Source organism: Limnohabitans sp. (assembly GCF_036804465.1).
GTDB lineage: Bacteria > Pseudomonadota > Gammaproteobacteria > Burkholderiales > Burkholderiaceae_C > Limnohabitans.
In genome coordinates this window covers 1-57179 of the sequence record NZ_DAIRSK010000005.1, presented here as the reverse complement: position 1 = coordinate 57179, position 57179 = coordinate 1, and the positions used below count along the sequence as shown (strand labels likewise).

General features: G+C 55.7%; 56 protein-coding genes (1 of these 56 running past the window's edge). 29 read left to right on the top strand and 27 right to left on the bottom strand.

Translation table 11 applies throughout. The annotated features are described in order from the left end of the window. Together aceF and aceE are read right to left on the bottom strand one after the other, a co-directional pair. A protein-coding gene (gene aceF, locus V7Q41_RS03735) for a dihydrolipoyllysine-residue acetyltransferase (RefSeq protein WP_333842966.1) crosses the window boundary here: on the bottom strand, positions 1-1275 show its 5' portion. Its footprint begins 429 nt before the window's first position; the window shows 1275 of its 1704 coding nt (coding positions 1-1275); it begins with the start codon at positions 1273-1275; its stop codon lies beyond the left edge, outside the window. 100 nt (positions 1276-1375) lie between these two features. After that, a complete protein-coding gene (aceE, locus tag V7Q41_RS03730; protein ID WP_333842963.1) occupies positions 1376-4075 on the bottom strand; it encodes a pyruvate dehydrogenase (acetyl-transferring), homodimeric type in 2700 nt (899 codons plus the stop codon). A 149-nt stretch (positions 4076-4224) separates the two neighbouring features. Here aceE and V7Q41_RS03725 point away from each other — a divergent pair, with 149 nt between their 5' ends. The 4 genes from V7Q41_RS03725 to V7Q41_RS03710 all read left to right on the top strand — a co-directional run bounded on the left by V7Q41_RS03725 (position 4225) and on the right by V7Q41_RS03710 (position 10483). Continuing rightward, positions 4225-6732: a PAS domain-containing sensor histidine kinase gene (locus V7Q41_RS03725; protein WP_333842961.1), complete on the top strand. Its 2508-nt coding sequence runs from the start codon at positions 4225-4227 to the stop codon at positions 6730-6732. Between the two features lie 14 nt (positions 6733-6746). Further along, on the top strand, positions 6747-7373 hold the full coding sequence (locus V7Q41_RS03720) for a response regulator transcription factor (protein ID WP_333842958.1): 627 nt from the start codon (positions 6747-6749) through the stop codon (positions 7371-7373). 101 nt (positions 7374-7474) lie between these two features. Further along, entirely contained in the window at positions 7475-8335 is an 861-nt protein-coding gene (gene folD / locus V7Q41_RS03715; RefSeq protein ID WP_333842956.1) for a bifunctional methylenetetrahydrofolate dehydrogenase/methenyltetrahydrofolate cyclohydrolase FolD, read from the top strand. A 48-nt stretch (positions 8336-8383) separates the two neighbouring features. Further along, the gene (locus V7Q41_RS03710) at positions 8384-10483 is read left to right on the top strand and encodes a M3 family metallopeptidase (protein ID WP_333842954.1); all 2100 of its coding nucleotides are present in this window, start codon (positions 8384-8386) and stop codon (positions 10481-10483) included. A 41-nt stretch (positions 10484-10524) separates the two neighbouring features. On the opposite strand, the gene rpiA is transcribed toward V7Q41_RS03710, so the two are convergent. Beyond that, positions 10525-11223, bottom strand: coding sequence for a ribose-5-phosphate isomerase RpiA (rpiA, locus tag V7Q41_RS03705; protein ID WP_333842951.1), 699 nt, complete (start codon positions 11221-11223; stop codon positions 10525-10527). A gap of 43 nt (positions 11224-11266) precedes the next feature. Here rpiA and V7Q41_RS03700 point away from each other — a divergent pair, with 43 nt between their 5' ends. Continuing rightward, entirely contained in the window at positions 11267-12379 is a 1113-nt protein-coding gene (locus V7Q41_RS03700) for a quinone-dependent dihydroorotate dehydrogenase (protein ID WP_333842949.1), read from the top strand. Positions 12380-12414: 35 nt separating this feature from the next. Here V7Q41_RS03700 and V7Q41_RS03695 read toward each other — a convergent pair whose 3' ends face one another. From V7Q41_RS03695 to V7Q41_RS03680, 4 genes are all read right to left on the bottom strand, one after another. Then, positions 12415-12909: a C40 family peptidase gene (locus tag V7Q41_RS03695; protein WP_333842946.1), complete on the bottom strand. Its 495-nt coding sequence runs from the start codon at positions 12907-12909 to the stop codon at positions 12415-12417. 73 nt (positions 12910-12982) lie between these two features. Further along, positions 12983-13534: a phasin family protein gene (locus V7Q41_RS03690; protein WP_333842944.1), complete on the bottom strand. Its 552-nt coding sequence runs from the start codon at positions 13532-13534 to the stop codon at positions 12983-12985. Between the two features lie 32 nt (positions 13535-13566). Beyond that, positions 13567-13725, bottom strand: coding sequence for a hypothetical protein (locus V7Q41_RS03685; protein WP_333842942.1), 159 nt, complete (start codon positions 13723-13725; stop codon positions 13567-13569). After that, a complete protein-coding gene (locus V7Q41_RS03680) occupies positions 13703-14359 on the bottom strand; it encodes a phospholipase D family nuclease (protein ID WP_333842939.1) in 657 nt (218 codons plus the stop codon). Before V7Q41_RS03680 ends, V7Q41_RS03685 begins: the two co-directional genes overlap by 23 nt. Between V7Q41_RS03680 and V7Q41_RS03675 the strand changes: the two genes are divergently transcribed. After that, entirely contained in the window at positions 14339-15568 is a 1230-nt protein-coding gene (locus V7Q41_RS03675; RefSeq protein WP_333842937.1) for an MFS transporter, read from the top strand. The two genes, V7Q41_RS03680 and V7Q41_RS03675, sit on opposite strands and share 21 nt — an antisense overlap. Positions 15569-15578: 10 nt before the next feature. Next, positions 15579-16490, top strand: a complete 912-nt coding sequence (locus V7Q41_RS03670) for a 3'-5' exonuclease (protein WP_333842935.1) — start codon at positions 15579-15581, stop codon at positions 16488-16490. A gap of 71 nt (positions 16491-16561) precedes the next feature. Here the strand turns inward: V7Q41_RS03670 and V7Q41_RS03665 are convergent, their stop codons facing one another. The 4 genes from V7Q41_RS03665 to V7Q41_RS03650 all read right to left on the bottom strand — a co-directional run bounded on the left by V7Q41_RS03665 (position 16562) and on the right by V7Q41_RS03650 (position 19168). Further along, positions 16562-16993 carry a hypothetical protein gene (locus tag V7Q41_RS03665; protein ID WP_333842932.1) on the bottom strand — a complete coding sequence of 144 codons (432 nt, stop codon included), beginning with the start codon at positions 16991-16993 and terminating at the stop codon, positions 16562-16564. Between the two features lie 64 nt (positions 16994-17057). Beyond that, complete coding sequence (locus V7Q41_RS03660) at positions 17058-17438, bottom strand: MAPEG family protein (RefSeq protein WP_333842931.1); 381 nt, start codon at positions 17436-17438, stop codon at positions 17058-17060. Then, positions 17435-17815 (bottom strand): hypothetical protein, encoded by a 381-nt coding sequence (locus V7Q41_RS03655; RefSeq protein ID WP_333842928.1) that lies wholly within the window; start codon positions 17813-17815, stop codon positions 17435-17437. The genes V7Q41_RS03660 and V7Q41_RS03655 overlap by 4 nt, the downstream gene beginning before the upstream one ends. Before the next feature lie 36 nt (positions 17816-17851). Continuing rightward, entirely contained in the window at positions 17852-19168 is a 1317-nt protein-coding gene (locus V7Q41_RS03650; protein ID WP_333842926.1) for an amidase, read from the bottom strand. Between the two features lie 68 nt (positions 19169-19236). Between V7Q41_RS03650 and V7Q41_RS03645 the strand changes: the two genes are divergently transcribed. After that, entirely contained in the window at positions 19237-19650 is a 414-nt protein-coding gene (locus V7Q41_RS03645) for a thiol-disulfide oxidoreductase DCC family protein (protein WP_333842924.1), read from the top strand. A gap of 82 nt (positions 19651-19732) precedes the next feature. After that, positions 19733-20005, top strand: a complete 273-nt coding sequence (locus tag V7Q41_RS03640; RefSeq protein ID WP_333842922.1) for a hypothetical protein — start codon at positions 19733-19735, stop codon at positions 20003-20005. Positions 20006-20073: 68 nt separating this feature from the next. On the opposite strand, the gene parC is transcribed toward V7Q41_RS03640, so the two are convergent. Together parC and V7Q41_RS03630 are read right to left on the bottom strand one after the other, a co-directional pair. Continuing rightward, positions 20074-22425, bottom strand: a complete 2352-nt coding sequence (gene parC, locus V7Q41_RS03635) for a DNA topoisomerase IV subunit A (RefSeq protein ID WP_333842920.1) — start codon at positions 22423-22425, stop codon at positions 20074-20076. Continuing rightward, on the bottom strand, positions 22422-24401 hold the full coding sequence (locus V7Q41_RS03630) for a DNA topoisomerase IV subunit B (protein WP_333842918.1): 1980 nt from the start codon (positions 24399-24401) through the stop codon (positions 22422-22424). Before V7Q41_RS03630 ends, parC begins: the two co-directional genes overlap by 4 nt. A 64-nt stretch (positions 24402-24465) precedes the next feature. Here V7Q41_RS03630 and V7Q41_RS03625 point away from each other — a divergent pair, with 64 nt between their 5' ends. The 7 genes from V7Q41_RS03625 to V7Q41_RS03595 are packed head-to-tail and all read left to right on the top strand — an operon-like array spanning position 24466 to position 29542. Then, positions 24466-25686, top strand: a complete 1221-nt coding sequence (locus V7Q41_RS03625) for an MFS transporter (RefSeq protein WP_333842916.1) — start codon at positions 24466-24468, stop codon at positions 25684-25686. 8 nt (positions 25687-25694) lie between these two features. Beyond that, positions 25695-25835, top strand: coding sequence for a hypothetical protein (locus V7Q41_RS03620; protein WP_333842914.1), 141 nt, complete (start codon positions 25695-25697; stop codon positions 25833-25835). A gap of 1 nt (position 25836) precedes the next feature. After that, positions 25837-26421 (top strand): class I SAM-dependent methyltransferase, encoded by a 585-nt coding sequence (locus tag V7Q41_RS03615; RefSeq protein WP_333842912.1) that lies wholly within the window; start codon positions 25837-25839, stop codon positions 26419-26421. A 22-nt stretch (positions 26422-26443) separates the two neighbouring features. Further along, positions 26444-27343, top strand: coding sequence for a 4-hydroxy-tetrahydrodipicolinate synthase (gene dapA / locus V7Q41_RS03610; RefSeq protein ID WP_333842910.1), 900 nt, complete (start codon positions 26444-26446; stop codon positions 27341-27343). Between the two features lie 27 nt (positions 27344-27370). Then, the gene (gene bamC, locus V7Q41_RS03605; RefSeq protein WP_333843140.1) at positions 27371-28465 is read left to right on the top strand and encodes an outer membrane protein assembly factor BamC; all 1095 of its coding nucleotides are present in this window, start codon (positions 27371-27373) and stop codon (positions 28463-28465) included. Positions 28466-28490: 25 nt separating this feature from the next. Further along, the gene (locus V7Q41_RS03600) at positions 28491-29276 is read left to right on the top strand and encodes an MBL fold metallo-hydrolase (RefSeq protein WP_333842908.1); all 786 of its coding nucleotides are present in this window, start codon (positions 28491-28493) and stop codon (positions 29274-29276) included. Then, a complete protein-coding gene (locus V7Q41_RS03595; RefSeq protein ID WP_333842906.1) occupies positions 29261-29542 on the top strand; it encodes a hypothetical protein in 282 nt (93 codons plus the stop codon). The genes V7Q41_RS03600 and V7Q41_RS03595 overlap by 16 nt, the downstream gene beginning before the upstream one ends. Positions 29543-29679: 137 nt before the next feature. Here the strand turns inward: V7Q41_RS03595 and V7Q41_RS03590 are convergent, their stop codons facing one another. After that, positions 29680-30810: a cupin domain-containing protein gene (locus tag V7Q41_RS03590; protein WP_333842903.1), complete on the bottom strand. Its 1131-nt coding sequence runs from the start codon at positions 30808-30810 to the stop codon at positions 29680-29682. A gap of 19 nt (positions 30811-30829) precedes the next feature. Here V7Q41_RS03590 and V7Q41_RS03585 point away from each other — a divergent pair, with 19 nt between their 5' ends. After that, positions 30830-31354 (top strand): FKBP-type peptidyl-prolyl cis-trans isomerase, encoded by a 525-nt coding sequence (locus tag V7Q41_RS03585; protein WP_333842901.1) that lies wholly within the window; start codon positions 30830-30832, stop codon positions 31352-31354. A gap of 1 nt (position 31355) precedes the next feature. Here V7Q41_RS03585 and dut read toward each other — a convergent pair whose 3' ends face one another. Both dut and coaBC read right to left on the bottom strand, forming a co-directional pair. Beyond that, positions 31356-31805, bottom strand: a complete 450-nt coding sequence (gene dut / locus V7Q41_RS03580) for a dUTP diphosphatase (RefSeq protein ID WP_333842899.1) — start codon at positions 31803-31805, stop codon at positions 31356-31358. Between the two features lie 84 nt (positions 31806-31889). Continuing rightward, on the bottom strand, positions 31890-33107 hold the full coding sequence (coaBC, locus tag V7Q41_RS03575) for a bifunctional phosphopantothenoylcysteine decarboxylase/phosphopantothenate--cysteine ligase CoaBC (RefSeq protein ID WP_333842897.1): 1218 nt from the start codon (positions 33105-33107) through the stop codon (positions 31890-31892). Positions 33108-33177: 70 nt separating this feature from the next. On the opposite strand from coaBC, the gene V7Q41_RS03570 reads away from it, so the two are divergent. Genes V7Q41_RS03570 through V7Q41_RS03545 form a run of 6 tightly spaced genes read left to right on the top strand, consistent with a single transcriptional unit; the run spans position 33178 to position 38585 of the window. Further along, entirely contained in the window at positions 33178-34836 is a 1659-nt protein-coding gene (locus V7Q41_RS03570) for a CTP synthase (RefSeq protein WP_333842895.1), read from the top strand. Positions 34837-34852: 16 nt separating this feature from the next. Next, positions 34853-35710 (top strand): 3-deoxy-8-phosphooctulonate synthase, encoded by an 858-nt coding sequence (kdsA, locus tag V7Q41_RS03565; protein WP_333842893.1) that lies wholly within the window; start codon positions 34853-34855, stop codon positions 35708-35710. 54 nt (positions 35711-35764) lie between these two features. Beyond that, positions 35765-37048, top strand: a complete 1284-nt coding sequence (gene eno / locus V7Q41_RS03560; RefSeq protein ID WP_333842889.1) for a phosphopyruvate hydratase — start codon at positions 35765-35767, stop codon at positions 37046-37048. 24 nt (positions 37049-37072) lie between these two features. After that, positions 37073-37345 carry a cell division protein FtsB gene (ftsB, locus tag V7Q41_RS03555; protein ID WP_333842886.1) on the top strand — a complete coding sequence of 91 codons (273 nt, stop codon included), beginning with the start codon at positions 37073-37075 and terminating at the stop codon, positions 37343-37345. Then, on the top strand, positions 37342-37953 hold the full coding sequence (pnuC, locus tag V7Q41_RS03550) for a nicotinamide riboside transporter PnuC (protein WP_333842884.1): 612 nt from the start codon (positions 37342-37344) through the stop codon (positions 37951-37953). Before ftsB ends, pnuC begins: the two co-directional genes overlap by 4 nt. Beyond that, a complete protein-coding gene (locus V7Q41_RS03545; RefSeq protein WP_333842881.1) occupies positions 37950-38585 on the top strand; it encodes an ATP-binding protein in 636 nt (211 codons plus the stop codon). Before pnuC ends, V7Q41_RS03545 begins: the two co-directional genes overlap by 4 nt. Positions 38586-38591: 6 nt before the next feature. Here V7Q41_RS03545 and hslO read toward each other — a convergent pair whose 3' ends face one another. Both hslO and V7Q41_RS03535 read right to left on the bottom strand, forming a co-directional pair. Beyond that, positions 38592-39566, bottom strand: a complete 975-nt coding sequence (gene hslO / locus V7Q41_RS03540) for an Hsp33 family molecular chaperone HslO (RefSeq protein ID WP_333842879.1) — start codon at positions 39564-39566, stop codon at positions 38592-38594. Next, a complete protein-coding gene (locus tag V7Q41_RS03535; protein WP_333842876.1) occupies positions 39566-40090 on the bottom strand; it encodes a gamma carbonic anhydrase family protein in 525 nt (174 codons plus the stop codon). Before V7Q41_RS03535 ends, hslO begins: the two co-directional genes overlap by 1 nt. 40 nt (positions 40091-40130) lie before the next feature. Here V7Q41_RS03535 and V7Q41_RS03530 point away from each other — a divergent pair, with 40 nt between their 5' ends. Continuing rightward, positions 40131-40934 carry a ferritin-like domain-containing protein gene (locus tag V7Q41_RS03530; RefSeq protein ID WP_333842874.1) on the top strand — a complete coding sequence of 268 codons (804 nt, stop codon included), beginning with the start codon at positions 40131-40133 and terminating at the stop codon, positions 40932-40934. Between the two features lie 8 nt (positions 40935-40942). On the opposite strand, the gene xerD is transcribed toward V7Q41_RS03530, so the two are convergent. After that, complete coding sequence (xerD, locus tag V7Q41_RS03525) at positions 40943-41869, bottom strand: site-specific tyrosine recombinase XerD (protein WP_333842872.1); 927 nt, start codon at positions 41867-41869, stop codon at positions 40943-40945. Between the two features lie 63 nt (positions 41870-41932). On the opposite strand from xerD, the gene V7Q41_RS03520 reads away from it, so the two are divergent. From V7Q41_RS03520 to V7Q41_RS03505, 4 genes are all read left to right on the top strand, one after another. Beyond that, positions 41933-42838 (top strand): AEC family transporter, encoded by a 906-nt coding sequence (locus tag V7Q41_RS03520; RefSeq protein WP_333842870.1) that lies wholly within the window; start codon positions 41933-41935, stop codon positions 42836-42838. 91 nt (positions 42839-42929) lie between these two features. Continuing rightward, a complete protein-coding gene (locus V7Q41_RS03515) occupies positions 42930-43187 on the top strand; it encodes a type B 50S ribosomal protein L31 (RefSeq protein ID WP_333842868.1) in 258 nt (85 codons plus the stop codon). A 62-nt stretch (positions 43188-43249) separates the two neighbouring features. Then, positions 43250-44980 carry a hypothetical protein gene (locus tag V7Q41_RS03510; RefSeq protein ID WP_333842866.1) on the top strand — a complete coding sequence of 577 codons (1731 nt, stop codon included), beginning with the start codon at positions 43250-43252 and terminating at the stop codon, positions 44978-44980. Between the two features lie 7 nt (positions 44981-44987). Continuing rightward, entirely contained in the window at positions 44988-46352 is a 1365-nt protein-coding gene (locus V7Q41_RS03505) for an MATE family efflux transporter (protein WP_333842864.1), read from the top strand. Here V7Q41_RS03505 and glmM read toward each other — a convergent pair. The 4 genes from glmM to V7Q41_RS03485 form a co-directional block, all read right to left on the bottom strand. Then, entirely contained in the window at positions 46344-47675 is a 1332-nt protein-coding gene (gene glmM, locus V7Q41_RS03500; protein ID WP_333842862.1) for a phosphoglucosamine mutase, read from the bottom strand. The genes V7Q41_RS03505 and glmM overlap by 9 nt on opposite strands. A gap of 50 nt (positions 47676-47725) precedes the next feature. Then, positions 47726-48550, bottom strand: a complete 825-nt coding sequence (folP, locus tag V7Q41_RS03495; protein ID WP_333842859.1) for a dihydropteroate synthase — start codon at positions 48548-48550, stop codon at positions 47726-47728. Positions 48551-48607: 57 nt separating this feature from the next. Then, the gene (gene ftsH, locus V7Q41_RS03490) at positions 48608-50521 is read right to left on the bottom strand and encodes an ATP-dependent zinc metalloprotease FtsH (RefSeq protein ID WP_333842857.1); all 1914 of its coding nucleotides are present in this window, start codon (positions 50519-50521) and stop codon (positions 48608-48610) included. Between the two features lie 106 nt (positions 50522-50627). After that, positions 50628-51302 (bottom strand): RlmE family RNA methyltransferase, encoded by a 675-nt coding sequence (locus V7Q41_RS03485; RefSeq protein ID WP_333842855.1) that lies wholly within the window; start codon positions 51300-51302, stop codon positions 50628-50630. Between the two features lie 46 nt (positions 51303-51348). Here V7Q41_RS03485 and V7Q41_RS03480 point away from each other — a divergent pair, with 46 nt between their 5' ends. After that, complete coding sequence (locus V7Q41_RS03480; protein WP_333842853.1) at positions 51349-51822, top strand: YhbY family RNA-binding protein; 474 nt, start codon at positions 51349-51351, stop codon at positions 51820-51822. On the opposite strand, the gene V7Q41_RS03475 is transcribed toward V7Q41_RS03480, so the two are convergent. The 4 genes from V7Q41_RS03475 to carA all read right to left on the bottom strand — a co-directional run. Then, positions 51819-52256, bottom strand: coding sequence for a DUF4149 domain-containing protein (locus V7Q41_RS03475; protein WP_333842850.1), 438 nt, complete (start codon positions 52254-52256; stop codon positions 51819-51821). The genes V7Q41_RS03480 and V7Q41_RS03475 overlap by 4 nt on opposite strands. 8 nt (positions 52257-52264) lie before the next feature. Further along, complete coding sequence (gene greA / locus V7Q41_RS03470; protein WP_333842847.1) at positions 52265-52741, bottom strand: transcription elongation factor GreA; 477 nt, start codon at positions 52739-52741, stop codon at positions 52265-52267. A gap of 19 nt (positions 52742-52760) precedes the next feature. Then, entirely contained in the window at positions 52761-56042 is a 3282-nt protein-coding gene (carB, locus tag V7Q41_RS03465) for a carbamoyl-phosphate synthase large subunit (RefSeq protein ID WP_333842844.1), read from the bottom strand. Between the two features lie 5 nt (positions 56043-56047). Next, positions 56048-57179, bottom strand: a 1132-nt coding sequence (gene carA / locus V7Q41_RS03460) for a glutamine-hydrolyzing carbamoyl-phosphate synthase small subunit (RefSeq protein WP_333842841.1), incomplete at its 5' end; no start/stop codon positions are given.

Here is a 57179-nt window from a genome sequence, read left to right as displayed (position 1 = left end):
CAGTGCATCGCCGTCGAGCGAGCTGTTGAACTCTGGGTATTTCTTGAGCGCAGCCACGCAGGCCTTGATCAAGAAGGCCAGCATGGTCACCTTGACACCGCTCTTCTCGTTCTCCTTGTTGGTCGACACACGGAAGGCTTCGAGGTCGGTGATGTCGCAGTCGTCGTGGTTGGTGACGGCAGGAATCATGATGGCGTTGCGGAGCAAGTTGGCACCGCTGATCTTCTTGATGCGGCTCATTTCTTTGCGCTCGATGGGGCCGAACTTGGCAAAGTCCACCTTCGGCCATGGGATGAGGCCCAAGCCTGCACCGCCGTCGCTGGCAGATGCGCCGCCCTTGGCAACTTGCGCCTTGGTTTGTGTCGCGCCCGACATGACGGATTTGGTGAAGGTTTGCACGTCGTCTTGCGTGATGCGGCCTTTGATGCCAGAGCCCTTGAGTTCTTCCAGCGGCACACCGAGTTCGCGCGCGAACTTGCGCACAGAGGGTGATGCGTGTGGCAAACCCAAGGTGGGTGCGCCAGGTGCATGCGCGGGTGCTGCCACGGCTGCAACCGCAGCAACTGCTGCAGATGCAGCAACAGCGGCAGGCGAGCTAAGCGCTGCTGACGCAGAGGCTGCAACAGCTGCCACTGCAGAGGCGCTAGCTGCCACAGGCGCAACGGCGGCAGACACGGTGCCTTCCAAAATAGCGAGCAAGTCACCGATGTTGACGGTGTCGCCCACTTTGACCTTGAGCTCTTTGAGCACGCCCGCGTGAGACGATGGAATTTCCATCGACGCTTTGTCAGACTCCACCGTGATGAGCGATTGCTCTACCTTGATGCTGTCGCCAGGCTTCACAAACACTTCGATGACGGCCACGTTTTTGAAGTCGCCAATGTCTGGCACATGAATGTCGATAGGGCCAGATGCGGCGGCTGCAAGAGGGGCTGCAAGAGGGGCCGAAGTTGCAACGGGTGCTGGCGCAGCGGAGGGTGCTGGCGCAGCAGAGGCTACAGCAGCAGCTGCGGGTGCGGCGGCTGCAGGGGCAGCACCAGTGGCTTCCACCACCAACACCACAGAGCCTTGTTTGACCTTGTCGCCCAAATTCACGCGCAGCTCTTTCACCACACCCGCGGTGCTCGATGGAATTTCCATCGAGGCTTTGTCTGATTCGACGGTGATGAGGGACTGTTCCGTTTTGACGGTGTCGCCCACTTTGACCAGCAACTCAATGACTGCGACTTCGTCGAAATCCCCGATGTCTGGTACTTTTACTTCTATTAATGCCATGGTTATGCCTCCTGCCGAGCCGCCTCAAAGGAGGCATGCGCCCCCTTGGGGGGCAACGAATGAATATGAGTGTGGGGCTTCATTGATAACTCCCGAATATTTATGCGTACAGCGGGTTGATCTTGTCAGCCTTGATGCCGTACTTTTTGATGGCTTCAGCCACTTGTGCCACTGGCACGGTGCCTTCTTCGCTGAGGGCTTTGAGGGCTGCCACCACGATGTAGTGACGGTTGACTTCAAAGTGCTCACGCAACTTGCTGCGGAAGTCTGAGCGACCAAAACCGTCGGTGCCCAACACTTTGTAGGTGCGGCCTTTGGGGATGAATGGACGAATCTGCTCGGCATACGCCTTCATGTAGTCGGTCGATGCCACCACAGGACCCACATAGGGGTCCAACTGTTCAGTCACAAAAGACACCTGCGGTTTGTCGGTGGGGTGCAACAAGTTGTAGCGCTCAGCGTCTTGGCCGTCACGCGTGAGTTCATTAAAGCTTGGGCAGCTCCAGACGTTGGCAGCCACGCCCCAATCGGCCGCGAGCAAATCGCGTGCAGCGATGGACTCGCGCAAGATGGTGCCCGAGCCCAACAAGTTCACGCGGGGTGCAGTTTTCTTGCCTTCGCCTTGTTGCAGCAAGTACATGCCTTTGATGATTTGCGCTTCGGTGCCCGCCTTGAGGCCAGGCATGGCGTAGTTTTCATTCAACAAGGTGATGTAGTAGAAAACATTCTCTTGTCTTTCCACCATGCGCTTCAAACCGTGGTGCAAGATGACGCCGACTTCGTGGGCGAAGGTAGGGTCATAAGACACGCAGTTAGGAATGGTGTTGGCCATGATGTGGCTGTGGCCGTCCTCGTGTTGCAAGCCTTCGCCATTCAAGGTGGTGCGCCCCGAGGTGCCGCCCAACAAGAAGCCACGCGCTTGCATGTCGCCAGCAGCCCATGCCAAGTCGCCCACACGCTGAAAGCCAAACATCGAGTAGTACACATAAAACGGGACCATGATCCGATTCGAGGTGCTGTAGCTGGTCGCCGCGGCAATCCAGCTCGACATACCGCCCGCTTCGTTGATGCCTTCTTGCAAGATTTGTCCAGCGACGTCTTCCTTGTAGTACATCACTTGGTCTTTATCCACCGGTGTGTATTGCTGACCCGCTGGGTTGTAAATACCGATTTGACGGAACAAGCCTTCCATACCAAAGGTACGGGCCTCGTCTACCAAAATTGGCACCACGCGGGGGCCCAAGGCCTGGTCACGCAAGAGCTGCGTGAGAAAACGCACATAAGCTTGGGTGGTGGAGATTTCACGGCCTTCGGCAGTGGGCTCCATCACCGCTTTGAACGTGTCGATGTTGGGCACGGTGAAGTGTTCATCTGCTTTGACGCGACGATGGGGCAAATAGCCACCCAAGGCTTTGCGACGCTCATGCAAATAACGCATTTCAGGCGTGTCGTCGGCTGGCTTGTAGAAAGGGATTTGTGACAGTTCGCTGTCTGGGATTGGGATATTGAAACGATCACGCATGTACTTGATGTCGTCATCCGTCAGCTTCTTGGTTTGGTGAACCGTGTTTTTGCCCTCGCCGGCTTTGCCCATGCCAAAACCTTTGACGGTTTTGATGAGCAACACTGTGGGTTGGTTTTTGTGGTTGACAGCGGCTTGGTAAGCCGCATACACCTTTTGTGGGTCGTGGCCCCCACGTTTCAAGTTCCAAATGTCGTCGTCGCTCAGGTGTGCCACCATCTCCAGGGTGCGCGGGTCGCGGCCAAAGAAATGTTTGCGCACATAAGCGCCATCATTGGCTTTGAAGGCTTGGTAGTCGCCGTCCAAGGTGTCCATCATGATCTTGCGCAAAGCACCTTCTTTGTCGCGGGCCAAGAGCTTGTCCCACTCACTGCCCCACAACAGTTTGATGACGTTCCAGCCTGAGCCGCGGAATTCGCCCTCAAGCTCTTGCACGATCTTGCCGTTGCCGCGCACAGGACCGTCCAATCGCTGCAAGTTGCAATTGACCACGAAGATCAAGTTGTCTAGGTTTTCACGGGCAGCCAAACCAATGGCACCCAGTGATTCGACTTCGTCCATCTCGCCGTCGCCACAAAAAACCCACACTTTTCGGTTTTCGGTATTCGCAATGCCGCGTGCGTGCAAGTACTTCAAAAATCGTGCTTGGTAAATCGCCATCAAAGGCCCAAGGCCCATCGAGACGGTCGGAAACTGCCAAAACTCCGGCATGAGTTTGGGGTGAGGATAGCTGGACAAGCCATTGCCATCCACCTCTTGACGAAAGTTGAGCAACTGCTCCTCAGTCAAGCGACCCTCTAAATATGCGCGGGCATAGACACCCGGTGACACGTGACCTTGGATGTAGAGACAGTCTCCACCATGGTTTTCGTTTTCGGCATGCCAGAAGTGGTTAAAGCCAGCCCCAAACATATGTGCTAGCGAAGCGAAAGAGCCGATGTGGCCGCCCAAGTCGCCGCCATCTGCGGGGTTGTGGCGATTGGCTTTGACCACCATCGCCATCGCGTTCCAACGCATGTAAGCACGCAGACGTTCTTCGATTTCGATGTTGCCCGGGCAGTGAGCTTCTTGGTCGGGCTCGATGGTGTTCACGTAGCCCGTGGTCGCCGAAAACGGCATGTCAATGCTGCTCTCGCGGGCATGTTCAAGTAATTGCTCTAACAAGAAGTGCGCACGCTCTGGTCCTTGCGCATTGATGACGGCGGACAACGCGTCCATCCATTCACGCGTTTCTTGGCTGTCCACGTCAATGCGCAGATCGTTCGGTTGTGCTGACATGTTTGTCTCCTCGTTGCACTGTTATCAATCGAATCTCTGAAGTTTCGCACAATTTTTCAATATTTCAAATAGCGGTCATCTATTTCTCATTATGAAATTTTGTAATTACAAAACAGCGGTCTTGGTGAGCGGGCATAAACTCTCTAGACATGTCACATTCATCTTCTGCCACATTCAACAAACACATCGCTGCGAAATGGCGCAGCTGGTGGGCCCAGCAGACCCCGAATCGCCAAGACCGTTTTGCCTTTATGGCCCCGCTGGCAGCTGTGATTTTGTTCATGGCAGCCATCACCTCAGCATTTTGGTACCTGCGCTACGAAGAGCTCGACCGTGAGCAAGAAGAGATGAGTCGCGATGTGGAATACGCGCAACAGCGTATTCGCCTGCGCTTGTTAGACAAACAAGAGCAAGTCATGCGCTTGGCCCACGACATCACAGATGGTGACACCAATAAAAAAACCTTCAATACCGAGGCCAAAGCACTCCTTATTCAAAGCCTTGAAATAGCCAGCCTGACATGGGTGGACCCCATGCTGCGTGTGAAGGCAACCTACACCAGTCCCAGCACCAACACCTCGCTGGCATTGGCACCCGGCCAAACCATTGCACATTCAGAAACCATGCACACGTTTCAACTGGCGCGTGAATTGCAGCAATCGGTGTATTCACACCCTGTTTTAGAAAAGAGCCCGTCCAAACCTGCCTATGCCTTTTTACAACTGCATGTGCCGCTGTACAACCGGGGCAAATTTGAAGGGGTGATCATTGCTGAATACACCATGGAAGGCCTGTTGCGCTATGCAGTGCCTTCAGAGGTATCGCAGCGTTACGCCGTCTCGTTTCGAGACGCCAGCAACCTGGTGTTGGCGGGTCAAGCCAGTACAACCAAACCCAGAGTGACGGAGGTTTTGCCTTGGTTGTTCAGAACCAATGAATACAAAGTCCCCATCACCCCCCTGGGCGATGACTTGGCTTTGCACGCGCAAGGCTATCGCACCTCCTCAGGCTTGGTAGGGAACGGCGTTTTTTGGTTGGTGGTGGCACTGAGCGCCATCACAGCTTGGATGCTGATTGGCACATGGAAACACACGAAAAGACGCGTCCAAGCGCAACAAGCCTTGATCGCCGAGACCAACTTTCGCCGCGCCATGGAAAACTCCATCCTCACGGGCATGCGCGCGATGGATCTCAAGGGTCGCATCACCTATGTCAACGCGGCCTTTTGCCAAATGACCGGCTGGACAGAGGACGAGCTGGTCGGCCGCTTGCCTCCCTTTCCCTACTGGCCTGAGGAAGACCTCGAGACCTTAGAACAAAAACTCGCACAAGAGCTCAAAGGCGAGACCACCAGCAGCGGCTTTCAGGTGCGCGTCAAGCGTAAAGATGCAGAAGTATTTGATGCCCGTTTGTATGTGTCACCTTTGATCGATGCGCTCGGCCAACAAACCGGTTGGATGACGTCTATGACCGACATCACCGAGCCCAACCGCGTGCGGGAACAACTCTCTGCGGCCCACGACCGCTTCACCACTGTGCTGGAAGGCTTGGACGCCTCCGTGTCTGTGGCACCACTGGGCAGCAAAGAGCTTTTGTTTGCCAACAAGCTCTATCGCCAATGGTTTGCCAGCACCACGCAAGGTCACTTGAACTTGGTCACACAGGCAGGCCAACCACGCAACTTGCCCGAATCAGAGGCTGCCAGCGACGACGCCCAAGACCAAGACGATGCGTTGATGGGTTTGCCCACGGATGGCATCACCGAGACCCTGGCCGAGAACTCTGAAATTTTCCTACCTGAGTTGGGCAAGTGGCTTGAAGTCCGCTCGCGCTACTTGAACTGGGTGGATGGCCGTTTGGCACAAATGGTGATTGCCTCAGACATCACCGCGCGCCGCCAAGCGGAGGAACAGGCACGGGCACAAGCCGAACGCGCCCAGTCGGCCAGCCGCCTCATCACCATGGGGGAAATGGCGTCGAGCGTGGCCCACGAGCTCAACCAGCCCCTGACCGCCATCAACAACTACTGCAGCGGGATGGTGTCGCGCATCAAAGCCAACAACTTGAGCGAAGAAGAATTGCTCAAAGCGCTCGAAAAAACCGCGCATCAAGCACAGCGTGCGGGCCAAATCATTCAGCGCATCCGCAGCTTTGTCAAGCGCAGCGAACCCAACCGCAGCCCCTCCGACGTGAGCACTATGGTTGCAGAGGCTGTGGAATTAGCAGGCATTGAGATGCGTAGGCGTCAGGTTCGGCTCAGCCAAGTGGTGGCAGCGCGACTGCCAACCCTCCATGTCGACCCGATATTGATTGAGCAAGTGCTGGTGAATTTGATGCGTAACGCAGCCGAGTCCATTGACCTCGCTCACCGCCCCCTCACCCAGCGGGATGTCGAGCTGAAAGTGCTGCCCCGCAAAGAAGACGACCAAGAAGTGATTGAATTTTCCGTCACAGACTCAGGCCGAGGGTTGCCGCCCGAAGTGTTAGCGCATTTGTTTGAGGCCTTCTTCTCCACCAAGACAGAAGGCATGGGAATTGGACTGAATTTGTGTCGCTCGATTGTCGAATCTCACCAAGGCCGCATGAACGCTGAGAACCTCTACAATGCTGGAGAAATAACGGGCTGCCGCTTTTCCTTCTGGATACCGGTCCGCTAGGTTGGAGTGTTTAGATGAGCTTGATTCCCAAAAAAGGTACGGTCTACGTGGTGGACGACGACGAAGCCGTTCGCGATTCTTTGCAATGGTTGTTAGAAGGCAAGGACTACCGAGTTCGCTGCTTCGACTCCGCCGAGACCTTCCTCACCCGCTATGACTCACGCGAAGTGGCATGCTTGATTGTCGACATCCGAATGGGTGGCATGACTGGCCTGGAGTTGCAAGACCGATTGGTCGAACGCAAGTCTCCGCTTCCGATTGTGTTCATCACTGGCCACGGTGATGTGCCCATGGCGGTGGACACCATGAAAAAAGGGGCCATGGACTTCATCCAAAAACCTTTTGACGATGCTGCCTTGGTCAGCTTGGTCGAACGTATGTTGGCCCAAGCCACCACAGCGTTTGCCGAATCCCTTCAAGCGGCCAGTCGCGACGCGCTGATGTCCAAGCTCACCACCCGCGAAGCCCAAGTGCTTGAGCGTATCGTGGCAGGACGCTTGAACAAGCAAATTGCAGACGACTTGGGCATCAGCATCAAAACCGTGGAAGCGCATCGCGCCAACATCATGGAAAAGCTCAACGCAAACACCGTGGCCGATTTGCTGAAAACAGCACTCGGACAAAACGCACCCAAGACTTAAGGACATCGCGCGTCGCGCTTAACCCCTCGCCGCGCCGTCACCGCCACAACGCCCGTTCAATGCGGGCGTTTTCCATTCCATATTTCATCTGTACCCACACCATGACCGCTCAACTCATCGACGGAAACGCTCTTTCAAAGCAACTGCGCGCCCAAGTGGCGATAGACACGGCAGCGCTCAAAGCCCAAGGCCTCACGCCTGGCTTAGCGGTGGTGTTGGTGGGCGACAACCCAGCCAGCCAGGTGTATGTGCGCAACAAGGTCAAAGCATGCGAAGACGCTGGCCTGCACTCGGTGCTCGAAAAATACGAAGCCACCATGACTGAGTCCGAATTACTGGCCCGTGTTGAGGTGTTGAACAACGATGAGCGCATCCACGGCATCTTGGTGCAACTGCCCTTGCCTTCGCACATTGATCCACAAAAAGTGATTGAAGCCATCAGCCCCGCCAAAGACGTGGACGGCTTTCACATCGCCAGCGCTGGTGCTTTGATGACGGGCATGCCAGGGTTTTGGCCCTGCACACCTTATGGCTGCATGAAGATGCTGCAAAGCATAGGCTACGACCTCAAAGGCAAACACGCCGTGGTGATCGGTCGCAGCAACATTGTGGGCAAGCCAATGGCACTCATGCTGCTGCAAAAAAACGCCACCGTGACTGTGGCGCATTCGCACACACAACATCTCAAGGCACTGACGCTTCAAGCCGACGTGATCGTGGCGGCAGTTGGCAAACGACATGTGCTCACGGCGGACATGGTCAAGCCAGGCGCTGTGGTGCTAGACGTGGGCATGAACCGCAACGAGGAGGGCAAGCTGTGCGGTGACGTAGACTTTGACGGCGTGAAAGAAGTGGCTGGCTACATCACCCCTGTGCCGGGTGGGGTTGGACCGATGACCATCACAATGCTGCTGGTGAATACCTTGGAGTCGGCGCAACGAGCCTTGTCTGAAAAGCATTGAGTTTTTCCTTCGCTTGCATGGCGATCTTTCATTCTTTCAAATCCTTGTATGACAACCATCAATCCGCTTCTCGATTTCTCAAACTATCCGCTGTTTGACGCCATCAAGCCAGACCATATCGCGCCTGCACTTGACCATTTGTTGCCTGCGGCAGATGCGGCCTTAGAAAAAGTCACAGCGGTCGACTTTCCTGCCGATTGGAGAGCCATCTCAGCCGTGCTAGATGTGGCCATCGAAAAGCTCAGCCGCGCTTGGGGCGCTGTGGGTCACCTCCATTCAGTGGCCGACACGCCAGATCTGCGCGCCGCCTATACCGAAGCGCTGCCGCGAGTCACCGAGTTCTACACGCGCTTGGGTGCAGATGAACGCTTGTATGCCAAATACAAAGCGATCGCCGTGACCAGCCTGAGCGCCGAACAACAACACGCCCACACCTTGGCCATGCGAAACTTTGTGTTGTCTGGTGCAGAACTGGTCGGTGACGCCAAGGAACGCTTTGCCGCCATCCAAGAACGCCAGGCCGAGGTGAGTCAAAAGTTCAGCGAGAACGTGCTGGACGCCACCGACCAATGGTCGGCCATCGTCACCACCGAAGCGCTGGCTGGTGTGCCTGACGACTTGTTGCAAACCACGCGCGAAGCAGCCGAAAAAAATGGCGTGGTCAACCAAGACGCAACATCAAGCCATCAACTGAATTTGAAAATGCCGTGCTACCTGCCCATCATGCAGTTTGCGCACAGTGCGTCCCTGCGCGAAATGCTTTACCGCGCCTACACCACCCGCGCCTCTGACCAATCTGAGGCTGTGCAAAACGGCAAAACAGAGCAAGACAACACACCGTGGGTGAAAGAAATATTGGCTCTGCGCCAAGAGGAAGCACAGCTGTTGGGCTATGCAAACTATGCCGAGGTGTCGCTGGCCGCCAAGATGGCCCAGTCACCCGCCGAAGTGATGAGCTTTTTGCGTGACCTAGGCCAACGTGCCCGTCCCTACGCAGAAAAAGACGTGGCCGAAATGCGCGCTTTTGCCGCTGAGCACTTGAACATCCAAGACCCTCAGCCTTGGGACTGGCCCTACATTGGCGAGAAGCTCAAAGAAGCGCGCTACGCTTTCAGCGAGCAAGAAGTCAAGCCCTACTTCACGGCGCCAAAGGTGCTGGCGGGTTTGTTCAAGATTGTGGAGACCTTGTTTGAGGTGAGCATTCGTCGCGATGCTGCACCGGTGTGGCACCCTGCCGTAGAGTTTTACCGTATTGAGCGCCACACCGAAGCCACGCGTCAAAAGCACTTGCCGCCTGAATTGGTTGGCCAGTTCTACCTTGACCCCGGCGCTCGCGCAGGCAAGCGCGGTGGCGCATGGATGGACGATGTGCGCGCCCGCTGGTTGCGCCCAGACACCGACCTGTTGCAAACCCCCGTGGCGCACCTGGTGTGCAACTTCGCCGAAGGCGTGGGCGGCAAGCCACCACTGCTGACCCACGATGACGTGATCACCCTGTTCCACGAATGCGGCCACGGCTTGCACCACATGCTCACGCAAGTCAACGAACGGGATGTGTCTGGCATCAATGGGGTGGAGTGGGATGCGGTGGAATTGCCCAGCCAGTTCATGGAAAACTTCTGTTGGGAATGGGGCGTGCTGCGCCACATGACCGCGCATGTCGACACAGGCGAGCCACTGCCACGTGAGCTGTTCGACAAAATGTTGGCGGCCAAAAACTTCCAAAGCGGCTTGCAAACCCTGCGCCAAATTGAGTTTTCGCTGGTGGACATGCTGCTGCACTCCGACTGGAAAAAAGACCAAGACTTCATGCAAGTGTTGCGCGATGTGCGCGCCGAAGTGGCTGTGTTGCAAAGCCCCGCTTGGAGCCGCTCACTGCACACCTTCAGCCATATTTTTGCTGGCGGTTATGCGGCGGGCTACTACAGCTACAAATGGGCGGAGGTGCTGAGCGCCGATGCCTACGCCGCGTTTGAAGAAACCGTTGCTGCGGATGGTGAGCCCAGCATCGAGACCGGGCGCCGTTACCGCGAAACTATTTTGGAAGTCGGTGGCAGTCGACCTGCCATGGAATCGTTCAAAGCTTTTCGGGGTCGTGAGCCGCAGCTAGAGGCGTTGCTGCGGCATCAAGGCATGTCACAGGCTTGAATCCAGCCCGGCGCCCTGAAACAAAACCGCACAACGCCAAATCAAAATCTCAATATCTTCACACCGTCGGCGCTGCCCAGCAAACACACCTGCGCTTTTTGATGGGCGAACACGCCCACGGTCACCACACCCGGCCATTGGCTGACCTCGGTCTCGAACTGGAGTGGGTCATGGATAGTCAAACCCGTCACATCAACGATGTGTTGGCCGTTGTCTGTCACCAGCGCTTGGCCATCTTTTAAACGCACCTTGGCCATGCCGCCCATGGCAGCGAACTGGCGCATCACCCGTGCGGCGGCCATGGGAATGACTTCCACTGGCAACGGAAAAGCGCCCAAAACGTCTACCAACTTGCTTTCGTCAGCAATGCACACAAACATCTTGGACTGAGCGGCCACAATTTTTTCACGCGTCAATGCGGCGCCGCCTCCTTTGAGCATGTAGCCTTGGTGGTCGATTTCGTCTGCGCCGTCTATGTAGACCGACAGACTTTGCACGTCGGCGGCTTCAAAAACCTTGATTCCCAAAGCTTGCAAACGTTGCGTGGAGGCCACCGAGCTCGACACTGCCCCTTTGATCTGTTCTTTCATCGAGGCTAACGCGTCAATGAATTTGTTAACGGTCGAGCCTGTGCCCACCCCCACCACCTCACCTGGCAACACGAATTGCAGCGCAGCTTGGCCCACCAAAGTCTTTAATTCATCTTGCGTCAGGGGGTGGACGTTTTGTGGGGTGCTCATGGGCGAAAATCCAAGTTGTATTGACCAAAGTCTGAGATTATCCATGTCGTTGCTGCCCTACGCCCTCGCCCGCCCGTTTCTGTTTGCCTTAGATGCGGAGACCGCCCATGAGCACACTTTGGCTGTGCTGGCCAGCACGCAAAACACGCCGCTGGCTTGGGCCTACTGCCAAGAACGTGTTCATGACCCCGTGCAGTTGGCCGGTTTGACCTTCCCCAACCGCGTAGGTTTGGCCGCAGGCTTGGACAAGAACGCGCGCTGCATCGATGGCTTGGCCGCGATGGGTTTCGGGTTTATCGAAGTGGGCACGGTCACACCAAAAGGCCAACCTGGCAATGCCAAGCCACGCATGTTTCGCTTGCCCCAAGCCAATGCCTTGATCAACCGTCTGGGTTTTAACAACGATGGCTTAGATGCCTTCTTGGCGAACGTGAAGCTGGCGAAGTTCCGCAGCGCACAGGGGAAAAAAAGCTCGGACACACCCATGCTTTTGGGGCTGAACATTGGCAAAAATGCGGCGACGCCGATAGAGTCCGCAGCAACCGATTACCTCATTTGCCTTGACGGCGTCTACCCGCACGCCGACTATGTGACGGTCAACATATCCAGCCCCAACACCAAAAACCTGCGCGAGCTCCAAAGCGACGAGGCGCTGGATTCGCTGATCAGCACGCTCGCCAGACGGCGAAATGAATTGGCCCAGCAGCACAACAAACAGGTGCCTGTGTTCATCAAAATTGCACCCGATTTGGACCATGATCAAATTGGCGTGATTGCAGGCACCTTGAAGCGCCACTGCATGCATGCCACGAATCAACAAGGCACAGCTTGGTGGGGCGTGATAGCCACCAACACCACCATCTCCCGAGCCGCCGTCCAAGGTATGTCGCATGCCGAAGAAACAGGGGGTCTGTCTGGCGCTCCGGTTTTCGAGAAAAGCAATGAAGTCATTCGACAACTGCGTGCCGCCATGGGCCCCGACTTCCCCATCATCGGCGTGGGTGGTATTTTGAGTGGTTCAGATGCCGTGGCCAAAATCAAAGCGGGTGCCGATGTGGTGCAAATTTACACCGGCCTGATCTACAAAGGCCCCGCGCTCGTCAAAGAGGCCGCCCAGGCTATTCGCGATCATGTGCGAGTCATGCCACCCGCCTAACTTTGCATCGCGTCTAGCGCTAGGGAGCGCAAGTTTCAAACAAAGACCGTGCGATAGCCCTCAAAACGCTTGGACCAATAGCCATGGCTCAATCGCTCACTTTTGACCCCCGTTCGTTCGTTAGCGGCATGCACAAACTTGCCGTCGCCAATGTAGATGCCCACATGAGAGAACGACGGCCCAAGGGTGTTGAAAAACACCAAGTCTCCGGGGTGAGCCTCGTGGGCTTGCACCGCTTGACTGGCAGCGGCCAGTTGCGCTGCACTGCCTTTGAGCACAATCGCGGCCGATTCTTTGTAAACAAACGACACAAGCCCCGAACAATCAAAGCCTGTGTGAAGTTTTTTGCCACCGTAGGTGTAGCCGCGATCCAGCATGGCGATTGCTTGCATCACGATGTCTTGGCGTTTTCCGGGGTTGTTGGGGTAGCTCTTCGAGATCGGCGCATTGGACAAGGGTTTGCGCGACAGCGAAGAACACGCCACCAACAAAGGCGAGAAACAAAGACTCAAAAACAATCGCTTCTTCATGGCCCGCATCTTATTTCACAAGCGGGGCCCTCAAAGGGGCAGCAATTGGCGTTCAACCATCGAAAAACAAAAATCAACGCTTCTTTGGCGTCGGCTTGGTAGGCGTTGATTTCAACGCAGAATCAGTGATGTGTTTGTAATTGGTTTGCACGACTTCAGTCGCTTGCTTGACCGCCTTTTGGACAGAATCTAATGCGGTATTGCCTGCGGACAGGGCAGATTGAAAAGCGGCAATAGCCGCTTCGGATCCAGCAGGCGCATTTTTAGCAACGTTGTCCACCATGCCATGCAACATATTTTGCGCTTGCGCTACTTTGGATTCAACGTGATCTTGGAAATGTGAACTTGTGCCCGTGGCGATTTCAAACAAATGGCTGTTGTAAGCCACTGCCTTTTCAGCCAAGGTGTGAAACAAGCTAGCTTGCAAAGCCAACAATTCCTGAGTATCTTTCGCGCTCATAGAAGCGTGTGTTTGTTTTTGTGAATCAGCCAATGTGCTCTTCGCAGCCGTCAAGTTCAATTCAATGAGTTTTTCCACCCCAGAGAAAGCCTTGGTGGTTAAACCAACCAAGGTCTCTAGGTTGGCTTTGTTAGCGGCTGTTACTTGTTCTGTGGTCATGGTCATGTCAAATCTCCAAAATTTAAAAAAACAAATGGTCAAACTTCGATCAATCCTGCATGAGGCGTGCCCATGCTGCAATGCAGCATAGTTGGAATTTTAGAAAAAAATTTAACTTTGACAACCGTTTTTTTCGCCTGATTGATGCGTTCTTTCAAGCAAGCCAAATTCATATCAGCATTCAAACCTTTGCTCACGGCTATGCGCCCAATGATTTTGCCACTGCAATCGGTAGGTGTGTGCCAATTCTGGAGACTTCAAAACCAACAAATTCTCAGCATTGCGCGTCGCGGCCGAGTTGGTGAAATTAAAACTCCCTGTGATCACAATCGTCCGATCGACCACCATGACCTTGTTGTGTGCAATGACATGTTTGCCGTCGAAACGCAACGCCATATGGGCCTCGCTCAACAGACCAATGACATATTGGTTCAGCGTTTGGCTTTTTTGGTCCAGCAACACACATACCCGCACACCGCGCTGGTGAGCCCGCACCAGGGCCTGCGCGATGCCGTTATGGGTAAAACCGTAGGCTTGAACCAACACCTCGAGATCGCTTGCATCAATGACCTTCACAACAGCCGCAGCCACATCGGTATTCGGTGCGAAGTACACACCTAACACTTGGGCGCTTAAATCCACGTTATTTGCCTGGGCGCCAGCGGGAGCAACCACAAAAAAAACGCTGGAAATTAACCAAAACATAAAAAATTTCATAGCGGCGATACTAAACCGCAAAATGCAAGTTTCTTGACTTTTACTTAATGCTGGCAGGCTTTTCCCATGAGCAGCAGTTAAAGTGGGGCTGCTTTGAAAAACGATACCAACCACCCCCACACGGCCCCACACCGGCTATCGCCCTCCACGCAGCGGGCAATTTTTTTGTTATCTCTCGCCACGTTTTGCAGCATGGCAGTGCAGCGAATTTGTGACCCTATGCTGCCCGAGTTATCACGGGTTTTTAGCGCACCCATCAGCGAGGTCTCGAAGGTCATTTCATTCTTCGCAATTGCTTATGGCTTGATGCAGCTTTTTTATGGCCCCTTGGGCGATCGTTTCGGAAAATACCGTGTGGTCATGCTCGCCAGTCTGGGTTGCAGCGTGGCTTGCCTCTTATCTGGGTTGAGTGGCAATCTCGATGGGTTGGTGGCGGCGCGCGTCGCCACAGCGCTGGTCGCCGCGGCCATCATTCCACTCTCGCTGGCATGGGTGGGCGATACGGTGCATTACGAACAACGCCAAGAAACGCTGGCTCGCCTTGGCCTAGGCACCATGCTTGGCATCACCGCAGGGCAATTGTTTGGTGGATTGTTGACCGACACCTTGGGCTGGCGATGGGCATTTATGCTGATGGCCACGGCGTTTGCCAGCGTGAGTTTTTTGCTGTGGCAGCAACACAAGCACCTAGAGCCTGCGGCGCAACAGGCGCATGCGCCCTTGGGGTTTTTTAAGCAGCTCAAACAAGTGGCGTTCAACCCATGGGCGCGTACTTTTTTAAGCTTGGCCTTGATTGAAGGTGCCACCGTGTTTGGTGTGCTGGCCGTCACAGCTGCCCACTTGCACCAGGTCCACCATATTTCACTTACCTTAGCAGGCGGCACAACCGCATTGTTTGGGCTTGGCGGAATGGCCTACATGGCAACTGCAAAAAAAACAATACAACGTTTTGGTGAGGTTGGCTTGGCCCTGTATGGGGGTCTGAGTTTTGGCATCGCATTTGTCGTCGTTGCATTTTCGCCTTGGTGGCAACTGGCTTTGCCATCTTGTTTTGTGGCAGGTTTTGCTTTTGCGATGCTTCACAACACCATGCAAGCCAAAGCCACGCAATTGCTACCCACAGCTCGGGCGACTGGTGTCACATTGTTTGCTGGATTTATGTTTTTGGGACAGTCTTTGGGCGTCTTGGTATTGGCAGAATTGTTCAACCACGTGAGTTCCCAATATGTGTTGGGGGCAGATGCTTTGTTGGTCTGCGCTTTGGGTTTGTTTTTATCGCGTGCCATTGCCAAACGCAACGCCACACAAGCCGACCACGCTTAACATAGTGGCCATGAATCAAAACATCGAACAACTCGCACAACAGCTCGAACAGCACCCAGACTACCGCGTGCTTCGCCGCCTGCTCCCAGGCCGTGTGTTCAATACACCCGCTCCAGGCCAAAAGCTCAGCAAAGGCGTGGTGCTGGACACCGAGACAACGGGATTGGACGTCTCGACCGACCGAGTGATTGAGCTTGGCATGCTGGCCTTTGAATTCGATCACGTCACGGGTGTGGTCTACCGCGTCAGCGATGTGTTTGACGAGCTGGAAGATCCGGGCTTTGCCATCCCCCCCGCCACCATTGCCGTGCATCACATCACCGATGAGATGGTGAAAGGCCAACACATTGACGATGCGCGGGTGGCTGAATTTTTACAAAATGTGGATGTGGTCATTGCACACAATGCCGCGTTTGATCGTCCCTTTGTAGAAGCTCGCTGGCCCCTGTTTGAGGAACTCAACTGGGCTTGCAGCATCAAAGATATCGACTGGCGCGAGGAAGGCTTTGGCTCGGCCAAGTTGGAATACTTGCTCAGCACCCAAGGCTACTTTTACGACGCCCACCGCGCCGAAGCTGATTGCTGGGCGCTGCTAGAACTGCTCAACCAAGTCTTGCCTCAAAGCCAACAAACCGCCCTGCTCACTGTCCTGCTGACTTTGAATAAACCTCAGCAAAAGGTCTACGCCATCAACTCGCCATTTGAGACCAAAGACAAACTCAAGGCACGCAACTACCGCTGGTCCGCCGATTTGCGCTGCTGGAGCCGTGTGGTGGCCGGCGAGCCTGAGATGAAGCTAGAACTGGAGTGGCTCAAACACCATGTGTACGCAGGCCGCAGCGCACGCGTGGAGCTAGAAACCACTGGCGCCAAAGTCCGTTACTCGAACCGACTAGGACATAAAGAAGTGGTCACGCTCTAAATAACTTGGCTCAAGGCATGACACGCATGAGCCAGCACAACAAAAAGCCGGGCTCGCCCGGCTTTGATGATTTAGTAGTGGGTGGGTTGCCAAGGCACCAAGCAAGTGGCAACCTGGGGGTAGAACTGCTGCGCGCTTGGACAAAAATACGCCACACGGCTAGGAGGCGCGACATACGGTTGCACCACCACTTGCTGAGGCATGACATAGCTAGGTGAGCTGGCCGAATAAATCACGCTACCCACCAAGGCGGCACCCAGAATGGGCGCCACCCAATGTTGGCTAGAACCACGGTAGTGGTTGCGATAAGCATGACCGCCATAACCCCAGCGATGGCCACCATACCCATGCCCACCCTGATGCGCGCCGAAGTGTTGGCTCACGCCGTGGTTGCCATGCCAAACACCCCCCATATGGCCGCCATACCCACGTCCGTCTGCTTGCGCTGGCAAGGCCAAAGCGAAAGCCAATAGACAAGCTAACTGAGCAAACATGCGTTTCATAGCAAACTCACTTTGAAAAAAGGTAGCTCTTCAACGCGGCAACTCATCAATCGGATGACAGCCTTTACCAACCCAGGGCTGCGACGAACAAGCCGACCACGCTCAACAAGCCCACCAGCCAACAAACAGAGCGCAAATTAGCCTTGTCAGCCAAATAAGATGCGATGAAGGCCACACGCGCAACCACAAACGTCACAGCGTAAATATCAAGGCGTTGGGCCTCGACTTGGGCGAGGGTAGCCAAGATGACGCCTGCTGCAAAAAAAGCAAAGGCCTCAAAGCTGTTGGCCTGAGCCGCATTAGCCCGGGCACGAAAACCGGTTTGCTGCGCCAACCATTGGCGTGGGTTGTGGTTGTCATAATTTTGAAACCCCCATTTCGCCGCCGTAGCGCAGGCATAGGGCAACAAGCCCGCGATCAGCACACATAAAAAAGCTATGTTCATTGCATCACCACCATCCAAGGTGTGGGGCAGGTTTGCACCACGGGAAAGTATTGGCCTGAGTTACGGCAGAAATAAGCCTCAATGGACGCTTGCACGGGCTGGCCATTGACCCATTGCGTAGGTTGCGGACTGGTCATCACCACCGCAGGAGGGCTGGTGATGATGACAGTTGACGGCTGTACAGGACGTGACAAATAAATGGAGGTTCCAACGATCGCCGTGCCCACAAGTGCTGGGCCCCAAAAGGACTGACCACCCCCTCGGTAATATCCACCGCCATGCCCACGGTAGCCACTGTATGGCCCATGCGCCATCACAGAGCTGGCAGTCACTGCCAGCAATAGACTCAAAGTCAATGTGCGAAATTTAGAAGACATCAGCTGCTCTCTTTCTATCAATCCGTCTATTGTGGTCTAAGCATTCATCAAGTGCTCTAAGGATAAAGCCACCCGAGCCAAACGCATGTCCTGCCCGGCGAGGCCCGACACCATCAAGCCCACGGGTAAATCGCCCGCTTGGTGGCAAGGCAAGCTCCACGCGCAGCCGTTCAAATAGTTGATAGCCGAAGGGTTACGCAACAACAAACGGTTGACTTTGAAAAACAACTCATCGTCTTGACGCATGGGCGCCATCAGCGGAGCCACCAACGGCACAGTAGGGCTCAACATGGCATCAAAGCCTTGCAGCGTTTGCTGAGCAGCGGCGATCCAAGCGTTGCGGCGGTTGTGCAGCTCTAAATAGTCTTGGGCGCTGATACCTTTGCCCAACATCATGCGGGCCACCACACGCGGGTCAATTTGGCATGCACCGCGCTCTAGGCGGGCATGGTGTGCGGCATAGCCCTCGATGGGCGAAAAACCGCCAGGCATGCTGAGCGCGGCAATATCCCCCAAGGCATGAAAAGGAATGTCCACCACTTGTGCACCCGCCTCGCTGATGCGGCGCAAGGTGCGTGAAAACGCCTGTGCCACCGACACATCCACATCCTCCATCATCAAGGTTTGCGGCACGGCAAAGCGCAGGCCGCGCAACTCGGTGGCATCGGTGGGTAAGGGCTGCTGGGACAGCACCGCGTCCACCGCCAAACACGCCCTCACCGAGCGGGTGATGCTGCCCAACGTGTCCAGGCTGCGCGAGAGCTCCATCACGCCCGTGCAGGGAATACGCGCTTGCGTGCTTTTGTAGCCCACCAAACCGCAAAGCGCAGCGGGAATCCGAATCGAGCCACCGGTGTCAGTGCCAATGCCCACCTCGGCCAACCCCAAAGCCACCGACACCCCTGCGCCAGAAGAAGAGCCACCCGGCACGCGAGCGATGAAGGGGTCAGCAGGGTTGGCAGGCGTGCCATGGTGTGGATTGATGCCTACGCCTGAGAACGCAAACTCGCTCATATTGGTTTTGCCTAGAACCACCGCACCAGCCTGCCGCAAGCGTTGCAGCACAAGCGCATCGTGCGGCGCAGGCGCTTCGCCTAAGCACACCCGGCCGCCTGCCATGGTGGTCTCGCCCGCCACGTCGATGTTGTCTTTGATCGTGATGCACACACCATGCAGCGCGCCAAGGCTGCGGCCTGCTTGCATCTGTGCATCGCAGTGCTGCGCTGTGGCGCGCGCGGCATCGCCATAGAGCTGAGTGAACACATGCTGTGCGGCTGCGCTGGCTGCGCCTTCTAACGCGAGAGCCACGCGATGGGTGGGGGTCGTGTGTGTATCAAAACAGGCTTGGGTCATGCGTTGAATTCTGCACGATTACCCTTTGTCCCGCACCGCACCTGACAGGCGTGCTAGCCTTCGTCTCTATGCCATCTCTGACTGCCCCCGCTGCACCCGAACTCACGCTCTACTACGACGGCCAGTGCCCGCTGTGCGTAGCTGAGATAGATTTTTTGCAAAGCCGCAATGCACAAGGCCAGTTGGCTTTTGTGGATGTCACCCAAAAGGGTTTCGAAGCAGCGGGCCACAACATCTCGTGCGACGCTGCCATGGCTCAGATCCATGGCCGCACCGCCGACGGCCAAGTGCTGGTGGGTGTTCCTGTGTTTGCCAACGCCTATCGTTTGGCCAAACTGCCTGTTTTGGCATGGCTTTTGTCGCGCCAATGGCTCATGCCATTGCTGCAGCCTGCCTATGTGCTGTTTGCCAAACACCGCCAAGCCATCTCCAAACGCATTGGGCCCAGCGTTTTGAAGTTTTCTAAGCGGTTTTTGAGTTGAATTTTGAGGTTTTTGAGGGCTGCTTGTCAGAACGGTTGATAAATTTGCGAAAATAGCATCTTTGCCTCGAGAACTAAAACGAATGTCACGCCCAGAAAAAACAGAAATCTCTAACGACGGTTTGCGCTACAAATCGAAAAAAGGCGGTTCACCTTTCGAAGGCCTCGGCCGCACCGGCGACACCATGAGCTGCATCAAGTGCGGCGTACATAAGCCTCGCAACAACGGTTCGTTCAAGCGCATTCTGGGCTCATCGATGTTTGTGTGCTTCGACTGCAGCCCTCCCAAGAAAGAGGCTGACCCCGCAGCTGCCGCTACAGCAGCGGCAGCAACCAAAGAAAATGCCAAAGCTTAATACTTGGCAACCCACAAAAAAGCGGCTCGTTGAGCCGCTTTTTTTGTGGCCAATCCGCGTTCAGTCCGCTACTCCACCCGCACCACAGCATTCGGTTTAAAGCCCAAGTCCGCGACTTTGCCCTTCTTGGCGCGTGCAGCTTTGGCGTTGTTCAAACTGCGAATTTCAAGCGTTTCTTCGCGCACTTTGCCACCACGGCCAATGCCTTCGATGCGCACGCTGCGTGTGTAGGCAGCAGCACCAGCCAAGGTGTCCTTGGCTTCTAGATCAATCAGCATCAAGCCGCGACCACCCTTTTCCATGGCTTTGAGTTCTGACAGCTCGAAGGTCAAGAAGCGGCCCCCCGTGGACGCACAAGCCACATGCGTGGCAGGTGCCACCGGCTGGGCGCCCGAGCCACCGCTGGCCGGCGATGGACGGCACACGGTTTCGCCTTCGCCCACGGTGATGAAGGCTTTACCGCCTTTGTTGCGCGAGATCATGTGTTCGACATTGGCCATGAAGCCATAGCCGCCTGAGCTGCTGAGCAAGTACGTGGCCCCTGCAGGGCCCGCCACGTAGTGCAGCAGCTGAGTGCCTGCTTCTAAGTCAACAAGCGTGGTCACAGGTTGTCCATCACCACGCGCGCCGGGCAAGACCGACACGGGCACCGAGTAGATGCGGCCGTTCGAGCCAAACGCGATGAAGGTGTCCACCGTGCGGCACTCAAACGTCCCGTACAAACCGTCGCCCGACTTGAAGGCAAAGACACTGGCTTCGTGGCCGTGCCCGGTGCGTGCGCGCACCCAGCCTTTTTCTGAGACCACCACGGTCACAGGCTCATCCACCACCTTGACTTCGGCGACAGCTTTTTTCTCTTCTTGAATCAGCGTGCGGCGTGGGTCGGCAAAGGTTTTGGCATCGGCTTCAATTTCTTTGACCATCAAGCGGCGCAGCGCCGATGGGTTGCCAACGATGTCTTCAAGCTTGGCTTGCTCGTCGCGCAACTCTTTGAGCTCTTGCTCAATTTTGATCGCCTCCAAACGCGCCAGCTGACGCAGGCGAATTTCTAAGATGTCTTCGGCTTGCCGCTCGCTGAGATTGAAGCGCTCCATCAGCGCTTGCTTGGGCTCGTCGCTCTGACGGATGATGGCAATCACCTCGTCGATGTTGAGCAACACCAACTGGCGGCCTTCCAAAATATGAATACGGTCCAGCACTTTGTTCAAGCGGTGCTGCGAGCGTCTGAGCACCGTGGCGGAGCGGAACTCAATCCACTCGGTCAGCATGTCGCGCAACGACTTCGGCACCGGGCGGCCATCGATGCCGACCATGGTGAGGTTGATGGACGACGAAGTCTCTAAGCTGGTGTGCGCCAGCAAGGTGGTGATGAGTTCTTGTTGCAGGGTGGTGCGGGTCTTGGGCTCGAACACCAATCGCACAGCCGCATCTTTGCTTGACTCATCGCGTACCACGTCCAACACGGCCAGCACGGTGGCTTTGAGTTGGGTTTGGTCCGCGCTCAGTGCTTTTTTACCGGTCTTGACCTTGGGGTTGGTGAGCTCTTCAATCTCTTCCAACACGCGCTGGCTGCTCACGCCAGGCGGCAGTTCGTTCACCACCAGTTGCCATTGGCCCCGGGCCAACTCTTCAATCGTCCAGCGGGCACGCACTTTGAGCGAGCCGCGGCCTGTGCGATACGCATCTGCAATGTCCGCCGCACTGCTGATGATTTGGCCGCCACCGGGGTAATCGGGCGCGGGCAAGATGTGCAGCAACTCTTCGTCGCTGAGCTTGGGGCTCTTGATGAGGGCCACGCACGCATCGGCCACTTCGCGCAGGTTATGGCTTGGAATTTCAGTGGCCATCCCCACCGCAATGCCGCTGGCACCATTGAGCAAGGCAAACGGCAAACGGGCTGGCAACTGCTTGGGCTCTTCGGTGGAGCCATCGTAGTTGGCTTGAAAGTCGACTGTGCCTTCGTCAATCTCGTCCAACAGCAGTGTGGTGATTTTGGCCAAACGGGCTTCGGTGTAGCGCATGGCTGCAGCGCCGTCGCCGTCGCGTGAGCCAAAGTTGCCTTGGCCGTCAATCAGCGGGTAGCGTTGCGCAAAGTCTTGCGCCATGCGCACCAGCGCTTCATACGCAGCGCTGTCGCCATGCGGGTGATAGCGACCCAGCACGTCACCCACCACTCGGGCGCACTTGACGGGTTTGGCGCCTGTGTTGTTGTTGGGGCCACTGAACCCAAGGCCCATGCGAGACATCGAATACAGAATGCGGCGCTGCACCGGCTTTTGGCCATCGCACACATCGGGCAAGGCACGGCCTTTGACCACGCTGAGCGCGTATTCCAGGTAAGCGCGTTGGGCGTAGTGGCCCAGCGCGATGTCGCCGTCACCATCCGCGGTGGGCAAGTCAGGGGTAAGCAAATCGGTCATACATCAATCTCAATCGAATCGCCATGCAACTCCATCAGCTCACGGCGTGCGGCGGCTTCGCCTTTGCCCATGAGCTGCGTGATCAAACCTTCGGTGGTGGCAAAGTCCAGCAAACCGAGTTGTACGGGCATGAGGCGACGGGTGTCGGGGTTCAAGGTGGTGTCCCACAGTTGCTCGGCGCTCATTTCGCCCAATCCCTTGAAGCGGCTGATGCTCCATTTGCCCTCGGCCACGCCGTCTTTGCGCAGCTTGTCGAGGATGGCGGTGAGTTCGCCTTCGTCCAAAGCGTAGACCTTTGCGGCGGGCTTCTTGCCGCGTGCGGGCGTGTCCACCCGAAACAGCGGTGGACGTGCCACAAACACATGGCCGGCTTCGATGAGCTTGGGAAAGTGGCGAAAAAACAAGGTCAACAACAAGACTTGAATGTGCGAGCCGTCCACGTCCGCATCGGACAAGATGCACACCTTGCCATAACGCAGTCCGCTCATGTCTGGCGTGTCGTTGGGGCCGTGTGGGTCCACGCCCACGGCCACCGAAATGTCGTGAATTTCGTTGTTGGCAAACAAGCGGTCGCGCTCGACCTCCCATGTATTGAGCACCTTGCCGCGCAGCGGCAGAATGGCTTGGTTTTCTTTGTTACGGCCCATCTTGGCGCTGCCGCCCGCAGAATCGCCCTCCACCAAAAACACCTCGTTGTGTGCCGTGTCTTTGCTTTCGCAATCCGTCAGTTTGCCGGGCAAAACGGCCACGCCAGAGCCTTTGCGCTTCTCCACTTTTTGGCCTGCTTTTTGGCGGGTTTGAGCGGCTTTGATCGCGAGTTCGGCCAATTTTTTGCCATATTCCACATGCTGGTTAAGCCACAGCTCCATGGTGGGGCGCACATAGCTCGACACCAGACGCACCGCATCGCGTGAGTTGAGACGTTCTTTGATTTGGCCTTGAAACTGCGGGTCCAGCACCTTGGCGCTCAGCACATAGCTGGCCCGAGCAAACACGTCTTCGGGCATGAGCTTGACGCCCTTGGGCAGCAAGGCGTGCAGCTCGATGAAGCTTTTGACGGCTGTGAATAACCCATCGCGCAAGCCGCTGTCATGTGTGCCGCCAGCGCTGGTCGGAATCAGGTTGACATAGCTCTCGCGCACAGGTGCGCCGTCTTCGGTGAAAGCCACCGCCCATGTTGCGCCCTCGCCTTCGGCAAAGCTGTCGTGGTTGCTGTCGGCAAAGCCCTCGCCTTCAAATAAAGGAATGACGGGCTCGCCGTGCAGCGTCTGCATCAAATAGTCACGCAGGCCGCCTTTGTAGAGCCAGTTGTGTGATTCTTTGGTCTTTTCGTTGACCAGCGTCACGCTGACGCCGGGCATGAGCACGGCTTTGCTGCGCAGCAAGTGCACCAGCTCGTGCATCGGCAAAGCCGAGGACTCAAAGTATTTGGCATCCGGCCACACACGCACAGTGGTACCTTGTTTACGGTCCCCTGGCTCTTGTGGGCGGGTGGTGAGCTTTTCCACCACGTCGCCACCTGAGAACACCAAGTGCGCCACTTGGCCTTCGCGATAAGAGGTGGCTTCCATGCGCTTGGCCAGTGCATTGGTCACGCTCACACCGACGCCGTGCAAACCGCCAGAAAAGCTGTAGGCGCCTCCCGAGCCCTTGTCAAACTTGCCGCCTGCATGCAAGCGGGTGAACACCAGTTCAATGACAGGGGCTTTTTCTTCGGGGTGCATGCCAAATGGAATGCCACGGCCATCGTCGTCGATGCTGACCGAGCCATCACTGTGCAAGGTGATGCCAATCTTCTTGCCGTGCCCTGCCAAGGCCTCGTCAGCCGCGTTGTCCAGCACCTCTTGAATGATGTGCAAGGGGTTTTCGGTGCGGGTGTACATGCCTGGACGCTGCTTGACGGGCTCGAGCCCTTTCAAAACGCGAATCGAGCCTTCAGAGTACTGGGGCGGTGGAGAGGGTTGCTTGGTGGCCATGGGGCGCAATTGTAGTTAACCCCTGTGACAGGGAATCTGGCCGTCATTGGTTAAAGTCAGCTTCATGACCATCCAACACAAAACACTGCCCATGTGGCAAGTCTTGGCCTGCGGGGCAGCCATCGTCACCCTATCGATGGGGATTCGCCACGGCTTTGGTCTGTGGCTCCAACCCATCACGCAAGCGCAAGACTGGACCCGTGAAAACTTTGCCATGGCCATCGCCATTCAAAACTTGATTTGGGGTGTTGCAGGTATCTTTTCGGGCATGTTGGCTGACCGTTTTGGCGCTTTTCGCGTGCTCGTCATCTGCGCGGTGATGTATGCGCTTGGCTTGATTGGCATGGCGTATTCAACGACACCTGTGCTGTTTACCGCCACAGCGGGGGTGTTGATTGGCATCGCCCAGGCTGGCACCACTTACGCTGTGATTTACGGCGTGATTGGCCGCAACGTCAGCGCCGCCAAGCGCTCATGGGCCATGGGTGTGGCAGCCGCGGCGGGTTCTTTTGGTCAGTTTTTGATGGTACCCACGGAGGGCTACCTCATCAGCACCTTTGGTTGGCAAGAGGCTTTGGTGTGGTTGGCGCTATCTGCCATGCTCATCATTCCCCTCGCCTTCGGCTTGCGCGAGCCTGGCTTTGCTGGCGGTGCTGCCCCACAGCGCGACCAATCCATCTTGCATGCGCTGGGCGAAGCCATGCGCTACCGCAGCTTTCAGCTGCTGATGGCTGGCTACTTTGTGTGCGGTTTTCAGGTGGTGTTCATTGGCGTGCACATGCCGAGTTACTTAAAAGACAACGGCTTGTCACCCGAAGTGGCCAGCATTGCCTTGGCTCTGATTGGTCTGTTCAACGTCTTTGGTACTTACATTGCAGGCAGCTTGGGCCAACGCTTGGCGAAGCGCAAAATTTTGTCTTTCATCTATATTTCGCGCTCCATTGCCATCGTTGTTTTCTTGCTGGCCCCGCTCACGCCGATGAGCGTGTATATCTTTTCGAGCGTGATGGGTGTGTTGTGGCTCTCGACAGTTCCCCCTACCAATGCCATCGTGGCGCAGATTTTTGGCGTGGCGCATATGTCGATGTTGGCGGGTTTTGTGTTTTTCAGCCACCAAATTGGCAGCTTCATGGGTGTTTGGCTGGGCGGCTATCTGTATGACAAGACTGGCAGCTACGACATCGTTTGGTACATCTCGATTGCGCTAGGTGTGTTTGCCGCTTTGGTGAACATGCCGGTGAAAGAGGGGGCGATTGAGCGTTCACCAGCGGCGGCAGCGGTTTGAGGTTTGAAATGGGCTTTTTACAGCGCACCTGGATTCGACAAGCTCTGATTGGCTTGTTGTGCGTCACCGTTTTGCTGGGGGTGTTGTCCCTGTATTTGCAGCCAGCGTTTTTGCTGACCTTGGCCAACCAAGTGTGGGCATGTTTCTAGCATGAACACAGTGCTTCACGGCCAAGAGCCGGTTTGTACGTGGGTCGCGCGGTGGGCGCACCTGTTTGCAGCGGGCTGCAGCGTGCTTGACCTTGCCTGCGGTCATGGACGTCACATGCGCCACTGTGCAGCCCTAGGCCACCCCGTGACGGGTGTGGACCGCAACCCAGATGCCATTGCCGCGGTCAGCGCCTTGGGCGAGAGCATCTGTGCAGACATCGAAAACGGACCTTGGCCGCTGCAAGGCCGCACATTTGGCGGCGTGATTGTGACCAATTACCTCTGGCGCCCCCTGTGGCCACTTATTTTGAACAGCCTGGCTCCCAACGGCGTGCTGATCTACGCCACCTTCTCGGCGGGCAACGACACCGTGGGTAAACCCTCTCGACCCGACTTCTTACTGAGTCATGCCGAACTGCTGGGCGTTTGCAGTGCGCTGCGCATCGTGGCATTTGAAGAGGGTTTTGAGCAGCAACCCGAGCGCTTTGTGCAACGGATCGTGGCCGTTCGCGAGACAGGCGGTGCGCCAACGCCTGCGCGTTACCCACTTGCCCACTCAAAACGCCATTCGCACTCGCTAGAATGAACGTTTTTCTTTGACCGAGCCAATGGACATGACACCCATCACCGGCAGCATCGTGGCACTGGCCACCCCCATGCACACAGACGGTAGCGTCGATTACGCCACCCTTCGCCAACTGATTGATTGGCACATCAACGAAGGGACCGATTGCATTGGCGTGGTAGGCACCACTGGCGAATCTCCCACAGTCAATGTGGAAGAACACTGCGAAATCATCCGCGTCTCGGTCGAGCAAGCCGCCAAACACACTGAGCGTCATGTGCCCATCATGGCGGGCTGTGGTGCCAACTCGACCACTGAAGCGATTGAGCTGGCCAAGTTCGCCAAAAAAGTTGGCGCACATTGCCAGCTCCAAGTCGTGCCTTACTACAACAAGCCCACGCAAGAAGGTCAATACCGGCACTTCAAAGCCATCGCTGAAGCTGTGGACTTGCCCGTGATTTTGTACAACGTACCCGGCCGCTCCGTGGCCGATATGGCGCACGACACCGTGCTGCGCTTGACCCAAGTGCCAGGCATCGTGGGCATCAAGGAAGCCACGGGCAATATCGAACGCGCTCAGTGGCTGATTCGCGAAGTACCCTCAAGTTTCGCTGTGTACTCGGGGGACGACCCCACCGCCGTCGCCTTGATGCTGTGCGGCGGCCAGGGCAACATCAGCGTGACAGCCAACGTAGCGCCTCGTTTGATGCACGAACTCTGTACAGCCGCCATCGCAGGCGACGTCAAACGTGCCATGGACATCCAGTTCAAATTGATGCCTGTTCACAAACAGCTGTTTGTGGAAGCCAACCCCATTCCAGTGAAATGGGCCATGCACCGACTGGGCCTCGCAGGCCCCACGTTGCGATTGCCCATGACAGAACTCACCCACAGCAATGAAGCGGTGGTGGAAGACGCCTTGCGCGCTGCTGGTTTGATCTGATTTTTTAAAAAGGCCTTGGCTGTGAAAATTTCTTTTGCTACGAATCGCATTGCGCTAGTTCTGACAACCTTGGTGCTGCTCAGCGCTTGCTCGTCCATCTTGGACGGTGACAAGGTCAACTACAAAACCGAAGGTGGCACCAAGGTGGTGCCGCTCGACATTCCCCCAGACCTGACGCAACTCAATCGGGACACTCGCTACGCCGTTCCAGGCGGACCCGTGAGCGCCAGCGGCATGGCCGTTCGCCCCTCGCCAAGCGTTGCAGCGACGGCAGCCCAACAAGTCAATGATGTGCGCATTGAGCGGGATGGCAAACAACGTTGGTTGGTGGTGAACAGATCTGCCGATGCCGTGTGGCCGATTGTTCAGGGCTTTTGGAAAGAAAATGGGTTTACTTTTGTGATTGAGCAACAGCAACTCGGTTTACTGGAAACTGAATGGGCTGAAAACCGCGCCAAAATCCCTCAAGACATCATCCGACGCACTTTGGGCAAAGTCCTCGATGGTTTGTATTCTTCTGGTGAACGGGACAAATTCCGCACACGCATTGAGCGCAACAACACCGGCGGTGTTGACATCTTTGTCACGCACCGTGGCATGAGCGAGGAATACAAAGACGCATCAAAAACCAGCACAATTTGGGCCGCACGCCCCAGTGACCCCGAACTAGAAGCTGAGTTTTTGACGCGTTTGATGTTCAAACTCGGTGTCTCTGCTGAGCAAGCAAAAACCAGCGTCGCCGCCCAAGAAGTCGCCGCCAACAAAACCACTTTGGTCACCCGAGGTGACGCGACGCTCTTGACTATCCCGGACACATTTGATGTGGCATGGCGACGCGTCGGCTTGGCCTTGGACCGCACGGGTTTCACTGTGGAAGACCGTGACAGAGCGCAAGGCGTTTACTTTGTGCGCTATGTGGAAAGCAGCTCCAAAGACGAAAAAGGCTTCTTTGGCAGACTCTTTAGCAGCTCAAAGTCTGAAACGGGGCCCGTCAAGTACAGAATTTTTGTTCGACAAGCTGGCAACACAACAGAAGTCACTGTGCAAAACGCTGCGGGAGGCACTGAAAACAGCCCTGTTTCTCAGCGCATCCTTAAGTTGCTGGCCGATGATCTGCGCTGATCAGCGCGGGTCTTGAACGGGCGCCATGTTGCGCTTTAAAAGCCTGGGCAGTGGCAGCTCAGGCAATGCCACTTTGGTTGAAGCCCAAAGCGGCACCCAGACCACCCGCTTGCTCATCGATTGCGGCTTGCGTTTGGTTGACCTTGAGGCTCGACTGATTGAAGCGGGCACCTGCGCTGAAGATCTCAATGCCATTTTCATCACCCACGAGCATGGCGACCATATTGGCTGTGCGCGCAGCTTTGTCAAACGGTATGTCACCCCTGTTTGGATGAGCCAAGGGACTTGGATGGCTGTGAGGGACAAAACATGGACACCCCACCAACATTTGCTGAATGTGGCGCGCGATGGCTGCGCGATTGAAATAGGTGCTCTCCAAACCTTGCCCTTCACCGTCCCCCATGACGCCCGAGAGCCCTTGCAGTTGCGCTGCACAGACGGGCAACGGCACTTGGGAATTGCGACCGATCTGGGTCACCCATCCACGCATGTGGTGAACGCCTTGCAGGGCTGTCATGCACTGCTCATCGAAGCCAACCATGATGCTGAGATGCTGGCGGCGTCAAGCTACCCCAGTTTTTTAAAACAACGGGTGGCTGGCCCTTGGGGGCATTTATCTAACCAGGCAGCCGCTCTACTGTTGTCGAGCGTCAAACATGAGCAGCTCAGTTATGTGCTGGCCGCGCACCTGAGTGAGCGGAACAACACGCCAAGCTTAGCCCGAGCGAGCTTGAGCCAAGCCCTGGGTTGCAGCCTCTCTGACATCGATGTGGCTGACCCCATCACAGGATCTGCATGGATCAGCGTTTGATTCAAGATGAAAGCGAAAAAAAAGCCACCCAATGGGTGGCTTTTGCATTCAGTTTGAAAACTGATTACTTGCTGGCAGCGTCAGAAGCTGGTGCAGCGGCTTCAGAAGCCACGGCAGAAGCTGCTTCCACTGGCGCAGAAGCGGCAACAGGTGCGGCTTCCACAGCAGGAGCTTCTTTTTTGCCGCAAGCGACGAGAGCGGCAGCTGCCAACAAAGATGCCAACAGGATTGACTTGTTCATGAGAATTTTCCTTAAAGGGGATTGAAAACAATTTCCGGAAATTGAGGTGGTTTTCACCACAACCAAGCTGATGGACTGGAGCCCCCAACTTAGCCCTTAATTATAGGGTAATTCCTAGCTTCTATCCATGACTCTGTCAGCGGCGTGTCAATCAAGAGGGATTCAGGCGCCCGCATGGAGCCAACCATCGTCACACCATTCCAACAACAAGCTCACAGCATCCGCGCTGGCTTTGGCCAGATCTTCAGCGCTGAGGCAGCGTTGATTGGCCAGTTGGCGCATCAAAACAGCATCTTTACCTGCCGCGCGCCAGCTTTCGCCATTCAAGAAAATATGCTGTGCGTCATACATCATCTTGCTTCTTCGGTCTAAATACACAGACTTGAGCTGATGAGGCGCGTCCCCCATTTCAAAGTACACATTCGCTTTGGGTTCAGTGAGATATTCACCTAAAGCACGTTGCAGCGCTTTAGGGTCTTTTAACGACTTTTGCAAGGCTAATCTTGCAAATTCATTCAAACCCTGCGGCACTTGCGCTGGGTGAGAGACAGCGGCTTGGCTGGCGTCTTTGTACAAATCGCCACCTGCCGTGTCTTCAGCCCCTTCACTGAGACGTACCAACAACTCACGGGCCAAGTCGCCTGTTTGGGGGACACGAAAGCCCACCGAATAGGTCATGCACTCGCCCTGCGCAATGCCTTCATGGGCATAGCGCGGCGGCAAATACAACATATCGCCAGGATCGAGCACCCAGTCTTGCTCAGGCCTGAAGTGAGCCAAGATTTTCAAGGGCATCTCGGGCACCAGCGACAAGTCTTTTTGACGGCCAATGCGCCAACGGCGTTGGCCGTGGGCTTGCAACAAGAACACGTCGTAGCTGTCAAAGTGTGGCCCCACGCCGCCGCCGTCAGAGGCATAGCTGACCATCACATCGTCCAAACGTGCGTCCGGAATAAAGCGAAATTGATGCATCAAAGCGGCCATGCGGTCGTCGTGTAAGTCCACACCTTGCACCAGCAAAGTCCAATCGCGCTCGGTGAGCTTGGGGATGGCGCGACGCTTGAACGGACCGCGTTGCATGCGCCAGTCGCGTTGACCGCCGTTGGTCCCCATGACCAAACGGGACTCCACCTCGTTGTGCTGGGCCAAGTCAAACAGCTCGGAGCGGCTGAGCAAGGCTTTGAATTGTGGAAAAGCTTGGCGCACCAACAAGGGTTTGCGCTGCCAATAGGTGCTCATAAATTCGGCGGGGCTGATGCCGCCGAGCAGGGTCAGGGGTTTGTTTACATGCATCGTGCGACAATTTTGCCCTATGGAAATTACACAACACTGCGTGGTCGGCTTGACTTGGACCTTGAAAGACACTTTGGGCGAGGTGCTGGACGAATTGGACAGCCCTATTGAGTTTTTGCTGGGCGGTGATGACTTGCTCGCCAAGATTGAAGAAGCTCTGCAAGGCCACCAAGTGGGCGACCACCTCGACCTGCAACTCGAACCCGAAGAAGCCTTTGGCGACTATGACGAAAATTTGGTGTTTTTAGAAACCCGCTCTCGCTTTCCCAAAGAGCTGGAAGAAGGCCACACCATCGAGGGTCATGCCCTGCCCACTGGCTGCAATCCCGATGCGCCACAAGACTTGCTCTACACCGTGACCGAGCTCTACCCCGAGCATGTGGTGCTAGATGGCAACCATCCACTGGCTGGCATTGCGATTCGCATTCACCTCGAGGTGCAGTCGGTGCGCGAGGCTACGCACAAAGAGCAAGAGCGAGGCACTTTGGGCACGGGATTCTTCAAGATCGAGGCGCAAGCGCCAGGCAACGATTTGTTGCACTGATTTATTTCTTCCGGGTCGAGCCGTAACCGCCCTCACCGCGTTCGGTGGGCGCAGCAAATTCGTTGACCACATTGAACTGGGCTTGCACCACGGGCACGATGACCAACTGCGCCAAGCGCTCCATAGGCTCCAGCGTGAAAGCCACATCGCTGCGGTTCCAAGCGCTGACCATGAGTTGGCCTTGGTAATCGCTGTCAATCAAACCCACCAAGTTGCCCAATACGATGCCGTGTTTGTGGCCTAGGCCAGAGCGCGGCAAGATCAACGCGGCATAGGCGGGGTCTGCCAAATGAATAGCGATGCCCGTGGGCACCAATTGCCAAGCATTGGGCTCCAAGGTGATGGCCACATCCAAGCACGCACGCAAGTCCAAGCCAGCGCTGCCGGGCGTGGCGTAGTGCGGCAGATGGTCTGCCATGCGGGGATCCAGAATTTTGACGTCGAGTTTCATGGTTTGATCAGTTGAAGACGATGGAGTTGAAAATTCAAATGTGAAGCTTGACATCACCGCTTGGGTTCAATCGAACAGAACAAGTCAGGCGGCCTTCATGCGCACAGCAATCTCGGCCACCAATTGACGCGCCAAGGTGAGCTTGCTGGCATGCGCCAACGCTTGACTGCCTTGTGCATCGACCAACAACAAGGCGTTGTCATCCAAACCAAAGGTGGCAGGCCCAATATTGCCCACCAAAAGCGGCACGCCTTTGCGCGCGCGTTTGTCGGTGGCGTGCTTCAGCAAATCATGGCTCTCCGCCGCAAAACCCACGCAATACAAAGCGCCGCTTTGGGCGCGGGGCGATTGAGACACTTCAGCCAAGATGTCTGGGTTCTCTACAAAGCTGAACTGCGGTAACTGGGCTGAACCCTCTTTTTTGATCTTTTGCCCCGCCACATCGGCCACGCGCCAATCGGCCACAGCCGCGGTGGCCACAAACACAGAGGCAGCATCCACATGTTGTGCAACGGCTATTTGCATCTCTAGGGCGGAGAGTACATCCACGCGCTGCACGCCCCGCGGTGTGGGCAAGTTCACGGGACCTGCCACCAAGGTCACTTCTGCACCGGCCTCATGGGCTGCGCGGGCAATTGCAAAGCCCATCTTGCCGCTGGATAAATTGGTGATGCCGCGCACTGGATCCATCGCTTCATAAGTGGGCCCAGCTGTGACCAACACATGCTGGCCTGCCAGCAACTTAGGCTGAAAAAAAGCAATCAGATCTTCCACAATCTCATCGGGCTCCAGCATGCGGCCGTCGCCCGTTTCGCCGCAGGCTTGCTCACCTTGCCCCACATCCAGCACATGCGCACCATCCGCCTTGAGCTGCGCCATGTTGCGCTGAGTGGCAGGATGAATCCACATTTCTCGGTTCATGGCAGGAGCCAAAATCAATGGCACTTTGTCTATGGGGCGCGCCAAGCACATGAGGCTGAGCAACTCATCTGCACGACCGTGCAGCAGTTTGGCCATGAAGTCAGCACTGGCGGGGGCCACCAAGATGGCATCGGCCTCACGGCTCAAATTGATGTGCGCCATGTTGTTGTGTTCGCGCGCATCCCATTGCGAGGTGTAGACCGTGCGGTTCGACAAGGCTTGCATGGTCACGGGTGTGATGAACTGCGCCGCAGCCTCGGTCATCACCACTTGAACCGTGGCGCCCTCTTTGACCAAGGCACGGCACAGCTCCGCCGCTTTGTAGCAAGCGATGCCACCACTCAAACCCAAAACAATGTGTTTATTTGACAGATCAGACATGGGTCGCAATGTAGCAGAGCGCCTATAATTGGTATTTCCACCTACCGAGAGATTGACCTCTCGATCTGGCATGACCCAATTTGTATTCGTCACCGGCGGCGTTGTCTCTTCCCTTGGTAAGGGAATAGCAGCCGCCTCACTCGCCGCGCTGCTTGAGTCGCGCGGCCTCAAAGTCACCCTGATCAAGCTGGATCCCTACATCAACGTCGACCCCGGCACCATGTCTCCGCTGCAACACGGCGAGGTCTTCGTCACCGAAGACGGTGCAGAAACCGACCTCGACCTCGGCCACTACGAGCGCTTCATCACGACGCGCATGAAAAAGGCCAACAACTTCACCACAGGCCAGATTTACCAAAGCGTGCTCGACAAAGAACGTCGCGGCGACTATCTGGGCAAAACCGTCCAAGTCATCCCGCACATCACCAACGAAATTCAAGAATTCGTCAAGCGCGGCGCAGCCTATGGCACGCCTGAAGCAGTGGATGTGGCCATCGTTGAAATCGGTGGCACGGTGGGTGACATTGAGTCTTTGCCCTTCCTAGAGGCTGCCCGTCAAATGAACTTGAAATTGGGCCCAAACAACACCGCATTTGTCCACCTAAGCTACGTGCCCTGGATTGCTGCCGCGGGTGAGCTCAAAACCAAACCCACCCAACACACGGCCCAAAAGCTGCGCGAAATTGGTATCCAAGCCGATGCCTTGGTGTGCCGTGCAGACCGCCCCATACCTGAAGAAGAGCGCCAAAAGATCAGCCTGTTCTCCAACGTGCCTGAATGGGGCGTGATCTCCATGTGGGACGTGGACACCATCTATAAAGTACCACGCATGTTGCATGACCAAGGCTTGGATAACTTGGTGTGCGAAAAACTACGTATCAGCGCCAAACCCGCTCAGTTGCAGCGCTGGGACGACTTGGTCCATGAAGTCGCCAACCCAAGAGAAGAGGTCACCATCGCCATGGTGGGCAAGTACGTGGACCTGTCTGACAGCTACAAGTCACTCAACGAGGCCCTGCGCCACGCTGGCATGAAGAACCATGCGCGAGTGAAAATTGAGTACATCGATTCGGAAAACATCACGCCTGACAACGTCAGCGACCTTGGCAAGTTTGACGCCATTTTGGTCCCCGGTGGCTTTGGCATTCGTGGCGTAGAGGGCAAGATTTCCTCTGCTCAGTTCGCCCGTGAAAACAAAGTTCCCTACTTGGGCATCTGCCTGGGCATGCAAGTGGCCACCATCGAATACGCTCGCCACATGGCTGGCCTGACGCAGGCCAATAGCACCGAGTTTGTGCCAGACGGCCCTTGCCCCGTCATCGCCCTGATCCACGAGTGGAAAGATGCGGACGGCAGCATCCAAACCCGCACGGCCAACTCCAACCTTGGCGGCACCATGCGCTTAGGCGCGCAAAGCTCTGATGTGGCTCCTGGCACATTGGCCCACAAGATTTACGGTGATGTGGTGACCGAGCGTCACCGCCACCGCTACGAAGCCAATGTGAACTACCTCGACGCACTGCGTTCTGCTGGCTTGGTGATTTCAGCGCTCACACAGCGCGAACAACTCACCGAGATCGTCGAGTTGCCGCAAAATGTGCATCCTTGGTACATGGGCGTGCAGTTCCATCCCGAGTTCAAATCGACGCCTTGGGATGGCCACCCCTTGTTCAACGCCTTTGTGAAAGCAGCGCTGGACCACCGGGCCTTGGCAAAAAACGCACATTGAAAACAAAGGACACCCCATGAAACTTTGCGGATTTGATGTTGGCCTGAACCAACGCTTCTTTTTAATCGCTGGCACTTGCTCGATTGAAAGCATGGAGATGTCCATTGACGTGGCAGGCCAATTGAAGGAAATCTGCTCGGGCTTGGGCATTCCACTCATCTACAAAGGTTCGTTCGACAAGGCCAACCGTTCTTCCGGCAACACCTTGCGCGGTGTGGGCATGGATGCGGGCCTGAACATCCTGGACGAGGTACGCCGACAACTGCAACTCCCCATCCTCACAGATGTGCATGATGCGTCGCAAGTCAGCACCGTGGCCAGCGTGGTCGATGTGTTGCAGACCCCCGCCTTCTTATGCCGCCAAACCGACTTCATCCGAGCCGTGGCGCAATCGGGCAAACCAGTCAACATCAAAAAGGGCCAATTTTTAGCGCCTTGGGACATGAAAAATGTCATTGACAAAGCCCGTGACGCGGCTCGCGAGGCGGGACTGACCGAAGACAACTTCTTGGCCTGCGAACGCGGTGTGAGCTTTGGCTACAACAACCTCGTGGCCGACATGACCAGCTTGGCTGAGATGCGCAAGTCTGGCGCGCCCGTGGTGTTCGACGTCACGCATTCTGTGCAAAAACCAGGCGGACAAGGCACAGTCAGCGGCGGCGCCCGCGAGATGGTGCCTGTGCTGGCGCGCGCTGGCGTGGCCGCGGGTGTGGCTGGCTTGTTCATGGAAACCCACCCGCGCCCCTCAGAGGCTTGGTCGGATGGCCCAAACGCCGTGCCATTGGGCAAAATGAAAGCTTTGTTAGAGACCCTGGTCGAGCTCGATGCTGTGACCAAAAAACACCCCTTCTTAGAGAACAACTTTGAAGCCTAAGTGCCACGCACACAGACTTCAACCCTTTTAAAAACTTGAAATAGGAAACCTCCCATGAGCGCTATCGTCGACATCGTTGCCCGTGAAATTTTGGACAGCCGCGGCAACCCCACCGTGGAATGTGATGTGCTGTTGGAGTCGGGCACCATGGGCCGTGCCGCAGTGCCATCCGGCGCATCCACTGGCAGCCGTGAAGCCATTGAGTTGCGTGATGGCGACCCAAGCCGCTACCTCGGCAAAGGCGTGTTGAAAGCAGTGGAGCACATCAACACCGAAATCTCAGAAGCCATTTTGGGCTTGGACGCGTCTGAACAAGCCTTCCTCGACAAGACCTTGATCGACCTCGACGGCACTGAAAACAAAAGCCGCTTAGGCGCCAATGCGATGTTGGCCGTGTCAATGGCTGTAGCACGCGCTGCGGCCGAAGAGTCTGGTTTGCCGTTGTACCGCTACTTTGGCGGCATGCATGCCAACCAATTGCCTGTGCCCATGATGAACGTCATCAACGGCGGCGCCCACGCCAACAACAACTTGGACTTGCAAGAGTTCATGATCATCCCCGTCGGCGCGCCCACCTTCCGCGAAGCCGTGCGTTACGGCGCTGAAGTGTTTCACGCCTTGAAGAAAATCATCCATGACAAAGGCATGAGCATTGCTGTGGGTGACGAAGGTGGTTTTGCGCCCAACGTCACCAGCCACGAAGCGGCCATCCAAATGATCTTGGATGCCATTGCTGCTGCGGGCTACACCGCAGGCGAACAAATCGCCATTGGCTTAGATTGCGCGGCCAGCGAGTTCTACAAAGACGGCAAGTACCACTTGTCTGGCGAAGGCTTGCAATTGACCGCCCAACAGTGGACTGACATGTTGGCCACCTGGTGCGACAAGTACCCCATCATCAGCATCGAAGACGGCATGGCCGAAAACGACTGGGACGGCTGGAAAGTGTTGACCGAGCGATTGGCTCAAAAAGTGCAAATCGTGGGCGACGACTTGTTCGTGACCAACACCAAGATCTTCAAAGAAGGCATTGACAAAGGCATCGCCAATTCGATTCTCATCAAGATCAACCAAATCGGCACCTTGACCGAGACCTTCGCAGCCATCGAGATGGCCAAGCGCGCTGGCTACACCGCTGTGATCAGCCACCGCTCAGGCGAAACTGAAGACAGCACCATTGCTGACATCGCCGTAGGTTTGAACGCGGGTCAAATCAAAACCGGCTCCATGAGCCGCTCTGACCGCATGGCCAAATACAACCAACTTTTACGCATCGAAGAAGACTTGGGCGACGTGGCGGTCTACCCTGGCCGCTCGGCCTTCTACAACCTGCGTTGATCGCCTCATCCCTTGATCAGCTTGATGCTGCGCCCACTCCACCTTGTGCTGATTGTCCTGCTGCTCGTGCTGCAAGCTCAGCTGTGGTTTGGTCGCGGCAGCATCCCTGACGTGATGCGCTTGCGGCAGACCCTGAATGATCAAAAGCAGCAAAACGTCGCTGCGCAGTTGGCCAACGATCGGCTCAGTGCTGAACTCCATGACCTCAAAGACGGTCTGGAAATGGTCGAGGAGCGTGCTCGCTCGGAGATCGGTATGGTCAAGCCAAACGAAGTCTTCGTGCAAATCGCGAAGTGACCGACGTCCTCTTCTCGAGCGCCTTCACCCTCTGGGGTCTCGACACCTCTTGGCTTGAACTCATCGCCGTTTTACTGGCCTTGGCGATGATTGTTTGCAACATCGTGGAGTTGCATTGGGGCTGGCCACTCGCTGCGATCAGCTCGGTGCTGTATTTTTTTTTGTTTTGGAGCCAGCAACTGTATGGCGGTGCTATTTTGCAAGTGCTGTTCATGGTGTTGGCGCTTTGGGGATGGGCGGTGTGGCTGCGTGGCGTGAAAGGTGCACCCTTGTCTGTCACACACCTTCCCCGGCATCAACGCTTGACGTTGGCGCTGAGCGGGTCTGCGCTGTGGCTGGCCATAGGCAGCATGCTCCTGAACTTCACTGATACCGATGTGCCTTGGTGGGACGCCTTTCCCACTGCTTTGAGCTTGATTGGCCAATATTTGCTGGCCCACAAACGCCTAGAAAATTGGGCGATTTGGATCGTTGTCAACTTCGTGGCCACAGGGCTGTTTGCTTGGAAAGGCTTGTGGCTGACTGCACTGCTCTACCTCGTGTTCATTGGGTTGAGTATCTTGGGTTGGCGCACTTGGGCCAAACATCTCAAACAGGAAACTGCATGAAGATCGCCCTGCTAGGCGCGGAAAGCACAGGCAAGACACAACTTGCCAAGGCCCTAGGCGAGCGTTTGCAAAAAACAGGCTTGCTCGTGCACCGTGTGGACGAATACCTGCGCACATGGTGCGATAAACACCAGCGTACACCTCGCCAAGACGAACAACGCCACATGATCGAAACACAAATCGCCCATGAGATGGCCGCGCCAAAGGGCGCGGTGGTGATTGCAGACACAACGCCGTTGATGACAGCGGTTTACAGCCAAATGCTGTTTAACGACAACAGCTTGAATGAATTGGCCTTGGCCCATCAAGCGGTGTACGACATCACCTTGCTCACTGGACTTGATCTACCCTGGAAGAGTGACGGCTTGCAGCGCGATGGCCCGCATGTGCGTGAACCAGTCGACCAACGCTTGCGCCACATGCTCGGGCTTGCTCAGTTGCCCTACCAAGTGGTGTACGGTCAGGGTGAGCAACGCTTGGAAAATGCTTTGTTTTGCATTGCCCGCCAAGCACCGCATTTGGCCGAAAACATCCAGCGATCGGAGCTGTCCGCACGGTGGAGCGGCTCCTGCGAGACCTGCGGTGACGGCGACTGCGAACACCGCTTGTTTAGCAGCCTCCTCAAAGGCTGAAGCGCTCTATTGCAAAGACGAGGGTGCAGGTGCCGGCGTTGCTGTGGCAACAAAAATTTGCGCTGCATCTACCGCGTCATAACGGTATTGCTCGCCACAAAAATCGCAACCCACCTCGACCTCCCCGCGCTCGGCCAAGATGCTCTCCACCTCTTCGGTGCCCAAGCTGCGAATCATGTTGCTGACACGCTCGCGGCTGCATGAGCAGGCAAAGCTGGGTGTGATGGGCTCAAATCGCACCAGTTTTTCTTCCCAAAACAAGCGGCGCAAAATGGTGTCGACATCCAAGTTCAGCAGCTCATCAGCAGTCAAGCTGGAGGCCAAAATAGAAATGCGGTTGTAGTCTTCGTTGCGACCAATTTCGTCTTCATCTTCCATGGTCGCTTTGGCTGACAAATTGCCTTCGCCTTTGATGGGCAAGCGTTGAATCAACAAACCAGCGGCAGTGGTATCGTTGGCGGCCAATACCAAGGTGGTGTCGAGCTGCTCGCTTTGCAGCATGTAGTGCTGCAACACGTCGCTCAACTTATCCAGCTTGTTGCGGTGGTCGTCAAACAAAGGCACCACCCCTTGGTAAGCCTGCTGACCTGGTTTTTTGTTGAGCGGGTCTAGCGTGATGGCACAGCGGCCCTCATTGTTGACATTCACCATCTCTGCCAAGCTGCTCGCGTCGCCCAATTCGCCCACCACTTTGGCGGTGGCACGCAAGCTTAGATTTGGGTTAACTTCAACCACAGCCAGTTTCAAAGGCCCGTCGCCAAAAATTTGCATCACCAAAGCCCCATTGAATTTGATGTTCGATTGCATCAACACCGCAGCCGCTGTCATCTCACCCAGCAAATGGCGCACGGGTTTTGCATAGGGACCCGTTTCCACATTGGCAGCACGGCGCTTGAGCACTTCTTGCCACACATCGGTGAGTTGCACCAACATGCCGCGCACTGGCAAACCATCAAACAAAAATTTATGCAACTGCGACATCAAGCCAACTTCTTTAATCCCGCTTTGTAGCGGTTCTTGTTGTTCACATAGTGCTGCGCGCTGCGACGCAAGCCCTCGATTTGCTCTTGGGTGAGCTGCCGCACCACCTTGGCAGGGCTGCCCACAATCATGGAGCCATCAGGAAACTCTTTGCCTTCGGTCACCAGCGAGCCTGCACCCACCAAGCAGTTCTTGCCAATCTTCGCGCCATTGAGCACGATGGCACCAATACCTATGAGCGACTCATCCCCCACCGTGCAGCCATGCAACTGCACCATGTGACCCACCGTCACATGCTTGCCTATGGTCAACGGCATGCCCACATCGACGTGCAACACGCTGCCGTCTTGGATGTTGGTGCCTTCACCAATGTGGATGGTGGCTGAGTCGCCCCGCACCACACTGCCGAACCACACGCTGCTGTCAGCGGCCATGTGTACGTCGCCCATCACTTGGGCATTGTCAGCCACCCAAGCCGAGTCGGCCATCTGAGGGCTGAGCGCATCGAGTTGATAAATAGTCATGCAAATCTCCAGCGGTGTATTGTTTTCTACAATTGTAAGGATGAGCCTTCGACCTTTAGCCCTCAACGCCTTGTGCATCTGCCAGCCCGATGAAAAAGTTCAGGCCGTGCAGTCACTCTGGGCCCAACAAAACCAAGTGGCTTTGGACACCTCTGAAAACATAAGCCCTGGCGATCACTTGACGCTGCCAGGACGGCCCGCACTGCCGCGGTTGATTCCAGCCCAGCATGTGCCTACGCGCAAGCCCTACACGCCAGAGGGTTTGGCCGCATTGATGCACGCGGTCTGTCACATCGAGTTCAACGCCATCAACCTTGCCTTGGATGCCGTTTGGCGCTTCCCCCACATGCCAGCAGCCTACTACACAGACTGGCTGCGCGTCGCCTATGAAGAGTCGCAACACTTTGCGATGCTGCACATTCATCTCAACAGCATGGGCTACACCTATGGCGACTTTGATGCGCACGATGGTTTGTGGCTCATGTGCCAAAAGACGGCCGACGACGTTCTGGCCCGCATGGCGCTGGTGCCCCGCACCTTAGAAGCACGAGGGCTGGATGCCACACCCTTGATTCAAACCAAGCTTCGCAAAGCCGCCTCGCCTGCCGCTTTGCGCGCAGTCGAACTGTTGGACATCATCCTGCACGAAGAGGTCGGTCACGTGGCCATCGGCAACCACTGGTACCGCTGGCTGAGTGAGCAACGTGGACTCGATCCCCTGTCACTCTACGGCGTGTTGGTGCAGCGCTACGAAGCGCCCAAGCTGCGACCACCTTTCAACGAGGAGGCTCGAAAACGTGCGGGCTTTACTGACGTTGAACTGAGTTACTTGCGCGGCGCTTGATTGTCTAGTCAACCTCGCGGGTGATGCTGCCCGTGCAAACTCTTCAAGCGCTCACGCGCAATGTGCGTGTAGATGGTGGTGGTAGAAATATCCGCATGCCCGAGCAGCATTTGCACCGCACGCAAATCTGCACCATGGTTGAGCAAATGGGTGGCAAAAGCATGACGCAGCGTGTGCGGCGAAATCGGAACGTGGATGTTGGCCTGCAAAGCATATCTTTTGATGAGTTGCCAAAACATGGCACGCGTCATGGACTCACCCGCGTTTTTTCCGCGCACTGTGACAAACAAAGCCTGCGTTTGGTGGCCAGCCAAAAGCAATGGACGCACCTCGCTCAAATAACGTTGCAGCCAATCACGGGCCTCCTCGCCAAACGGCACCAAGCGCTCTTTGCTGCCTTTGCCCATGATGCGCAACACGCCGTCGTTCAAACTCACGTGCAGGGTTTTGAGGTCCACCAATTCGCTCACACGCAAGCCACTGGCGTAAATGAGCTCCAGCATGGCACGGTCGCGCAGGCCTAAGCCGGTGGACACATCCGGCGCGTGGAGCAGACTGTCGACCTGCGCTTGCGTCAAACTTTTGGGTGCTCGCGCAGGCTGCTTGGCAGTGAGCAACTTCAGCGTGGGGTCAGCCACCAAGATGCGCTCACGCAAGGCCCATCGGTAAAACCTCTTGAAAACCGTCAACCGACGGTTGGCACTGGTGGCTTTGGTCTGGGCGTGGCGATACGCAAAGTACTGTTGCAAGTCTGATTCTTGCGCTGCCAGCAAATGTGTACCTTGTGCATTCAACCAAGAAGACAGCAAATTCAAGTCTCGCCGATAAGCAGCCAAACTGTTTGGCGCCAAGCCGTGCTCTAGCCAAAGCGCATCAATGAAGATATCAATGTTGGCATCGGGCGCTGCAGCTTGAATGGGCGTGGGATGTGTCATGTGAGCGTCCATCGTAAACGCTTGTGAAGCACAGCCGCTTTGGACAGCGGTTATTCTCTCGTGGTGAATTACGTTCAACTGCTCTTACCCGACTTCTCTCTCATCCTGTGTGGTTATTTGGTTTGTCAATACACCGCCCTCAACCGCACGGTGTGGGAGCAGGTAGAGAGTTTGGTTTACTTTCTCTTATTTCCGATTTTGTTGTTTCACTCCATCGTGCGAACGCCTTTGGATTTGCATGCCGCTTCGCATCTCATCATGGCGGGTTTGCTGCTGGGTTTGAGTGGCATTGGCTTGTCTTATGTGCTGCCAAAGCTGCCATTTTTACGCCAACACATTGACACCCGCTTGCATGCAGCCAGCGCTCAGGTGGCGTTTCGGTTCAACTCATTCATTGCCTTGGCATTGACAGAACGCATTGCGGGGCCACAAGCCTTGTTGCTGATTGCCGTGCTGATTGGTGTGTGCGTGCCCATGTTCAATGTGGCTGCCGTGTGGCCCATGGCCCGACATGCCCAACGCAGCTTTGCTCGTGAGCTGATTCGCAACCCGCTCATCTTGGCCACCGTCTCTGGCTTACTCGCCAACACCGCGGGCCTGCACATCCCCAATTGGGCGGAGCCCACCTTGCAACGCATGGGTGGCGCATCGCTGGCCTTAGGCCTCATGGCAGCAGGTGCGGGCATGGAGTTTGGTCATTTGATGAAAGGCAAGGCTTTGGCAGTGGCGTTGCTGGCCATCCGACACCTCATCACCCCCTTGATTGCCTGCGGACTGGCCAGCGCATTCGCGCTCGACCACACGCAAACCAGCGTATTGTTGGCCTTTTCGGCCCTACCCACTGCCTCAAGCTGCTATGTGCTGGCCGCCCGAATGGGCTACAACGGGCCTTTTGTGGCGGGATTGGTCACGCTTTCCACCGTGTTGGGCATGCTCAGCCTGCCATTTGCCTTGGGCGTATTACGCTGAAAGGCCACGCTTTCGTGGCATAATAATGCGTTTTGCGGAAAGTGTGTCGAAATAGGTCGGCGTGGCTACCGCAGCTGCTCAAGGAAAAGCGATGAAAGAAGGCATTCACCCCAACTACCGTGAAATTTGTTTCATGGACATGTCTAACGGTTTCAAATTTGTGACGCGCTCATGCGCCAGCACAAAAGAAATGATCAAGATGGAAGACGGCCGCGATTTGCCGTTGTACAAACTCGATACCACCAGCGAGTCACACCCCTTCTACACTGGCACACAAAAGTCTGTTGACAACATGGGTGGCCGCGTTGAGCGCTTCCGTAACAAGTACGGCAAGACCATCGCCAAGTAAGCCCATCGCTCACTTCAAACAAGGCAGCCCGGCTCTCCGCGCTGCCTTTTTTATTTAAAAACGTGACCCAACCTAATCCCGCCATCGTTCCTCAGAGTGCTGTGCGCCGTTTGCCACGCATTGCGCTTTGGCTTTTTTGTGCAGCCTATGTCTTGCCTGGCATGTTTGGGCGTGAACCTTGGAAGGGCAATGAGTTCAACACCTTCAGCTACATGTTGGCACTTGCTGAAGGCTCAAGCGATTGGCTCACCCCAAGCATTTGGGGACGGCTGCCCGAGCTCGACGCCTTGCTGCCTTATTGGTTGGGTGCATGGGCCATTCAAATCGCCCCCCCTTGGATGTCAGCTGGCTTGGCGGTCCGCATTCCGTTTGCGATGCTCTTAGCCCTCACCTTGGCCAGCACTTGGCACGGCGTGTATTACTTGGCATTGAGCCCACAGGCGCAGCCCGTTGCGTTTGCATTCGGGGGTGAGGCCAAGCCCAAAGACTATGCCCGCACCATTGCGGATGGTGCGGTATTGGCCCTCATCGCTTGCCTAGGATTGGCGCTTTTGTCGCATGAAGTTAGCCCCATCTTGATGCAACTGGCGCTGGTCAGCTTTGTGTTTTACGGCGTAGCGGCACTGCCCTATCACCCTCGCTACAGTTTGACTGCAGTCACCATCGGTCTGTTGGGGCTGTGCCTCAGTGGCGCTCCCAGTTTTGCAGTGTTGATGGCTGTGGGCAGTGGGCTTTTGTGCTTGCTGGATCGGCAAAGCACATCGATACAAACCGCACGTTTGCATGCGCTTTGGCTTTTTCTGGTGGGCATGCTGGTCGCGGCTTTGGCTTACACCTTGGACATCTGGCACTGGCGCTTGCTGCCCTTGCATGACGATCCACAAGCGTGGCGCAGTTTGTTGCGTTTGTTGGTCTGGTTCACTTGGCCTGCATGGCCCTTGACTTTATGGACGCTTTGGCGATGGCGTCGTCAATGGGCCTCGCTGCACTGGAGTCGCCACCTGGTGTTGCCCATGTGGTTCACCGCGCTCACCGTCAGTACAGCGCTGTTGACGCACTCATCCAGCCGCACCTTGTTGTTGGCACTGCCAGCGTTTGCCACGCTGGCAGCCTTCGCACTGCCTACCCTGCGTCGCAGTGTGGCGGCTTTGATTGACTGGTTCACGCTGCTGTTTTTCTCAGGTTCAGCGCTGATCATTTGGATCATTTGGATCGCGATGCAAACAGGTTGGCCCACAACGCCAGCAAAAAATGTGGCGCGATTGGCGCCAGGCTTTGAACCTAGCTTTGGATGGCTGGCTTTCATTGTGGCGTTGGCGGCTACTGCCATGTGGGGTTGGTTGGTGGTTTGGCGCTCAGCCAAAAATCGTCATGCCTTATGGAAAAGTTTGGTGTTGCCTGCGGGCGGCGCTGCCTTGTGCTGGCTGCTGCTGCTCACGCTATGGCTGCCACTTTTGGATTTCGCTTTCAGCTACAAACCTTGGGTGCAACAAATACAAACTGTGATGGCCAAACAAGATGCGGGCAAAACACATGATGTCTGTTTGCTTAGCTATGGTTTGAATACCAGCCAGATGACGGCATTCCACTACCACGGCGGGTTTGATGTGAAGCCTGTCGACAAGGCAAGTGCCGCGCAACAGCTTGGCTGCCCTTGGCTCGTGGTTGACAACGATTTACGCCCAGAGCTCCCACAAGTTGTTCGTTTGAATGAATGGACTCGCGTGCGAAGCATTTATCGCCCAGCAGATAAAAAAGAAAACGTGACGCTGTATCACCGTCGTCAACCTTGAGTCAAGGATGAGCAAGGAACGCACCATCATCATGCAGCATGCCGGTACGGTGATGATCGGTCAACTGGCCGTGATGGCATTCAGCATCATCGATACGCTGGTTGCTGGCCACTTTGCGGACACAGCACTCGCTGCATTGGCTGTGGCTTCCGCTACCTATGTCACGGTGCATATCTCGCTCATGGGAATGCTGCAAGCCTTGTTGCCCGTCTGGGCTGAGTTGCAAGGTGCCCAACGCCATCAAGAGGTGGGTCGATCCGTTCGACAAGCCTTGTATCTGTGCGCGATCACTTCAAGCCTTGGAATGTGGGCGCTGCTTTGCCCCGGACCATTGCTGAACTGGACGCAAGTACCCCCTGATTTACAAGCGGATGTGCGTTCGTACCTCACGATTGTGGCGTTTGGTCTCCCTGCATCTTTGCTGTTTCGGATGTACAGCACGCTGAACCAAAGCTTGGGAAAGCCTCAGTTGGTCACCTGGGTGCAAGTAGGTGCTTTGGTGGTCAAAATTCCTCTGTCCATCATGTTGGTTTTGGGTATTCCAGGTGTGCTGCAGCCCATGGGCTTGGCTGGGTGTGCATGGGCCACGTTGGCGGTCACTTTGATGATGATTGCTTTGGCGATATGGCTGATACGCACACAAGACTTTTACACGCCCTACCGCATTTGGGAGCCCATGGAAAAACCCCATGCAGCCACCCTGTTGCACTTCTTGCGTTTGGGTCTGCCCAGTGGTTTGGCGATTGGCGTAGAGGTCACCTCCTTCACGCTGATGTCGTTGTTCATTGCACGCTTGGGTGTGGTGGCCACCGCTAGCCATCAAATCGCAGCCAATATGGCGGCCGTGCTCTACATGGTTCCTTTGTCGCTCTCGATTGCCTGCAGCGCACGCGTGAGTTATTGGATTGGTGCGGGCCAAATCACGCGCGCACGTCAGTCCTTGCGAACAGGGTTGGGTTTGATCTTGCTGATGAGTTTGAGCTTGGCCGCATTGATGGGTTGGCAATCCCAAACCATTGCACAGCTCTATACCCAATCCATCCAAGTGGCTACGCAGGCGGGCACCTTGTTGCTGTGGTTGATGCTCTACCACGTGGCAGATGCCGTGCAAGTGTTTTGTGTGTTCACGCTGCGTTGCTATGGCATCACGTTTTTTCCGCTCATCACCTACACTTTTTTGCTGTGGGGTTTGGGCTTGACAGGCGGATACGTGGTGGCCTACGGGGTAGGCTTTGATAGCTCTGACCTGACTTGGCTCACAGCACAGTCGCCCATGGCCTTTTGGCAAATGGGCAGCTTGGCTTTGTGCATCACAGCAGCCGTTTTATTGCCCGTGCTATGGCGAGCAGCTTATCGCCTCGAACTACGCTGACAACGTATCGGCAATGCGTTTGGCGCATGCCTTGGCCTGTAATTCATCGCGCGCTTCCACCATCACGCGCACCAGTGGCTCTGTGCCACTGGCTCGAATCAACACACGGCCAGTGTCGCCCAGCTCGGCCTCGGCCTTTTGCACTTCTTCTTGCATGCGGGCATTCGATTGCCAGTCTTGACCTGGACGCAAACGAACATTCAGCAAGGTTTGTGGGAACAATGTCACGTCTTTGAGCAACTCGGCCATGGTCTTGCCACTGCGCACGCAGGTCTGCAAAATTTGCAAAGCGCTGACCAAACCGTCGCCCGTGGTGTGCTTGTCCAAAGCCAGTAAGTGGCCTGAGCCTTCACCACCCAAAATCCATCCACGTTGAGCGAGTTCTTCCAACACGTATCGGTCGCCCACCTTGGCACGCACAAACTCAACACCACGTTTTTTCAAGGCTAATTCCACCGCCATGTTGGTCATCAAGGTACCCACCACACCAGGCAGCACTTCGTCATTCGCCAAACGATCGTCAGCCATCAAATAGAGCAGTTCGTCGCCGTTGTACAAACGCCCATGCGCATCCACCAATTGCAGGCGATCTGCATCGCCATCGAGCGCAATGCCAAAGTCAGCGTGGTTGTCTTTGACTGCACGTACCAAAGCCTCGGGATGCGTGGCGCCTACTTCGTGGTTGATGTTCAAGCCATCTGGGCTGCAACCAATGGCAATCACCTCAGCCCCCAACTCGTGAAACACCTTGGGTGCAATGTGATAGGCGGCACCGTGTGCGGCATCCACCACAATCTTCAAGCCTTTGAGCGTCAGGTCGTTTGAGAAAGTACTTTTGCAAAACTCGATGTAGCGGCCAGCAGCATCTACCAAGCGTTTGGTTTTACCAAGGTTGGCTGAATCTGCCCAGACGGGGGTTTGGTCTAAAGCAACTTCTACAGCTTTCTCCCAAGCATCTGTGAGCTTCTTGCCTTGTGCACTGAAAAACTTGATTCCGTTGTCAGGAAACGGATTGTGACTGGCGCTGATGACCACCCCAAGACTTGCGCGTTGCGCACTGGTGAGGAAGGCCACACCAGGAGTAGGCAAGGGGCCAAGCAACAGCACATTGACGCCAGCTGAGTTAAATCCAGACTCAAGCGCTGACTCCAACATGTACCCCGAAATTCGGGTGTCTTTGCCAATCAATACCGTCGGGTGGGCTTCGGTTTGCTTCAGCACGCGGCCTACAGCGTGGGCCAAACGCAATACAAAGTCTGGCGTGATGGGCGCTTGCCCCACAGTGCCACGAATGCCGTCTGTGCCGAAATATCTGCGTGTCATCTCTTGTGCCTTCGGTCTATTTTGATTGTTATCGGTTTGAAGCCATTATCTCAAACCCTTGCAGCTTGCCACACTTTGATGGCCTGCACGGTTGGCGCCACATCATGCACGCGCACAAGACGCGCGCCTCGCTCGATCGCCAACACGGCAGCCGCCACGCTAGGGACCATACGCTCGCCCGCCTCGCAACCCGATACAGCACCGATGGATGACTTGCGTGACCAGCCCACGAGCAAGGGATACCCCAAGCCCAACAACTGGTCTTGATGAACCAGCAACTCAAAGTTTTGCGCGACAGTTTTGCCAAAGCCCACGCCAGGGTCGATCGCGATGCGGTTTTGCGGCACGCCCAAGGCTTGAAGGGCTTGGGTGTGTTCGTTCAAAAATTCAACCACCGGTCGAATTGAGCTGCCCTGCATGGTCAAAGTCTGCATGGTTTGCGGCTCACCGTGCATGTGCATCAAACACACGCCGCAACTGGTGTGCGCCGCCACTGCTTGCTGCGCACCAGCCTGGCGCAAAGCCCATACATCGTTGATGATGTCAACCCCCGCATCCAATACCGCTTGCATCACGCCCGCCTTGTAGGTATCAATAGAGATAGGCACATTCAAACGAACTGCTTCACGCACCACGGGCAGCACACGCGCCAACTCGTCTTCCAGCGTCACAGCAACTGCGCCTGGACGGGTGGACTCCCCGCCAATGTCCAAAATGTGTGCACCCTCTTTGAGCAGTTGCTCGCAATGCGTCAAAGCCTCACGCGTGCTGGCGTGCTGGCCACCATCCGAGAACGAGTCAGGCGTGACATTGACAATGCCCATCACCAGAGGTTGGCTGAGGTCCAAGCGAAAACGTGTGGTTTGCCAAAACATACAAGCTCCATGAGAAACGGGGCTTTCGCCCCGTTTCTGTATCCATACCAAATTGTTTTAAGCAGCCGTGGGTGCTGGATCCGGTTGCACAGCAGGCGCGCCGCCGCCGCTGTCACCGCCAGAAGGGGTGCGAGGTGTCCAGTCTTTGGGTGGACGAGGCTCGCGGCCGGCCATGATGTCATCGATTTGGTCTTTGTCGATGGTTTCCCATTCGAGCAAAGCCTTTGCCATGGTGTGCATCTTGTCTGAGTTTTCTTCAATCAAGCGGCGTGCCAAGGTGTATTGGGAGTCGATGATGCTGCGCACCTCCATGTCCACCTTTTGCATGGTGGCTTCGGACATGTTGGTGGTTTTGGTCACAGAGCGACCCAAAAACACTTCGCCTTCGTTTTCGGCATACACCATGGGGCCCAAAGCTTGGGTCATGCCGTAGCGCATCACCATGTCACGGGCAATGGAGGTGGCACGCTCAAAGTCGTTGCTGGCACCCGTGGTCATTTGGTTCATGAACACCTCTTCAGCAATACGACCACCAAACAACATGCTGATTTGGTTCAGCATGAATTCTTTGTCATAGCTGTAGCGGTCTTGTGCAGGCAGGCTCATGGTCACACCCAAAGCACGGCCGCGAGGAATGATGGTGACTTTGTGCACGGGGTCGCACTTGGGCAATAACTTACCAATCAAAGCATGACCCGACTCGTGGTAAGCCGTGTTGCGACGCTCTTCTTCGGGCATGACCATGCTCTTGCGCTCGGGGCCCATCAAGATTTTGTCTTTGGCCTTTTCAAAGTCGACCATCTCCACCACGCGTGCATTTCGACGTGCTGCCATCAAAGCAGCCTCGTTGCACAAGTTGGCCAAATCAGCACCGCTCATGCCAGGCGTGCCGCGGGCAATGATGCTGGCATTGACGTCTTGGCCGATGGGCACTTTGCGCATGTGCACATTCAAAATTTGCTCACGACCACGGATGTCGGGCAACGTGACATACACCTGACGGTCAAAACGACCGGGACGCAGCAAAGCAGCATCCAAAATGTCTGGACGGTTGGTGGCAGCCACCACGATCACGCCGAGGTTGGTTTCGAAGCCATCCATCTCGACCAGCATTTGGTTCAAGGTTTGCTCGCGTTCGTCGTTACCACCCCCTACGCCGGCGCCGCGTTGGCGACCCACAGCATCAATCTCGTCAATGAAGATGATGCAAGGCGCGTTCTTTTTGGCGTTCTCGAACATGTCACGCACACGCGCAGCGCCCACACCCACAAACATTTCAACAAAGTCAGAACCAGAGATGCTGAAGAACGGCACTTTGGCTTCGCCAGCAATGCCTTTGGCCAGCAAAGTCTTACCAGTACCGGGAGGTCCGACCAACAACAAACCGCGAGGAATACGACCACCCAGTTTTTGGAAACGCTGTGGATCTTTCAAAAAGTCCACCACCTCTTTCACTTCTTCCTTGGCTTCGTCGCAACCTGCCACGTCCGCAAACGTGACTTGGTTGTTGTTCTCATCCAGCATGCGCGCTTTGCTTTTACCAAAACTGAATGCGCCACCTTTGCCGCCGCCTTGCATCTGGCGCATGAAGTACACCCAAACACCAATCAAGAGCAACATGGGACCCCAGCTCACCAGCAAGGTCATGAGAAGCGAGCCTTCTTCGCGGGGCTTGACATCAAACTTCACCCCGTTGGCAATGAGGTCGCCCACCAAGCCACGGTCCAAGTAAGTGGCCGTGGTGCGAATCTTGCGCTCGTCATTGGTCACCGCGCTAATTTCTGTGCCGCCCTGACCTTCTTGGATGGTGGCAGTCTTGATCCGCTTGGCACGAACTTCTTCAAGAAAGTCCGAATAACCCAAGTAGCCAGAGCCTACGCCAGGACGCGTTTCAAATTGTTTGAAGACGGTAAACATCACCAAAGCGATGACCAACCAAACAGCGACTTTTGAGAACCATTGATTATTCAATGTGGGCTCCGAAATAAAAAGAGTACGAGATGTACTGAGATGGGTTTGATTTTAGGCGTTTCAAGCGCTGGGTCCACTTATATCGTATGCGCAGGCCTTATGAAATTCAAGGTTTTGCTAAAACGCGACTTTTTAGACCCATTCCGACCAAAAAAGTTTCACTTGATTTGTCTCGGCTGGCCTTGGGCTTGATGGGCTTGACCGTGCGAAAGGTACTTTTGAACAGGGTCACCAAATCGCTATAGCCGCTGCCGTGAAAAAGCTTGACCACCAATGCGCCGTCGTCTTTGAGGTGCTTTTGCGCGAAATCAACAGCCAATTCAATCAAATGGGCAATGCGGGTGGCATCCGTTGACGCAATGCCGCTCAGGTTGGGGGCCATGTCTGACACCACCACATCCACAATGCGGCCATCTAAGGCCGCTTCCAGCAGAGCCAAGACCTCTTGCTCACGGAAGTCACCTTGTATAAAGGTCACGCCCTCCACCGGCTCCATCGCCAACATATCCAAACCAATGATGGTGCCGTTCAGGGAACCCGCCGCGGCACCCGTAGGCGACATGCGACGGCGCAGGTATTGACACCAAGCACCAGGCGCGCAACCCAAGTCCACCACCACGTTGCCAGATTTGACAAGGCCGAGCTGCTCATCGATCTCTTTGAGTTTGTAGGCTGCACGTGCTCGGTAGCCCTCTTTTTGTGCCAGCTTGACGTAGGTGTCGTTCACATGATCGTTCAACCATGACTTATTGACTTTTTTGCTTTTAGTTTTAGCTTTCAATTCAACCCTTCATTCGTCCACCCCAGCGAGCGGGGATAATACCTGCATGTCTGCAATACAACTCACACCTGCTCAACGCAAAATTCACCGTGCCGAAGCACACCACCTAGACCCTGTCGTGATGATTGGCAACGATGGTTTAACACCAGCCGTCATCAAAGAAGCAGACATGGCCCTGAATGCCCATGGCCTGATCAAAATCCGCGTCTTGGGCGACGACCGCCCTGCACGCGAAGCCATGTTGGCTGCTTTGGCAGACCAACTCAGCGCAGCACCGATTCAACACATCGGAAAACTATTTGTGCTTTGGCGCCCACGCGCAGAAAAAGAACGCACTGCTGATGAAGACCGCATGGCGGGCCCACGCGATGTCAAAGTGCTGAAGTACAGCAGCCGTGGCGGCCAGCGCCCTGAAGTCAAAACTCTGCGCGTGCTGGGCAATCAACGCCTGACTTCAGGCGGTCAAGTCAAGCGCGCCAAACCGAAAAAGATTTCGATCAAAAAACGCACACTGGGTTAATCGGTTTTCGTCGCGTCCGCTGCAACAGCTGGCTCAGACTTCAGTGGGCTCTTCGCCCAAAGCACCTGACCAGCGCACAACCACTGGAAAAAATAAAACGCTGAACCCAGGTTGTGCCACAAAGCCAAGTTGTCTCGCGCCAAGATATGTGGTTTCGCTGCAAACTCAATCAGCAAAGCCAACAACATACCTGCAATCACCCAAGGAGACGGTGTGTGGCGGTGATGCACCAAGTTTTCGCGCTTGGCGGCCCACAGCAACAAGAGGCCACAAAACAATGCCAGCCAAGTTTGAGCGCTGAATAATTTTGCAGCCATCTGCCCCGCGATGGCCGGTGTTTCCAAATGCACAAATAGCATAGGCACCACCCCAAACCCAACTGCAGTGAGGCTACCCCACCATAAGGCAGCTATAAAAATTTGTAGCCGCACCATGCCAGAAGTTACAGGTAAGAGACTGTGACGACCTCGTAGCGCTTCACACCGCCTGGCGCTTGCACCTCGGCCACATCGCCTTCTTCCTTACCAATCAGGGCACGGGCAATAGGACTGCTGATGTTGATGAGGCCGAGTTTCAAATCGGCCTCGTCTTCGCCCACGATTTGATACGTGACTTTGTCGCCTGTTTCTTCCTCTTCCAAGGCCACGGTGGCCCCAAATACAACGCGGCCGCCCGCATCTAACTCAGCAGGATCGATGATTTTGGCCACTGACAATTTGCCCTCAATCTCTTGAATGCGGCCTTCGATGAAACCTTGACGGTCTTTGGCGGCATCGTATTCGGCGTTCTCGCTCAAGTCGCCTTGGGCCCGGGCTTCGGCAATTGCAGCGATGACAGAGGGGCGCTCAACGGTTTTGAGTTTGTGCAACTCGTCTTTGAGCTTTTCTGCGCCACGTTTGGTAATCGGTACTGTACTCATCGTATTTCCTTGAGGCGTCTTAGTTCACAGCCAACTGGGCGTGCATTTCCTGCACCGAAATGACATCCAACGTGTCCATGTACTTCATGCCTTCAACTGCCGCTTCTGCGCCAGCGATGGTGGTGAAAGTCGTGACCCGGTTGAGCAATGCCGAGGTGCGAATATAGCGCGAGTCGACAATCGCATTGCGCCGCTCTTCGACGGTGTTGATGACCAAAACCACTTCGTTGTTTTTGATGGCGTCCACGATGTGGGGGCGGCCTTCAGCCACTTTGTTGACCACAGCACAAGACACGCCAGCCTCGGCAATCGCTGCCGCAGTGCCCTTGGTGGCCATCATCTCAAAACCCAAAGCAGCCAACTGTCGCGCCACTTCGATGACTCGCAGTTTGTCGTTGTTCTTCACAGAGATGAACACTTTGCCCGTGGAGCGGCCATCCGCATCGCGCGAACGTGGCAATTTAGTGCCTGCGCCCAACTGGCTTTTAACAAAAGCTTCACCAAAGGTCTTGCCCACGCCCATGACTTCACCGGTGGACTTCATCTCGGGGCCGAGGATGGTGTCAACACCCGGGAACTTCACAAACGGAAACACCGCTTCTTTGACGCTGAAATAAGGCGGTGTGACTTCCTGGGTGATCCCTTGAGATGCGAGGGTTTGACCCGCCATGCAGCGCGCCGCCACCTTAGCCAGCTGAATGCCTGTGGCTTTGGAAACAAAGGGCACGGTGCGTGAGGCGCGTGGATTGACCTCCAACACATAGATCACGTCTTGGCCGTCCACATGTTGAATGGCGAACTGCACGTTCATCAAACCGACCACGTTCAAAGCGCCCGCCATCGCAGCAGACTGGCGCTTGAGTTCGTTGACGGTTTGTACCGACAAAGAATAAGGGGGCAATGAACAAGCTGAATCACCACTGTGCACACCCGCTTGCTCGATGTGTTCCATCACGCCGCCGATAAAGGTCTTGCCCTCTGGGTCGCGCAGGCAGTCCACATCGCACTCAATCGCGTCGTTCAGGAAACGGTCCAGCAGCACGGGTGAGTCGTGTGACACCTTGACCGCTTCACGCATGTAGCGCTCCAAGTCACGTTGCTCGTGCACGATTTCCATCGCACGACCACCCAACACATAACTAGGGCGGACCACCAAGGGGTAGCCCAAAGCTGCCGCTTTTTCCAATGCTTCTGGTTCGGTACGAGCCGTGGCGTTGGGAGGTTGACGCAGACCCAGGTCGTGCAACAACTTTTGAAAGCGTTCGCGGTCCTCGGCTGCATCAATCATGTCTGGGCTGGTGCCGATGATGGGTACGCCAGCCGCCTCCAAATCAAGCGCCAACTTCAAAGGGGTTTGACCCCCGTATTGCACGATCACGCCGGAGGGTTTTTCTTTGTCGACAATTTCAAGCACGTCTTCGAGTGTCAAGGGCTCGAAATACAAACGGTCAGAGGTGTCGTAGTCGGTCGACACGGTCTCGGGGTTGCAGTTGACCATGATGGTTTCATAGCCGTCCTCACGCATCGCCAGCGCAGCGTGCACACAGCAGTAGTCAAACTCAATGCCCTGCCCAATGCGGTTGGGTCCGCCGCCGAGCACCATGATTTTTTTGTTGTTGGAGGGTTCAGCTTCGCACTCGGCGTCGCCCAAACCAAAGGCGTTGCCATTGCCTTCGTAGCACGAATACATGTAGGCCGTGTCGGTGGCAAATTCGGCCGCACAGGTGTCTACGCGTTTGTAAACGGGGCGAATGTTGAGTTCATGGCGACGCGCGCGCACCACGTGCTCTGTCGTTTTCAGCAACTTGGCCAAACGGCGATCTGAGAAGCCCTTCTTTTTCAAGGCACGCAATTCATCCGCGGAGATGGCGTCAAGCGTGGTGGTTTCGACTTCTAGCTCGATCTTCACAATCTCTTCAATTTGCACCAAGAACCAAGGGTCGATCTTGGTCAAGGCAAACACCTCTTGCACACTCAGCCCCATGGCAAACGCATCACCCACATACCAAATGCGGTCTGGGCCGGGCTCGCCTAACTCTTTTTCAAGCACCTCACGGTCTTGCGTTTTCTCGTTCATGCCGTCTACGCCGACTTCCAAGCCGCGCAGTGCTTTTTGGAAGGACTCTTGGAAGGTCCGGCCCATGGCCATGACCTCGCCCACTGATTTCATTTGGGTGGTTAAACGGCTGTCGGCAGTTGGGAATTTTTCAAAGGCAAAGCGTGGAATCTTGGTCACCACATAGTCAATCGAAGGCTCAAACGATGCGGGCGTGGCCCCGCCCGTGATGTCGTTGCGCAACTCATCGAGGGTGTAGCCCACGGCGAGCTTGGCTGCGACTTTGGCAATCGGAAAACCAGTGGCTTTGGAAGCCAAGGCAGATGAACGCGAGACACGGGGGTTCATCTCGATGACCACCATGCGGCCGTCTTTGGGGTTGATAGAAAACTGCACGTTGGAGCCGCCGGTATCCACACCAATTTCGCGCAACACAGCCAACGAGGCGTTACGCAGGATCTGGTATTCCTTGTCGGTCAAGGTTTGTGCAGGTGCCACCGTGATCGAGTCACCCGTGTGCACGCCCATCGGGTCCAAGTTCTCAATGGAGCAAACAATGATGCAGTTGTCCGCCTTGTCGCGCACCACCTCCATCTCATACTCTTTCCAACCAAGCAAAGACTCTTCGATCAGCAACTCGTTGGTCGGCGAAGCTTCCAAGCCGCGCTTGCAAATGACTTCGAATTCCTCAGGGTTGTAAGCAATGCCGCCGCCTGTGCCGCCCAGCGTGAAGCTAGGACGAATGACGGTGGGGAAACCCAAACTTTTTTGCACATCCCACGCCTCTTCCATGCTGTGGGCAATGCCTGAGCGCGCAGAACCCAAACCAATTTTGGTCATGGCATCTTTGAACTTCAAACGGTCTTCGGCCTTGTCGATGGCTTCGGGCGTTGCGCCAATCAGCTCAACTTTGTACTTGGCCAACACGCCGTGGTGCCACAAGTCCAAGGCGCAGTTGAGTGCGGTTTGGCCACCCATGGTGGGCAAAATAGCATCTGGGCGCTCTTTGGCAATGATCTTCTCAACCGTTTGCCAAGTGATGGGCTCGATGTAAGTGACGTCTGCGGTGTCAGGGTCGGTCATGATCGTGGCAGGGTTGCTGTTGATCAGAATGACTTTGTAACCCTCTTCACGCAATGCTTTGCAAGCCTGCACGCCAGAGTAGTCGAACTCGCAAGCCTGACCAATGATGATCGGGCCCGCGCCTATGATGAGAATGCTTTTGAGGTCTGTACGCTTGGGCATGGGGTTTACTTCGCCTCCATCAGTTGGATGAAGCGGTCAAAAAGATAAGCAATGTCGTGCGGTCCGGGCGATGCTTCAGGGTGACCTTGGAAGCAAAACGCGGGCTTGTCGGTGCGGGCCAAGCCCTGCAAGGTGCCGTCAAACAAAGACACGTGTGTCGCACGCAAATGGGCTGGCAAAGATTTTTCGTCCACCGCAAAACCGTGGTTTTGGCTGGTGATGGACACACGACCTGAGTCAAGGTCTTTCACTGGATGGTTGGCACCGTGGTGGCCAAACTTCATCTTGAACGTGTTGGCACCACTTGCCAAGGCCATGATTTGATGACCCAGACAAATGCCAAAAGTCGGGATGCCGGTTTCAATCAATTCAGCCGCCGCCGCAATCGCGTAATCGCAAGGCTGAGGATCCCCTGGGCCATTGGACAAGAAGATGCCATCAGGCTGGTGTTTGAGCACTTCAGCGGCGGATGTTTGAGCCGGCACCACCGTCACTTTGCAGCCGCGCTGGGCCAACATGCGCAAGATGTTTTTCTTGACGCCAAAGTCGTAAGCGACCACATGGAACTGAGGCGCGGTCAAGTTGCCGTAGCCTTCACCCAAAGTCCACTCAGTTTGGGTCCACACATATGCATTGGACACCGTCACTTGTTGCGCCAAATCAAGCCCAGCCATATGGGGTGCGCCTTGGGCGGCGGCCACGGCTTGGTCAATCAAAGTGTGTGTCACCTCTTGGCCTTGGGTCAAGCCCACGATCGCGCCGTTTTGCGCACCCTTGGTGCGCAATATGCGGGTCAATTGGCGGGTGTCAATGTTGGCAATGGCCACGGTGCCTGCATCCGCCAAATAGGTCGACAAGGTTTGGCTAGAGCGAAAGTTGCTTGCCACCAAGGGCAAGTCTTTGATGATCAAGCCAGCAGCATGGACTTTGTCAGATTCGATGTCTTCCACGTTGACGCCGTAATTGCCGATATGCGGATACGTCAAAGTGACGATCTGCTGGCAGTAGCTGGGGTCAGTTAGGATTTCCTGATAGCCGGTGAGTGAGGTGTTGAACACCACCTCGCCGACTGTGGAGCCAGAGGCTCCGATCGAGTTGCCGATAAAGACCGTGCCGTCTGCGAGCGCCAAGATGGCG

What these genes read in the sequence shown, in the direction of transcription:
- hslO (WP_333842879.1), bottom strand. Translation starts at nt 39,566, where the DNA reads ATGTCGCAGTTGCATAAATTTTTGTTTGATGGTTTGCCAGTGCGCGGC.
- folD (WP_333842956.1), top strand. Translation starts at nt 7,475, where the DNA reads ATGACCGCTCAACTCATCGACGGAAACGCTCTTTCAAAGCAACTGCGC.
- carB (WP_333842844.1), bottom strand. Translation starts at nt 56,042, where the DNA reads ATGCCCAAGCGTACAGACCTCAAAAGCATTCTCATCATAGGCGCGGGC.
- V7Q41_RS03620 (WP_333842914.1), top strand. Translation starts at nt 25,695, where the DNA reads ATGGGCTTTTTACAGCGCACCTGGATTCGACAAGCTCTGATTGGCTTG.
- V7Q41_RS03640 (WP_333842922.1), top strand. Translation starts at nt 19,733, where the DNA reads ATGTCACGCCCAGAAAAAACAGAAATCTCTAACGACGGTTTGCGCTAC.
- V7Q41_RS03475 (WP_333842850.1), bottom strand. Translation starts at nt 52,256, where the DNA reads ATGGTGCGGCTACAAATTTTTATAGCTGCCTTATGGTGGGGTAGCCTC.
- V7Q41_RS03480 (WP_333842853.1), top strand. Translation starts at nt 51,349, where the DNA reads ATGTCTGCAATACAACTCACACCTGCTCAACGCAAAATTCACCGTGCC.
- ftsB (WP_333842886.1), top strand. Translation starts at nt 37,073, where the DNA reads ATGCTGCGCCCACTCCACCTTGTGCTGATTGTCCTGCTGCTCGTGCTG.
- V7Q41_RS03720 (WP_333842958.1), top strand. Translation starts at nt 6,747, where the DNA reads ATGAGCTTGATTCCCAAAAAAGGTACGGTCTACGTGGTGGACGACGAC.
- V7Q41_RS03695 (WP_333842946.1), bottom strand. Translation starts at nt 12,909, where the DNA reads ATGAAGAAGCGATTGTTTTTGAGTCTTTGTTTCTCGCCTTTGTTGGTG.
- V7Q41_RS03650 (WP_333842926.1), bottom strand. Translation starts at nt 19,168, where the DNA reads ATGACCCAAGCCTGTTTTGATACACACACGACCCCCACCCATCGCGTG.
- V7Q41_RS03670 (WP_333842935.1), top strand. Translation starts at nt 15,579, where the DNA reads ATGAATCAAAACATCGAACAACTCGCACAACAGCTCGAACAGCACCCA.
- V7Q41_RS03515 (WP_333842868.1), top strand. Translation starts at nt 42,930, where the DNA reads ATGAAAGAAGGCATTCACCCCAACTACCGTGAAATTTGTTTCATGGAC.
- greA (WP_333842847.1), bottom strand. Translation starts at nt 52,741, where the DNA reads ATGAGTACAGTACCGATTACCAAACGTGGCGCAGAAAAGCTCAAAGAC.
- V7Q41_RS03700 (WP_333842949.1), top strand. Translation starts at nt 11,267, where the DNA reads ATGTCGTTGCTGCCCTACGCCCTCGCCCGCCCGTTTCTGTTTGCCTTA.
- folP (WP_333842859.1), bottom strand. Translation starts at nt 48,550, where the DNA reads ATGTTTTGGCAAACCACACGTTTTCGCTTGGACCTCAGCCAACCTCTG.
- aceE (WP_333842963.1), bottom strand. Translation starts at nt 4,075, where the DNA reads ATGTCAGCACAACCGAACGATCTGCGCATTGACGTGGACAGCCAAGAA.
- V7Q41_RS03630 (WP_333842918.1), bottom strand. Translation starts at nt 24,401, where the DNA reads ATGGCCACCAAGCAACCCTCTCCACCGCCCCAGTACTCTGAAGGCTCG.
- parC (WP_333842920.1), bottom strand. Translation starts at nt 22,425, where the DNA reads ATGACCGATTTGCTTACCCCTGACTTGCCCACCGCGGATGGTGACGGC.
- V7Q41_RS03530 (WP_333842874.1), top strand. Translation starts at nt 40,131, where the DNA reads ATGAGCCTTCGACCTTTAGCCCTCAACGCCTTGTGCATCTGCCAGCCC.
- rpiA (WP_333842951.1), bottom strand. Translation starts at nt 11,223, where the DNA reads ATGAGCACCCCACAAAACGTCCACCCCCTGACGCAAGATGAATTAAAG.
- V7Q41_RS03660 (WP_333842931.1), bottom strand. Translation starts at nt 17,438, where the DNA reads ATGAACATAGCTTTTTTATGTGTGCTGATCGCGGGCTTGTTGCCCTAT.
- V7Q41_RS03585 (WP_333842901.1), top strand. Translation starts at nt 30,830, where the DNA reads ATGGAAATTACACAACACTGCGTGGTCGGCTTGACTTGGACCTTGAAA.
- eno (WP_333842889.1), top strand. Translation starts at nt 35,765, where the DNA reads ATGAGCGCTATCGTCGACATCGTTGCCCGTGAAATTTTGGACAGCCGC.
- V7Q41_RS03645 (WP_333842924.1), top strand. Translation starts at nt 19,237, where the DNA reads ATGCCATCTCTGACTGCCCCCGCTGCACCCGAACTCACGCTCTACTAC.
- coaBC (WP_333842897.1), bottom strand. Translation starts at nt 33,107, where the DNA reads ATGTCTGATCTGTCAAATAAACACATTGTTTTGGGTTTGAGTGGTGGC.
- V7Q41_RS03545 (WP_333842881.1), top strand. Translation starts at nt 37,950, where the DNA reads ATGAAGATCGCCCTGCTAGGCGCGGAAAGCACAGGCAAGACACAACTT.
- V7Q41_RS03570 (WP_333842895.1), top strand. Translation starts at nt 33,178, where the DNA reads ATGACCCAATTTGTATTCGTCACCGGCGGCGTTGTCTCTTCCCTTGGT.
- kdsA (WP_333842893.1), top strand. Translation starts at nt 34,853, where the DNA reads ATGAAACTTTGCGGATTTGATGTTGGCCTGAACCAACGCTTCTTTTTA.
- glmM (WP_333842862.1), bottom strand. Translation starts at nt 47,675, where the DNA reads ATGACACGCAGATATTTCGGCACAGACGGCATTCGTGGCACTGTGGGG.
- V7Q41_RS03655 (WP_333842928.1), bottom strand. Translation starts at nt 17,815, where the DNA reads ATGTCTTCTAAATTTCGCACATTGACTTTGAGTCTATTGCTGGCAGTG.
- V7Q41_RS03615 (WP_333842912.1), top strand. Translation starts at nt 25,837, where the DNA reads ATGAACACAGTGCTTCACGGCCAAGAGCCGGTTTGTACGTGGGTCGCG.
- V7Q41_RS03595 (WP_333842906.1), top strand. Translation starts at nt 29,261, where the DNA reads ATGGATCAGCGTTTGATTCAAGATGAAAGCGAAAAAAAAGCCACCCAA.
- V7Q41_RS03710 (WP_333842954.1), top strand. Translation starts at nt 8,384, where the DNA reads ATGACAACCATCAATCCGCTTCTCGATTTCTCAAACTATCCGCTGTTT.
- V7Q41_RS03535 (WP_333842876.1), bottom strand. Translation starts at nt 40,090, where the DNA reads ATGACTATTTATCAACTCGATGCGCTCAGCCCTCAGATGGCCGACTCG.
- V7Q41_RS03590 (WP_333842903.1), bottom strand. Translation starts at nt 30,810, where the DNA reads ATGCATGTAAACAAACCCCTGACCCTGCTCGGCGGCATCAGCCCCGCC.
- dapA (WP_333842910.1), top strand. Translation starts at nt 26,444, where the DNA reads ATGGACATGACACCCATCACCGGCAGCATCGTGGCACTGGCCACCCCC.
- xerD (WP_333842872.1), bottom strand. Translation starts at nt 41,869, where the DNA reads ATGACACATCCCACGCCCATTCAAGCTGCAGCGCCCGATGCCAACATT.
- V7Q41_RS03665 (WP_333842932.1), bottom strand. Translation starts at nt 16,993, where the DNA reads ATGAAACGCATGTTTGCTCAGTTAGCTTGTCTATTGGCTTTCGCTTTG.
- dut (WP_333842899.1), bottom strand. Translation starts at nt 31,805, where the DNA reads ATGAAACTCGACGTCAAAATTCTGGATCCCCGCATGGCAGACCATCTG.
- V7Q41_RS03600 (WP_333842908.1), top strand. Translation starts at nt 28,491, where the DNA reads ATGTTGCGCTTTAAAAGCCTGGGCAGTGGCAGCTCAGGCAATGCCACT.
- V7Q41_RS03625 (WP_333842916.1), top strand. Translation starts at nt 24,466, where the DNA reads ATGACCATCCAACACAAAACACTGCCCATGTGGCAAGTCTTGGCCTGC.
- V7Q41_RS03725 (WP_333842961.1), top strand. Translation starts at nt 4,225, where the DNA reads ATGTCACATTCATCTTCTGCCACATTCAACAAACACATCGCTGCGAAA.
- V7Q41_RS03505 (WP_333842864.1), top strand. Translation starts at nt 44,988, where the DNA reads ATGAGCAAGGAACGCACCATCATCATGCAGCATGCCGGTACGGTGATG.
- V7Q41_RS03690 (WP_333842944.1), bottom strand. Translation starts at nt 13,534, where the DNA reads ATGACCATGACCACAGAACAAGTAACAGCCGCTAACAAAGCCAACCTA.